Consider the following 57671-nt stretch of genomic DNA (forward strand, 5'->3'; position numbering starts at 1 on the left):
CGAGGGTGCTGAAACCTATGCCCGAATTCAAGGCTTCATTAGTACCTGTCGTAAGCATCAACTCAATGTTTTCAATGAACTTCGTGCTGCTTGCAGCACCCAAATATATGTCGCGCCCTTCGGGCGCTAAATAGTTACAACGAAGCTAGGTTTTTCTATTGCATGCACATAAAGATCTGGCAACTTTCAGGACAAAAAAGCCGTTTCCCAAGCTTTAACAGCCCTGCCCCGGAGAGTTTATTTTTTGCAAGTGATCGATCTGAACAATTTTCGCCAAAAAACCTTAAAATTAGTTCGGCAATAGGTTAGCCCTGTCGATAGCCTACTGCTTTTGAAATGATGGTCAAGCCCATTGAATGACAAAATCCAATACTTTCATCAACCTGCTTATCTCCATTTACGGCTACTGAGTAATCTACTTTGTCGAAATAGGCCCCATTTCCGTAGGTGATCTGGCTATTTTAGTCTCATATGAGGCCAATTTTCTTTATTTGTGATACTTTTCCCCACACCTTTGGCGTACAATTTGCGTCTAAAAGAGCAGATCCCAGAAAAAACCTCCGATTTGCAATTTTTTTCTCATAAAATCAAGTTTTTCTCAAATTTTGAAACTATTTTTAAGAGGAAAGCGTATGATAAGGGGAGCCGGATGTAAAGTGGTCGACACGAACATGATGCCCTCAACCATTGTTTACTCTTTGTTTAACTTAAGAAAGCAACCCCATTTGTTAAAACTTAATTCCAAAACTTCCTAAGTTATGCGTCAGCTAAAAATTACGAACAAAATTACGGCCCGCGAAAGTTTGGCCCTCGACAAATACTTGAACGACATCGGTAAGATTCCTATGCTTACTGCCGATGACGAAGCAGAGATGGCGCGCCGCATTCGACAAGGTGACGACGATGCTATGGCCAAATTGACCCGTGCCAACTTGCGCTTCGTAGTGTCCGTAGCCAAACAGTACCAAAACCAGGGGCTTTCCCTTAGTGACTTGATCAACGAAGGCAACGTAGGTTTGATGAAAGCCGCCAAACGTTTCGACGAAACGAAAGGCTTTAAATTCATTTCTTACGCGGTGTGGTGGATTCGTCAGTCCATCCTGCAAGCCATCGTAGAATATTCGCGCATTGTCCGTTTGCCACTGAATAAAGTAGGCTCATACAATAAAGTCAATGAAGCATACCTCGCCTTTATCCAGGAATTTGAACGTGAACCGACCAACGAGGAACTGGCCGAATTGCTGGAAATGAACCCCAAAGAAGTGGGGAATATGCTCAAAGGCAACGGTCGCCACGTGAGTGTGGATGCGCCCTTGAGTGGCGAGGAAGGTGATTCAACCATGTTGGACGTCATTGTTGACCAAGACGACATGGGCCCCGACTTCCGCCTGATGGAACAATCCCTCAAGGATGAAGTAAAACAAGGTTTGTCGATCCTCAACATCCGCGAAGTGGAAGTTCTTTCGGCTTATTATGGACTAGAGGGCCAAAAACCCCTTACACTGGAAGAAATTGGTGAAATGTATGGTTTGACCCGCGAACGCGTACGCCAAATCAAGGAGCGCGCCATTCGCCGCTTGCGCAAATCATACAACCGCAATAATTTAAGATCTTATTTAGGCTAATTGGGTGAGTTGTTGCCCCTGAGCAACAACTTCTTTGTTGTAACGGAGGGGACGAGAGGCATCAGTAATTACTGATTGTGCGGCGGAAGTGAAGAACCACTGAATACTGTCTTTTGTCCCCATCTCTATTTAAATCTCTGCCCATATGCAGCTTTTTTTCAAGGCATCCATCCCTTATCTACTATGCCTTGTCTTTCTTTTCAACTTACTGGCCTGCTCTTCTAAAGATGCTCCTTTTCCAGCGGATCCGGCTCAAATCATGGTTTTTAAAACGGGCTTACGCTTGTTTTCTACCCCAGGTAGTCAAGGCAAAGCCCTTCGCAAACTCAAGCCTGGTGAAATACTCAAAGACCTGGGGGTGGTAAGCCCATTTTTGACCCCCTTATCCCTCAACGGTCAGGGATATACCGAGCCCTGGCTCAAGGTGCGTACCCACAAAGGAGAAATTGGCTGGGTCTACGGTGCAGTCTTGTACAATCGCCAGGAGCAGGCGGCAAAACAAGTACTGCCCAAACGCCTCGCTGCACTTTTTGGCCCTTCTTTAGCCCAAAAAATCGATACGTACAGCCGCAATTTCGAAGCCGCCCACACCGATGTAGCATTGGCCCAGGCTTATCATCAGTTCCGCGAGGTACTGGATTCACTGGCTTTGCATACTTCCTTTGCGCTGGCGGTGGACCCCACTTACACCTTGCCCAATCTCATTTGGTTGCCCCAGGTATTGCCTGGCGTAGTCCCCCAAATGAATCCTCGAGGGGACACCTATTATTTTTTCACCCATTTTGGCGACTACAAACGAAAAGCACTGCAGACCAAAGGGCAAAGTGATGATGATTTTTTTGATTGGTGTATCCAACAATTTCCAAGCGACAGCATTGAGTACCTCTATCCTCATTACGTCATCGAAACGGATAGAGAGCTAACCCATAGCCTGCTTGGCCGTGGTCTGCATTTTCAAACCCTTCAACAGTTGGACGCCTTGTACCGTCGAAAAACGGCCTTTGACCATGATCTTATTGGCTATAAAAATCGTTGCATTGACGATATTACCGCTTCGCGCGCAGCCTTTTGGGAAACGCGGGAAAAGATTATCGCTGAATTGACACAAATCTGTCGCTCAGATTTGGTGGTCTTGACGAAAGCGGATAAAATTGCACTCGAAACCCGCTTGCAACAGCTTCAGAAACCAGAAACGTATGGTCTTCGAACAGATGTACAGGCGGGAAGAACGAAATAAAAAATAAAATGGGCATACTTGCAATTTCAGCCATCATGGTAGCCGGGGCAGGCTTTTATTTGTTTTCACAAAGTTTCCCCAATTTTAAACCTGGAGAAAAAAAGATCCAGGCTGACCTCAAGACCATTCGCCAGGAAGTACTCAAAAGTACGCCCGATCTTACCCCCATGCGTACCGAGGACCTGGAGTCGCTGTCTTCCAAAGAAATGGACAAAAGCATCAAAAAACGGGCTACCACTGATCAGCGCGGTGTTTTTGTGACCATTTTTGAAGAACCCGCTGCGGCTTATTATCACCGTAAGTATCTGTCCAACAAACGCGATGCCCTGATTTTTGCCAAAACCTATCACCATGAATACACTTATTGGATCAAAGGGGATGAAGTAAACTTGGTAATTGACCAGCAACCCTTGGGTGTTTACAATGAAAAAACCGGGGAACTCATCGGGGCTCGCAGCCAAAAAATGATCGCCAAACTAGATAAGTCTAAACCCGCAAAAATGGAAATGACCATTCAAGGACGGGCGGTTGGCAATATCGTAGCGCCACGGCCCGGTGGCAAAGACACCTTGAGCCAGCGTTGTTTTGATTTTGTACGCAATGATTTGAGCAAGGAGGAAGAAGCCATTTTATTGGCCATTGCCATCTTTGAAATGGTCGAGCGCAAAGTATAAAAAAACACCAGCCGTCAGGAAGCACTCCTGATCGGCTGGTTAACACACTATTGATGATGTATGAAACAGTCTTGTCCCTTTTATAAATACTTGCTAATGCGCCGCATCCCCTCCAAACAGGCCCGGGTATTGTGATAGGGGCATTTCCAAAAGCCCACTTTGTCTTCAGTTGCCATTACATTACCCTGCGCATCAATGCCCCAGTACCATTCTCCACCTAGTTTGTCCTTCAAATGGATTTGGATATAGGCCCAGCAGGACAATGATTTTCCCAAAAAATGTTCCTCCTGGGTCAATTCCCAGGCATTCAAAAAACCCACCATGGCTTCCGCTTCCACCCACCAGTGTTTTTCAGGCAAATGATCTTCGTACAGCAAGGCACCACTTTGGGCATCAAAACCCTCCGCTGCTGCTCCAGCTACGGCTACCGCCATTTCACGGGCATCCTCGACTCGATACTGCGCGATCTCCGCTGCTTCCAGCAAGAGCCAGGCCGTTTCAATATCATGCCCATAAGATACGGGTGCCGGAACTGAATTCCATTGGGCATCAAAAAAACAAATCAGGTGCTTTGTTTCAGTATCGATGATCTTATCCAAAAATAAATCAATCAGGTTCTTGAGTCGCTCATGCAATTGAGAATCGGGCCAACTGCGGTAAAAATTGGCGTAAGCCTCCAGAATATGCAGGTGCGTATTCATGGTTTTGGGCGCATTGCTATCGCGGTCGCTCAAACGCAGATCTTCCAAAGCTGTGCCATTTCGGGCCACCGCCTCCCAGTATCCATTGAATTGTGGGTCAAAACTGTGTTTTTCAATCCAATCAAAAATGGCTCTGGCACGCTGTAGTACAGCTGCTTGCTGTTCCTCATCCAACACCCGCAGATACTCCGCCAAAGCATACAATACAAAAGCCTGCCCATAAATCTGCTTGCGGGTATTCAGCGCTGCACCAGTTGCAGTGACTGACCAATAATAGCCCCCAAAGTCGTCGTCATAAAAATGAGTGGAAAGAACGCCGAAGGCTCGCTGCGCCACCGCCAAATACATCGGATCATGGAGATTGGCGTATGCGGCAGAAAAAGTCCATAAAATTCTTGCGTTGAGCACCAGCCCCTTCGGCGCCGTATAATCCACTAGGCCTTGGTTGTCCATTTTGCCAATAAATCCACCTTGCCGATGATCAATGGTTTGGGTTGACCAGAAATGCAGGATTTCGGTCAACTCGCTTTGGAGCTCGGCATGAAATCGGTGGAAAATGGCTTTATCGTTGGAGAACATATTTTTATTAGAGATGAAAGAGGAGAGATGAAGGATGAGAGATGAAAGACAAAAGATTCGACTTGTCGCCGCCGCTGCGGTAGCCTCTCATCTCTCATCTCTCATCTTTCATCTTTCATCTTTCATCTTTCATCTTTCATCTCTATCTTGTTTCGTTGAATAATCGCCTTGAGGGTTTCCACACTTGCTGCTGAACGAAACCCATCCTCAGGGGTATTTATGCAATAATCCACCAAACGATCCAGCGTAGAAGTAGCCACATGCAAGCGGGTATCGGAAGATGCGTAGTAAATAAAAACCGTCCCATCATCGTCCAGAATCCAGCCATTCGAAAAAGCTACATTGGACACATCCCCTACCCTTTCAGCGCCTTCCGGTGCCAGGAAATACCCAGCGGGTTGGTGAATGACTTTGGTCAAATCCTGCAAATCCGTCATAAACAGGTACAAGACGTAGCGCAATCCAGCCGCGGTATTGCGTACCCCATGCGCCAGGTGCAACCACCCACGGTCGGTTTTGATCGGCGCTGGGCCCTGTCCATTTTTTACTTCATAAACCGTATGGTAACGACGCTCGTGGATGATGGTTTCACTTTCAATCACGGCGTTGTCCATGTTATCAGCCAAACCAAAGCCGATGCCACCACCTGTTCCTGTGCTAATGAACCCATCTTGTGGTCGGGTGTAAAAGGCATATTTCCCATTGACGAACTCAGGGTGCAACACCACATTGCGCTGTTGTGCCGAAGCCGTTTTAAGGTCAGGGAGCCGTTCCCAATTGACTAGGTCTTTGGTACGAGCCATTCCTGCCTGTGCAACGGCTGAGGAGGTATCTGCAGCCGGAACCGAAAGGTCTTTTCGTTCGGAACAAAACAGGCCATAAATCCAGCCGTCTTCGTGGGCCACCAAGCGCAGGTCGTAAACGTTGGTATCAGGATCAGCGGTTTCGGGCATGGTGATCGGGTAATCCCAAAATTGGAATTGATCGATGCCATTGGGGCTTTCCGCAATGGCAAAAAACGATTTGCGATCCATACCCTCTACCCGAGCGGCAACCACATATTTCCCTTGCCATTTGATGGCCCCAGCGTTGAACACGGCATTGATCCCAAAACGCTCCATCAGATGGGGATTCGTTTGTGGATTCAAGTCGTAACGCCAAAACAAGGGGGTATGAGCAGCCGTGAGCACTGGGTTTCGGTAGCGCTCAAAAATACCATTGCCTGGAACAATTGCCTGGTTGGGGGTCTGGATCAAATCCTGGTGTTGGGCCTCGAGTTGAGCCAAACGTTGTTGAAAAACAGTACTCATCGTAGTTGGCTTGAACAAGTTGCTGGGATGAGGGCCATTTGCCTCATCCCAAATCAAAAATTTGTTGTGATCTTTAACCCGCTTACAGGCGATTGTTTTGCAAAAATGAACAATCTATTGTAAAAAAAGGGTCGCATCAGGTCACAATTGACGGGGACAATTGTAACGGTAATTTGTGTAAAAAGCTCATTCAAGCGCTGGCCAATGTGTATTTTTGTCCCAAACTAATAAAAATGCAATCATTAGACTTCCACGAACATCCCCACCGCCGCTACAATATCCTCACCGGTGAATGGGTGCTGGTTTCACCCCACCGCACCAAACGCCCCTGGCAAGGTAAAGTTGAAAAAGCTGATACCAGCCGCAAAGCCAGTTATGACGCCACATGTTACCTCTGCCCCGGGAATGAGCGCGCAGGAGGCTTCCAAAACCCCAATTATCCAGACACTTTTGTTTTTACCAATGATTTTGCTGCACTGTTGGAAGTCTCTTCGGATGCCCCTTTTCAGCAAGGTTTGCTCCAGGCCAAAGGGGAACGAGGCATTTGTAAAGTGGTCTGTTTTTCACCTAATCATGGCCTCACTTTGCCTCAAATGGAAGTGGCCGCCATCGGCAAAGTAATCGAACTCTGGCAAGCACAATACCTGGAATTGGGCGCCATTGATTTCATTCAGCATGTCCAGATTTTTGAAAACAAGGGCGAAATTATGGGGTGTAGCAACCCTCATCCGCATGGACAAATCTGGGCTCAATCCACGATCCCACAAGAAACTCGCCTGAAAACCATCCAGCAGAAACAATATTGGAAGGAAAACCAGCGCAGTTTGCTGGGAGATTATCTGGCACAGGAACTAAAAGAAGGTAGCCGCATTGTGCTCGAAAACGAGGAGTTTGTAGCACTGGTGCCTTTTTGGGCCATCTGGCCTTACGAAGCCATGATTATACCCCGCCGCCCGATGCGCCACATTGCAGAGATGAATGAGCTGGAAAAAAATGCTTTTGCTCAAATCCTCAAAGCCTTGACCATCCGGTTTGACAATTTGTTTGAAACCTCTTTTCCTTATTCTGCAGGCATTCACCAAGCCCCTACCGATGGCCTGGAACATCCTGAATGGCATTGGCACATGAGTTTTTATCCACCGCTGTTGCGCTCGGCTACTGTGAAGAAATTCATGGTGGGTTATGAGTTGTTTGCAGAACCTCAAAGAGATGTGACGGCAGAATATGCGGCAGAGCGTTTGAGGGGATTGGCTGAAATACATTATTCAGCTATGGTTTAGACATAAAAAAACCGAGGAGTATGTTTCAACTCCTCGGTTTGGGAATGCTTAAGCCTTTTGTCTTCGTCTTACTGTGGCAAAATTGGTATTAACTGGGTAAAGAACTTAAACACGGACTATAATTCTTCTTAATTTTTAGCATTCAAGTTTATTCGTCCCAAGGCTAATTAGTGCTGTTTAATTGTCTCTAACAAAAGTTGACATACCTTCCAAATCTTTTTTCATCGGCCACTCATTGATTTTATCAGCCTATTATTTTAAGCTAAGCTGAACCAAATAAGTTAGGATTTCTAATCAGTTAAAAATAATTTGTGCTCTAGCCTTTAAAAAAGTTACCTGATCAATCGTATATTGAGATTTGAATGGAAGCCAAGTGAGCACAGAGCTCACTGGCTCCCGAATACCAAAGTTTAATTTGTGTGGATTCCAAGAATTTGGAGAGCAAGCAGACCTCCGTTCGAAGGGGCATTAGTGCAGACCTCTTGGATTAGGCCAGGGAAAACGGAGCTATGCCTTAGATCTTGGATGTGTTTAAACTTTGGTTTCATCTCTTTTTTTTTGTTAAGTCAAACCTACAATCTCGCCTTTAAAAACCCAAAGACGAAAACGCTTTGTTGAATTTTTTTATTCAAAATTCCCCCCTTTTATTTTATCCTAACTTCCTGTAAACCAATTTTTTAATTGAATGAAACTAAAGTTGTCAATCCTATGCCAGAAAATGAAAATTTGCGCGATCAAGCCCTTGATCTCCTGAAGCAATATCGGGCTTTTTGGGAAGTACTGACTAGCAAGGAGCGCCCGGCATTGGTTGAGTTTATAAACGCTCCTATGCACAAGTGCAATCGGTATGTTGCTGAACTTGCTGCTCACCTAAACATTGCCTTAAAAAATGACCGAGCCGACCTGTTGAACGATGAGAAACTGATCAGTAGGTACTCATCCGGCCGTAAGACGGATTCTGCAGCTACTCATTTATCTAAACTCATTCAACAGTTCAAGACCCTTCTCGAGTTGATCGAACAGTTTATCGTTTATACCCATGTCCTAAACGATAAACAGGCTTATCAAAAAGCGCTGTTAAAAAGCCTTAAAGAAAGGAATAACCATGGCCTGTTTTTAAAAGCTGCTGCTGATTTGAGGACCAGCCTCAATAGAACAACGCTCACTTTAATGGTAGCAGCTGACAAATGGTGGCTGGAACACCAGTGCTATTACGACAAATATGCTGATCAAACCAATGGTTCCAATACTTTTGAACAAAACATTAGTTCATTCGATACCTTTTTCGAGCTAACTACCCTAAGTAATTATCTGGAAATGTTCAATCGAAATGTTCCCGATAATGACATGATTAAGAAATTTGATTACGCATTTGAAGCTATTTCTAGTGGTGACAACAGTAAGGATCCTATCGTTGTCAAGTTGTATGTGAAAATGATCAACATCTTAAAAACCAAAAATGTAATACCCAACCTACACTATCCTGATTTTAAAGTGAGTTTTTATAAGGCTGAATATGAGTTGGCTAAAAGTGATCTCCTTGCATTAAGCAAAACATGTGCGAACTACATTAGCGGGCTTTATTACCAGTTGGGAACAATCTGGCTTGACGAACTTTTCGAATGGTTGATGTACCTCTACCAAAAGGGGCTTTATGCCTATGAAGGAAGTATTTCAGATGGCGAATACTTGAATTTCTTTTTAGTTGCTCAAGCACTTGGAAAATATGAAGTTTTGGAGCAATTTGAAGAAACCCATTCAAAACTTTTGGATAACTCCGTCAAGGACCAGGTTTTGAGTTTATGCCGAAGTTATACGCTCCAAAGAGAGCATAAGATTAATGAGGCATGGGATTTATTGGAAAAGACCTTCCCGTTGAACTATAAAACACAGCTAAAGTATGATTTACGCATCAAAGAACTAAGAGCTATGCTGAGTTATGAAAATTTTTTACTTGATCAAAAAGATGAGGATTACAAGGAAGGTGTGGTAAAAACCATGGATAACTTGAAAAAATATTTCCAACGATTGATTGAGGGAGAGCACCTCAGTGAGGAACATACTTCACCTCACATTAATTTCAGATGGGTGGTGTCTAAACTTTACTACTACCAAAAAAAAACCGATGAAAAGGAAAAAGCAGCTATCCTGGAAGAAATTTTGAATTTGTTGAACAGCAATGCACCTTTATCAAATCGTTTGTGGATAACCCATCAATTGTCAAAAATAGCTTAAAATAAAAAAACGAACGGGAGTCCTGACATCAGGCTCCCGTCCTTCCTATTTATTCTACCTATTCAATAATCAAAATTACTTCGTAGGATTTGTCCTTGTGCTTATGGGCAAATGATCACGTCATTCACAATTTTACAGCCAGGTCCGAGTTCATCATCAACTTGGTCTTGTGGCGTAATTTGGCCTCCACCATCAAAGGCAGTGCAGGAGCTCAGGTTGAAACTGGCTGCAGTAATCATGAGTATGGCTAGCATTTTCCAGTTGAACGCCTTCTTGATTAGGCAAACGGAGGCCCCTAGCGCAGGGAGACCCTTCACTTGATTAGTGTGCATGTGTTTTGGATTTTCGCAATGAGATAAAAGGCCCCTTTAGAAGTCTAGCCAGAACCTCTGACCAGAATCACCGCGCCCGCTGGTGGCTTCTAAAGTTTAAGCTTAAACCTTGCCGGGCAGCAAGGGATTTAAGCAGCCAATCATGAGAAAAGACCTTGAAGCATTGGCCATTAAATTGTGCTTCTCTATCTGCTTCTCATCTTCTTTATACCCATTCCGTTAAGTGGTTATCATCCTTTATCTACTTTTTTTAAAAAAATCTTCCTGAAATATCAATATGCCTTAACCCTTAATTTAGTGGTCATCTAAATCAAGCAATAATTATCCCTAACCTTTTTAAAAGAAAATACGCTCAGCGCTAAACGCTACCTGCTGGTGGCTCACTGCTGCCTCCCTCCTCAAACCATACCGGATCCTGTATCTCCGGATCACCATTGTAATTCACGGTGATCTCCTCCCCTACTTCAATGTCCCGAATGCTCCAAATTTCAATGATTGCATTGTCAGGGTCGCACCAATAGCGGGCGTTGGACTCGCGGGAATGATTGTACAATGAGCCGAAACCCAGGGCGATCGCACATTCATCGTCGTTTTCACCCCACAAAAAATAATAGTCGTGCAGGAAAGTTTTGTGGATGACCGGTAGGTCTTCCTTTGGACAGGCAATAACCGGACAAATTTCAATCAAAGAATCAGCCGAGATTGGCTCGGTGGAAAAAATCCCACGTCCACCCAATTCACTGGGTCCGAAATATATAGAAGGAATACGTTGCATAAGTACAAAGATAGAGATGAAAAATTAAAGATGAAAGATGAAAGATGACAACAAAGCCGGAAACCATAGGCTTACCCGCTCTCATCTTTCATCTCTCATCTCTCATCTCTCATCTTTCATCTTTCATCTTTCATCTTTATCAAAGTTTCTCTATACTCGCAATCTCAATCTCCGCCATCTTCGTTTTGGTATTCCAGCCACATTGCACCTCGCGTTCATTTCCGGTGAGGCGGTAGCGGATTTTGACTTTTACCTGCGAAATACCATACACCGGTTCTGCTTGTAAGATGAGGGCATCTACTTTGGGCTGGCTGGCCTTGTCGGCTACAAATTGCCCCCACTCGTCGTCCAGATCAACCCCAAAATGCCAATCACAACCGTCAACAGGCAGTTGATTTTGGAGGATGGCTTCGTGTTCTGCATACCCTTCTAGTTTGGCTACGGCATTTTCGTCCGTACAAAATTGCAATCCGATCGCTACGAGTATAAAAAATAGGAGCTTGCGCATGGTTTTTGTTTTTTTAGTTAGACGTGTTTCCCACTTATTCCGTTGGCAACATTTTTGTTTCGCAAAAGTTAAAGATATTTAGACGCTATTTTAGCATCTCTTAGAAGCTGTTTTGCTCAACATTACAACAACCTACATCAACATGAAACGGTTCAGATTAGCTTTACTCCTCCTAGGTTCCTTTTACTTGGGTTTCACCCAGCTTAATGCCCAATGCCCAAAATTGGTTTGGGCCGAAGAATTCGATGGTACCAGTCTCGATCTGCAAAAATGGACCCATCAAACCGGCGGCGGTGGCTGGGGCAACAACGAACTACAAAATTATCGCCCAGAAAACACTTCGGTGAGTGATGGCTTGCTCAAAATTACCGCCAAACGCGAAAACCTGGGCGGCAATACTTACACCTCCTCCCGCATCCGCAGCATCAACAAAGGTGACTTCACCTATGGTCGGATGGAAGCCCGCATCAAGATGCCTTATGGCCAAGGCATCTGGCCTGCCTTTTGGATGATGCCCACCGACGACAGATACGGAGGCTGGCCCAAAAGTGGTGAAATCGACATCATGGAGCACATCGGTCGGGAGCCGAAAAAAATTTACGGCACCATTCACTTTGGCCCCGACTGGCCCAACAACAAGTCTACGGGTGGCTCTTACGACGCTTACCGCGAAGACTTCAGCAAAGAATTCCACCGCTTTGCCGTAGAATGGGAACCCAATGAAATCCGCTGGTACATCGACGATTATTTGTATTCCACCAAAAAAACCACCGATCTGGGCGGTGAACGCTGGCCTTTTGACCAACGCTTTCACTTCATCCTCAATCTGGCCGTGGGCGGCACTTGGCCCGGTAGCCCCGATGGCAGCACGGTTTTCCCACAAGTGCTGGAAGTGGATTACGTGCGGGTTTACGACACCAAGGCTCAAACACTGAGCGGCCCCCTTTCCGTCCCTTTCAAAGCACCCTTCACCGTATATACCCTCAATGGCGTAGACAATACCGCCAAAATCACCTGGCAAGCCCCCGCTGGGGCCGAAATCACTTCCGGCCAAGGCAGCCGCGATGTCGCCATTAAATGGGGCACCAGCGGCGGGGAATTAACCGCAGAAGTAGAAACGGCTTGTGGGAAAAAGACCCTCAGCGTCTATGTAAAGGTTGAACCCGGACTGGCTAGAGAAAAAGCCTTGGAAAATTTTGACGACAGTTCCCCTCTCCAACTGACCTTTTCCAACGGCACCTTCAGTGACAACGTTGCAAATCCCAATACGACTGGCATCAACAGTACCCCACTGGTCGGCAGATACGTGCGCAATGGCGGTTCGCAATACGATGTCATCGTATACGAAGGCAGCCCGATCAGCGATCTGGGGTCTTTCCTCAGCAAGGAGCGCAAGTTTTTCATCGATGTGTATACGAATGCGCCGGTGGGCACTGAAGTGCTGTTCCAGGCGGAAAACGGCGCTCGCTCGGCCCAAAACTACCCAACGGGCCGACACAGCCGCTATCAGGCTTTTACCACTAAACAAAATGAATGGGAACGCCTGGAATTGGCGTACCTGGATCGGCCCGACGGGGGCACTGCTTCTACGGCGATTGATCGCTACGTGCTGCTGTTCAAGCCCAATACCTTCTCGAGCAATACCTACCACTTCGACAATCTCGATGCCTACGCACCAGCCATTACCAGTGTGCGGGAAGCGCTGATCGATGCCAACAAAGTATTCCAGCTATCCCCTAATCCAGGGCAAGAAGTCTTGAAATTGGAAAACCTGGGTGAGGAAACCATCCTGCAAACTACCCTGCTTAGCTTGGATGGAAAAATCATGCAAAGTAGCTCGGAAAGGGTTTTGCCACAGCAAATATTGGAAATGAAAGTGCAGGCTGCCGCTCCGGGCACCTACCTTGTGCAGGTGTTGCGCGCCGATGGGAAGCTGGCGGTCAAAAAATGGGTGAAGGGGAATTAAAAATTCTCTATTTTAACTCAACTACTGAGGTGAATTCTTTGGTGTCTTAGGTTTCTTAGGTGGTGAAAAAAGAAACGCACTGCGAAGCAGGGCATATTTTCACCACCTAAGAAACCTAAGACACTAAAGAAACACCTCAGAGTTTATGTGCTCAAAAACCTTAAATCACCAGTCAGTTAGGCGGTTCCACCAGGTGCGTTTCATCACCACAAACACCACCACCAACAGCGCCAGCACTATCCCCAGCCCCGTCCACTTGTTCAGGATCAAGTACATCGGCAGGAGCATGAGCAACAATTGCCCGGTGATTCCCAGAAACAAATTGAGCATGTTCACCCCAAAGTTTTTATTGCCTTCAAAAGTTGGATCTTCCGCCACCGCCAGCGCATGGATCGGTTTCCAAAAACCCCAGGGCCGCACCGTTTTGTAAAAGCTCAACAAAGTTTCCTGATTGGTCGCCGGCGCCGCATAGGTCCCCAGGATGCAGGCAATGAGCTGGATGACGATGAACACAGGGAAAAAGTACAACATCCGGGTCCCATCAAAATAATTGGTGATGCCACTCACCGACAAAGCGGGTGGAATGGCACTGGCCACAATCCCTGCCAACATCCCGTAAAAATACCCGGTCGCATTGAAGCGCCACCAGTACCATTTCAGCACGTTTGCACACACAAACCCACCATAAAGTCCGGCAGTAATGATGTTGAAAATCATGTTCACATCCTTGATGAACAAACCCAGGCCAATCCCAAAAATCACCATCACCACCCCACTCAGGTAACTCATGGTGATGATCTGCTTGCGCTCAGCTTGTGGATTGACGAATTTGAGGTAAATATCGTTCACCAAATAAGCCTGGCCCGCGTTCAGAGTACCGCTGAAGTTGCTCATAAAAGCGCCGAGGAAACCCGCCAAGACCAAACCAATCAAACCCACGGGCAGGTATTTGCTGATCACCGCAGGCATGATGCTTTCAAAATTGATGATGCCCTCCCCCAGGCGCGTAAGGTTCAATTGTTCAAAGTACAGAATGCCCAGCACACAAAAACCCATGGTCATGAAATACCGAATGGGCATCAGAATCACCGAAATAAAGCCACTCATCTTGGCGGCTTCCTCCGGGCTACGTGTACTCAGGATTTTTTGACAATCGTAATTGGGGGCTGGCCCTGCCAAACTTTTCATGATCCCGCTGATCAGCATCATCCCGACTACCGCCGAAAAGAGTTGATAGCCGTCTTTTTCCATTTTGATCCGCGCATCATTCAGCATGTCGGACCAATCCAGGCCCAAATGGGTACCGAAAAATGGTGAATCCCAGCCTCCAGGCACTTTGCTCAAAATATCCACATCCGATTGCGCCAGATGGTTCATCGCAATTACCCCCACAAACAGGGAGCAAACGATCATCACCATGTACTTGATCACATCGGCCAGTACAATCCCGTGCATGCCCCCCACAATGCTATAAAACATAGCCACCAGCGAAATGACTACCCCATAAAACTGGGCGGTATGGTGCTTCGAAGCTTGCAAGGCATTCACATACTCAGGGGTACCCAGGCCATACGCCCCTTCGCCCGCGCTCAGGAAAGGCAACACCTCGCGCACCCGCTCGTAAGGCAAGAAGATTTGTAAAAACTCGCCCACCCCCACAAAGGCGTAGGCCATGTACCCGATGCACAAAATGAGGGCAAAAAAGACCACGATCAGATGGCTTTGCCGCACACCCTTATCGTTGAGGCCAAAACGCGTGCCCAGCCATTCGGCCCCGGTTGTCGCATTGCTTCGCCTCAACCAGCGACTCAGGAAGACCATCAAAAAGATTTGGTTGAACACCGGCCACATCCAGGGGATGAACACACTTTTGAAGCCGTACAAAAAGGCCATACTCACCAGCAGCATGGTACCGCTGATGTCAAACATATCGCTGGCGTCACTCAAACCCAGCATGTACCATGGCAGGGTTTTGCCGCCCATCAGGTAGGCGTCTTTGCTTTTTTTGGCCTGGTTGCGCATGTACAAACCCAGCGCGATCATCAACGCGAAATAGGCGGCAATGATCAGGAGATCAAGCGTAGAGAGCATGAAAAAGATGTTTTTTTTGTTGTGATCAAAAATAAACTTTATAAAAAACGTATGATTAAAGCACATGGAATGTGTGACTAAGGAACGAAAAAAAAATAACTTGGCTGGAAATTTTTAAACAAGCATTAGATCATGACAAAAAACAAAAGCTTCCCCGAAAATTTCCTATGGGGCAGCGCTACCTCGGCTTACCAGATCGAAGGGGGCCATTTGAGCGATGGAAAAGGCCCCTCCATTTGGGACGTCTTTTGTATGATACCCGGCAAAGTCCACCAAGGCGACACCGGCAATACCGCCTGCGACCACTATCACCGCTTTCGCGAAGACGTGGCTCTAATGAAACAACTCGGCATCAAAGCCTACCGTTTTTCCATCTCCTGGCCCCGAGTGCTACCAGCCGGACGTGGGGCAGTGAATCAAGCCGGGATCGATTTTTACAACGCCCTCATCGACGAGTTGCTGCTAGCGGGGATCGAACCCTGGGTCACCCTCTACCACTGGGACTTGCCCGCCGCCCTGGAGTTTGAACTACACGGTTGGCTGGGCGAAGGCATCGCCGATGCTTTTACGGAATATGCCGATTTGTGTTTCCAGCACTTCGGCGACCGGGTCAAAAACTGGATCACCATCAACGAAGCCTGGGTGGTCGCCATCCTGGGCTACGGGCACGGTGTTTTTGCCCCCGGCATTCAATCCCCCGACCTGCCCTATCTGGCTGGCCACAACCTCCTGAAGGCGCACGCCAAAGCCGTACAGGTTTACCGCCAAAACTACCAGCCCCAACAAGGTGGCAAAATTGGCATCACCAACAATTGTGATTGGCGCGAACCCCTCACCGACAGTCCAGCCGATCAAGCGGCTGCTGAACGGGCCCTGGAATTTTTCCTGGCCTGGTTTGCCGATCCAATTTACAAAGGGGATTACCCGGCGGTAATGCGTGAGCGTTTGGGTGACCGTTTGCCTAGCTTTACGCCCGCAGAAAAGGAACTGATCCAGGGCTCCTCCGATTTTTTTGGCCTCAACCATTACACCACCATGTATGCCGCCGATGCGAGTGAAAACAACGCAGCAGGCAGTGTATACGGCAACGGCGGCCTGAGTGCGGACCAGGATGTGAACCTCAGCGTATCCCCCGATTGGGCGCTCACGGCCATGCAATGGGCCATCGTGCCTTGGGGTTGTCGCAAACTGCTGCAATGGATTACCGCGCGTTATGACAATCCACCCATTTACATCACTGAAAATGGTTGTGCTTTTGATGATCAATTGCGGGATGGGAAAGTGGCAGATCTGGAGCGGATCGCCTTTTTTGAGGGCTACCTGGGCGCAATTCAGGAGGCGATTGCCAGTGGAGTAAAGGTAGAGGGCTACTTCATCTGGTCGCTGCTGGACAATTTTGAATGGGCTTCGGGGTATTCCAAAAAATTTGGGATTACGTACGTGGAGGAAGGGACTTTGCGGCGGGTGCCGAAGGCTTCGGCGGAGTGGTACGCGGGGGTGATCGCTGAAAATGGTTGGTGATACCCTCTAAGGTGCTTCTTAAGTGCCTTAAGTTTCTTAGGTGGTGAAAAAAGAAACGCACTGCGGAGCAGGGCATATTTGCACCACCTAAGAAACTTAAGGCACTGAAGGGTCACCTTAGGGATTTGTGCGTAGCGTTAAACCTACACCTCACTCATCGCCAGGATCTTTTCAAACTCCGCTTCCGCCACTGGCATCACCGACAAACGGCTCAGTTTGATCAAACCAATATTCGCCAGCTCCGGTGTAGCCTTGATTTCCTTCAAAGTCACCCCCCGCTTCAGGCGACGTACCGGGATCACCTCCACCACCGACCAATCGCCCGATTCCGCCGTAGGGTCGGGGTAATGCTCCACGGCGACCTGGCAAATACCCACCACCTCCAGCCCGATGTTGCTGTGGTAAAACAAAACTTGATCCCCCTCCTGCATGGCCCGCAGGTTGTTGCGGGCAGCGTAATTGCGCACACCATCCCACATGCCGCGGCCAGTGCGTTCTAGTTCATCGTAGCTGTAAGCGTCGGGTTCGGATTTGACGAGCCAGTAGTTCATACTGATTTTTTTTGCCGCAAGTTAGAAAAGAATTTGGCAAGAAAACCTGTAAATTCCTTTGATCCTAATTGCTGTGATACTTGTTGATGTGTTTAAATTCTCCCTACCTTTACCCCCCAACCACACACTCTACAATGAACGAATTTTTCCGCACTCATTTCGGCCTCGTCGTCACCTTTCTCGGCATCTTGCTGGCCACTTCCATCGTGGCCTACATCATGGACCGCATCTCCAAACGGTTCATCGAAAAAGCCATCAAACTCATCAAAGGTGACCCAATTAATTACCATTTTTTGCGGCATTTTTTGTCGGGGGTGATTTATGTGATCGGTATTGGCTGGGCCATTTCTTCGGTGCCTAGCTTAAAAGCCATCGCAACTTCATTGTTAGGAGCGGCGGGAATTTTGGCGGTCGCGATTGGTTTGGCGTCGCAAAATGCTTTGTCGAATATCATAAGTGGTATTTTTATTGTTATTTTCAAGCCATTTAGCATCAACGATCGGCTGCGTTTGCGCGACAACAAGCTCAGTGGTTTGGTGGAGGACATTACCCTGCGGCACACCATCATTCGGGATTTTGAAAACCGCCGCATCATCATTCCCAATTCGGTGCTCAGCCAGGAGGTGATCATCAATGCCGATTTTGCGGACGATAAAATTTGTACCTTTTTTGAAATTACAGTGGATGTCAAGTCGGACATCGACTTGGTCAAAAGTATCTTGTCCGATGAAGCGCTGAAACATCCCCTGCGCTGCGACAACCGAACTTTCGAGGACATCGAAAGTGGGAAACCAGAAATGCTAGTCCGGGTGATCAGGATCGATGAATACGGCATCCGGTTACGCGCCTGGGTTTGGGCAAAAAACTCTGGCGATGCCTTTATCATCTCCTGCGACCTGTTTGAATCCGTAAAAAAACGCTTTGATCAAGCTGAGATCAGCATGCCTCAAGTGCCGCAGATTAAGGCTTTAAAGGCCGAAGAGGTATAATTCAATTCGACAAAACACTTATTTGTATTGTTTTAAAATCGTAAAACCCCTCGATTGTAGGTACAAAAAAGTAATGCCCGAATCTTTATTTAGACCAATCTAAATTATATTTTTGATTCATCAAATAAAGATCAACCTATGTTCCATACCATTACCGAAAGTTTTATCGCCTTGCATCCCATCCTGCAAGCGTTAATCGCAACCTGTTTCACCTGGGGGGTGACAGCATTGGGTGCTTCACTGGTTTTTTTCTTCAAAACCATCAACCAAAAGGTCCTCGACGCGATGTTGGGCCTGGCGGCTGGCGTGATGATTGCAGCCAGTTTTTGGTCGCTGCTAGCGCCGGCCATTGAGATGAGTGAGGGCAAAAGTTTGCCGGCCTGGTTGCCAGCCTTGATTGGCTTTATGGGCGGCGGTTTGTTCCTGCATTTTATCGATCAGTTTTTGCCGCACTTACACCTGGGTTTCGACAAAGCCGAGGGCGTGCCCACCAGTTGGCGAAGGAGTGTTTTGCTGGTTTTGGCCATCACACTGCACAATATCCCCGAAGGTTTGGCAGTGGGTGTGGCATTTGGGGCAGTTGCACAAGGGGTTCCCAGTGCCAGTTTGGGCGCTGCAGTAGCCTTGGCCATTGGAATTGGCATCCAAAACTTCCCGGAAGGCACTGCGGTATCTGTGCCCTTGCGCCGGGAAGGCATGACGCGTCGCAAGGCCTTCTGGTACGGGCAGTTATCGGGAATAGTGGAGCCCATCGCCGGGGTAATTGGCGCTGCGGCGGTACTGGTGATGCAGCCCATTTTGCCTTATGCGCTGGCTTTTGCGGCGGGTGCAATGATTTATGTGGTGGTGGAAGAATTGATCCCCGAGGCGCAGCATGCGGGCAATACGGATCTGGCAACCATGGCGACTTTGACGGGCTTCAGCATCATGATGGTGTTGGATGTGGCTTTGGGATAACCTCAGTGATGCATTCATTTTTTTCCTTTTCAATCGATCATCCCCCCATTTCACCCGACCATTCGGCATTTTTACCCGACACTTCCCAATTCGTTGAGTGGTCGACGTAATCCATTTGTCGACATTCAACCTCAAAGCACTGTCATTGATCGCCATTCCCAACGGGAGATCAAAAATTGAATTAATTTCACCCAAAATCTAAGTTCCTCACACGCTAAAAAGAGGGAATCCAATGACAGTGATCCAAAAATTCCTATCCCCTCGTTACCGCATTTTGTCGCATGGTTTGTTTTGGACCATCTACATGTTGTATGCCACGCTCCTATACGGGTCGACCCGAGATGATTATTGGCGGGGCTTTATGGAGGTGATTGCGACCCTGCCCATTAAAATGCTGGCAGTGTATTTTACTTTGTATTATTTGATTCCCCGTTTTTTGGATGCGCGCAAATACCCGAGCCTGATCCTGATGTTTTTGGTTTCAGCAATTTTGTTTGGGTATACCGATCGTTTGTTAATGCACACCTTTTACGTTCCCATTTACATCCCGGATTACGATTACGAAAAATATCCGCTGACCAGTTTGGCCAAGGCCATTCAACGGTCAAGTATTGTTTATCTGGTCGTATTTGCGGCCTCTGCCATTAAGTTGATCAAAAGAAACTACCAAACCGAACGTTTCAGCCAGGAATTGGGCAAAGAAAAACTGGATGCGGAGCTGAAGTTTTTGAAAGGGCAAATCCATCCGCACTTTTTGTTCAATACCTTGAATACACTTTATGCGCTGACGCTGCAAAATTCGCCCAAGTCTTCCGAAGTAGTGCTCAAGTTGTCGCACCTCCTGGATTACATGCTGTACGATTGCAACGTAGAGCTGATTCCCTTGCGCAAGGAAATCCAACAAATGCAAAACCTCATTGAACTGGAACAATACCGTTATGGCAATCGCCTGGAAGTGAGTTTTTCGGTTAAAGGAGACGTGAGTACCCAGCAAATTCCGCCGCTCCTGATGCTGCCTTTTGTAGAAAATGCTTTCAAACACGGGGTGAGCAAAGAAGTAGAAGAAGCCTTCATCAGTATAGATCTTACCTTAAAAGAACAACAGCTCAGCCTCCGAGTAGAAAATAGCAAAGCGGAAGACGACAACAAACCCGAGGCAGAATACACCAAAGGGATTGGTTTAAAAAACGTTTCGCGGCGGCTGGATTTGGTCTATGGAGACCAGTACGAATTGCAGGTTTTTGATGAAGAAGAGACTTTTATGATTGTGCTGAAAATTCCGCTGCAAAATTTTGATCAGGCTGGCGATTCCAAGGCGGCCACTAAAAGCACTTTGGTAAAATCCTTGAATTAAAAGCAAAATCTCTAAGTGCCTTTGGTTTCTTAGGTGGTGAAAAAAAGCAGCTATGACATTTTTTTACCACCTAAGAAACCAAAGACACCTAAGATCACCTCAGGTCGTCATCAACGAAGTTTTCCTGCCCATCGTCTAGCGGCAGCGCTTCCACTTGATCCAATAAATCCTTGGGCAATTGCTTCGAGGTTTTTGCCCCCAATTCCTTGATGCGTTCAGCGCGGCCGATCAGGGTATCGCCAAATTTGGGAGATTCCAGCAGTTTATTCATGGCATCCCGGTAAGCCAGTTGGGTTTGATCCAAACGGGTGCCGATGGTTTTGAGGTCGTCTACAAAAGCGCAAAACTTATCGTACAACAAGCCACTCTGGCGGGCAATTTCAAGCACATTGTTTTTTTGGCGCTCCTGTTTCCAGATGAAGGACACGGTGCGCATGGTCGCCAGGAGCGTTGAGGTAGTGACCAGCACGATGTTGCGCTCCAGGGCATCGGTGAACAACTTTTGATCCTGCTGCAAGGCCAGGGCAAAAGCTGGTTCAATCGGTACAAACAACATCAGGTAATCTGGTGTATTGATCTGATACAATTGCTGGTAGTTCTTCTCGCTCAAATCGCGGATATGGCGGCGCAGACTGTCAAGGTGCTCCTTGGCGGCCACTTGGCGCCCGAGGTCATCATTGGCCTGAAAGTAACGCTCATAGGCCGTGAGCGACACCTTGGAATCGATGATGAGGTGTTTGTTTTCGGGCAAATTGATGATGAAATCGGGGCGTTTGGCCCGGCCATTCTCGTCCACAAAACTGGCCTGGGTGCGGTAGTGTATGTCCCGGCTCAAGCCCGCTTTTTGCAGCAGTACCTCCAGTTGTAATTCCCCCCAGTCCCCCTGGGTTTTGTTGTCGCCTTTGAGTGCGGTAGCCAGGTTGTTGGCATCGGCGCTGAGCTGAGAGTTGAGTTCGCGCAGTTGTTCAATTTCTTTTTTGAGGGAGATGCGGTCGCGGGTTTCTTCGATGAACCGTTTTTCGGCTACGTCTTCAAAATCGCGCATGTGTTCGCGCAGCGGGTGTAGGAGTGCAGCGATTTGCTCCTGGTTTTGTGCAGTGAATTTTTGGCTTTTTTCCTCCAGTAGCCGATTGGCTATGTTTTCAAATTCCGTGCGGAAACGCGTCTGGAGTTGTTCCAATTCTTGCTTTTGGTGGTGGAGTTTGTCGTCGAGGTTGATGATCATTTGATCGCGTGAGGCCAGGTGGCCGGAGAGCTGACGGAGCTCCTCCATCCGTTGGCGGAGTTCTTGTTGCAAGCTCAGCAGTTGTCGCTCATTGGCTTCGTGCAGTTCTCGACGTACGAACTGTTTGTCCAAATCCGTCTTGAGTACCGCGTGGGTTTGCAAACGCAAACGTGCCCAAATCCAGGCCAGAATAGCACCGATCAAGAGGCCAACCAACAAAAAACCAAGAGTACCGTCCATAATACAGGATGTTTTGATTTTGTAAAGATAAAAAAAATCCTTACATAAAGTCAAAAACCCGGTGGTGATTTCTCTATTTTGCTTTGTTCAAAACCACTATGAAATTATAGTGGAACATAAACTATCCCCAAATCTGAAGACTACCAAAGCGACATTTTTTAGCACAAAGGACGCAATGGCAGCACAGAGGGCACAAAGATATGACGTTGACGAGGTTTTCTGGGCAAAATGAGGTTTAATTGAATCCAAAACTCGAGTGCACCGCTTTGTCAAAGTCTCGCCTTTGTGATCTTTGTGCTGCCTTTGTGTCCTTTGTGACAATATGCTGCTTTAGCAATTTTCTAAAAAATTCGAGATGACTCCCATTTAGTTTTTCCCCAATTCCTCTGCCCGATGTAAAGCCGCAAAAGCCCCACTGACGATGTCTGCTTTCAGCGCATTTTCGCCAAAAGACTTTAATGCCGCTTCAGTGGTGCCGCCACGGGAAGCTACCCGTTGGATCCATTCTTCACAAGATAGGTTAGTCGCCAGGTACAATTCCACTGCGCCCAAAAAAGTCTGACTCACCAGCAATTCCGCTTCGGAGTGCGAAAAACCCATCTGCTTGGCCCCGTCCATCATCGCGTCCATAAAATACCAGACGTAAGCTGGGCCGCTACCAGAAATGGCGGTTGTCGCATCGATGAAGGATTCATCTTCTACATAAACCGTTTTGCCCGTCGTGTTGAGCAGATTTTGCACCATTACCAGTTCGATGCGCGTCACTGCGTCCGAAGATGTGAAAGCCGTCATACCCCGACCAATTTGCGCTGGCAGGTTGGGCATGGCCCGAATCACCTTGCTCACTTGCAGCGATTCCGCGATGGTGGCAATTTTCACCCCAGCCATAATCGACAAAAACACCTGTTGGGGGTGTACATGGGGGCGTAAGCCATCAAAAAGGAGGTTGGTATCCTGGGGTTTGACGGCCAGGATGATCAAATCGGCCCGTTGAATGCAGTCTTCCGCTGCACCATACACCGTGCCGATGTCTTTTTGAGCCAGAATCGCCGCCCGTTCAGGTGACTTTTCCAGAATCATCATGTCTTCTTTAGTGGCGATGTGCGAACGCAGGAAACTTTGGGCGTAGGTAAGCCCCATATTGCCGCCCCCAATGATTAAAATTTTCATTTCTTGTTCAGGTTCAAATGATTAACAAAACTGGTCGTGGATTTGGCAGGGCATGCTGGAAAAGGTTGTAAAGGTACAAATCCTCGTGGTGCAGACAAATTTTCAAAAAAAATTACTTTTCCAGCAAACAATGTTGCAACATTCAATGTATAGACATATATTTGCAGCGTTATGAGAATTGAAGAAGCAATCAAACAGAACAAACCATTTAGCTCGGAGTTCCAGAAGTCCATTGTGAATCTGGTCTACACAGCTTCATGGTGGAACCAGGTGGCTACTCGCTTGCTGAGGCCTTTCGGCATTTCGCAGGAGCAGTACAACATCCTGCGCATCTTGCGGGGGATGGGTGATCAACCAGCGACCATCAAAACGCTTACGGAACGGATGTTGGACAATAACTCCAATGCCTCCCGTTTGGTTGAAAAGCTCAAGAAAAAGGCTTTGGTGGAACGTTTGGAATGCCCGATGGATCGCCGCCGGGTAGACATTACCATCACGGCAAAAGGTTTGCAATTGCTGGACGAAACTTCAAAAATCATGGAGAGCGACATGCACAAGAACTTTAAACATTTGACTGAAGCAGAAGCGCAACAGCTCAATGAATTGTTGGATAAAATGCGGGGATAAATGCCCTGTCCTTTATATTTTTTGTACAAATCACCATTAAAACAGAAAAATGAAACATCTGACTTTTGTTATGGCCTTCGCTGCGGTGTTGAGCCTGGCGTTCACGAATCCAGTAGAAAAAGCCGCTGCTTACAAAGTAGACGTAAAGGGCAGTACTGTGAAGTGGACTGCTTATAAAGTTACGGGCAAACACTTTGGCAAAATCAGCTTAAAAACTGGCTCTATTGAAATGAGCAAAACCAAACTGAGCAAAGCCAGCTTTGAAGTAGACATGACTACCTTGACAGTGGAAGACATCACTGGCGAATATGCTGACAAACTGAAAGGCCACTTGGTAAGCGACGACTTCTTCAGCGTAGAAAAGCACAAAACTGCGAAGTTTGTCTCTACCAAAATCGTTCCCAACGGCAAAGGTGGTTTCAGCGTAACGGGCGATTTGACCATCAAAGGCATCACCAAGCCAATCACTTTTGATGCTGCGGTGAAAAACGAAGGTGGCAAAATTGTAGGTACTTCTGCCATCAAAGTTGACCGCACCAACTACGACATCAAGTACGGTTCCGGCAAATTCTTCCAGGGCCTAGGCGACAAGGCGATTTATGATGAGTTTGATCTGGAAGTGAGCTTGGTAGCGAGCAAGTAAGTGAAGAGTGAAGAGTGAAGAGTGAAGAGAATATACTAAACGGTGGAATCCAAATGGTATACAACTTTTCACTCTTCATTTTTCACTCTTCATTTTTCATTTCCTTCGGAACAAATGGCCGAATCATCAACCTCAAGGACTGATCATAGGTCACGTAATTCCAAACCCAGTTGATAAAAACCATCACTTTGTTGCGTACGCCGAGTAGTTGAAAGAGGTGTACAAAAAGCCAGACCAACCAGGCAAAAAAGCCCTGAAATTTGAAGCCAGGCAAATCCACCACTGCCTTATTGCGCCCGACTGTGGCCATTGAACCCAAATCGCGGTATTTGAACGCGACCGCTGCTTTTCCTTTTTGTTTTCTTGTGAATGCATCGGCTAGATAAGCCCCCATCTGCATGGCTACCTGAGCCACTTGCGGGTGTCCTTCCGGAAATTTTTCATCTCCAGTCACCAAGGCCACATCACCCAGGGCGTATACGTTTTCCATCCCAATCACCTGGCAATGATTGTCCACTTTGAGGCGATTGCCGGGGCCAATGGCTTCTGCGGGGAATCCTTCAAAAATGGCACCTACAATTCCTGCGGCCCAAATCACCTTGCGCGAGCGAATCTGAGTCCCGTCTTTCATCGTCACTATTTCGCCGTCGTAGGCGGTTACCCGGTTGTTGAGGATCACCTTGACGCCCATTTTTCGCAAAAACTGCAGGGCTTTTTTAGCGGCCTCATCGGACATGCCTTTGAGCAATTGGTCCCCACTTTGGATGAGAATGATTTCAATTTCGGAGCAATCCATTTCAGGATAATCCTTGGGCAGAATGTACTTGCGCATTTCGGCCAGGGAGCCAGCCACTTCGACCCCGGTTGGGCCACCCCCTACAATCACGATATCGATGTAGCCTTGCCGTTCTGCTTCGTCGGTGATCGACAAGGTTTTTTCATAATCATCCAAAATGCGGTTGCGCAGGTACAGCGCCTCGGAGACCGATTTCATCGGCAAGGCTTTGGCGGCGAGGGAAGCATTGCCAAAAAAATTGGTGTCAGCTCCAGTTGCAATCACCAGATGATTGTAGTTGACAATGCCCAGGGGTGTTTGCAAGCGCTTTTTATCGTACTCAATGGCCGTTACTTCAGTGACCCGAATGAACACATTTGAACTACCTTGAAAAAACTTGCGCAGGGGGAAAGCAATCGAACTGGGTTCCAGACCCGCCATCGCCACTTGGTAAAACAGCGGTTGAAACTGGTGGTAATTGTTTTTATCAATCAAAACCACTTGATAATTGGCTTTGAGTAGTTTTTTGGCTAGCAGCAGGCCCGCAAAACCACCACCAACGATGACGATGCGTTCCAAGGTGCTTTCAGGGATATTGATTTTCATGTTTATTCAACTTTACGCCAATTCAAACTGCAATTTTGCCAACGCATTGTACGCCCCATCGGGGATGGACGATAGTTCATCGTGGGTACCTTTTTCAATGATGGTCCCGCCATCCAGAACATAGATGCAATCAACATCACGAACGGTAGCAAGGCGGTGAGCAATGATGACCGAAGTACGCCCAACCATCAGTCTGTTCAAGGCTTCCTGTACCAGTTTTTCGGATTCGGCATCCAAGGAAGAAGTCGCTTCATCCAACAGCAGAATGGCTGGATCTTTCAGGATGGCGCGGGCAATGGCAACCCTTTGACGTTGGCCACCGGAGAGTTTCACCCCTCTTTCCCCCACCAGGGTATCCAATCCCTCTGGAAAGGAGTTGATAAAATTCCAGGCATTAGCCTGCCGCGCTGCCTCGATGATTTCCTCATCGCTGGAGCCGGGCCTGCCGTAAGCGATGTTTTCACGGATGGATCCACCAAAAAGCAGCACTTCTTGGGGCACAATGCCAATATTTTGCCGGTATAAGCTCAATTCGTAGTCATAAATAGACTGGCCATCCACCAAAATTTCGCCAGTCCCGAGTCCATAAAACTGCAAGAGCAACTGCATAATGGTTGACTTGCCGCCGCCACTGGCACCCACCAGTGCAATTTTGCTACCTGCTGCAATGTCAAAGCTCACCCCTTTGAGCACGGGCATATCCGGGCGACTTGGGTAAGAAAAATGTACGTCGCGGTAGCTGATTTCGCCACTGAAGCGTTGTTTGCCTTCAGGGGCTGTGAGGGTTTGAACCGTCACTTCAGAAGGTTGATCCATGATGTCCAGGATGCGTTCGGTAGCTCCGATGGCGGAAACGATTTCGGTGTAAAAATTGCCCAAACTTGCAATGGCCGTGCCAATGATGCCCGTAAATACTGCAAAGTCTAGCAGGTCACCTTTCAGCATTTCTCCTTTTTCTACCATTATTGCCGCCTGCCAAATGATGAAAAACAAGGCGCCAAACATCACAAAAATGATGAAGGCGGCAAAAAGTCCCCGCATCCGGGCAGCTTTGAGGGAAATGCTCACCATCTCGGTGAGGCTGGAACTATAACGTTTGACCTCGAAATCCTCATTGGTATAGGCTTTGACCGTTTGAATGCTCTGCATGGTTTCTTCTACAACCACGTTGGTTTCGGCCAATTGATCCTGGCGGGCACGCATGAGTTTGCGGATGTAGCGCCCAAAAAACATGGCCGAAATGACCACAATTGGCACGGTGGCCAACATGATCAAAGCCAGTTTTGGCATGGTAAAAACGATGATGAACACCCCACCCAAAAACACGATGATTTGGCGGATGAATTCGGCGATGGTCAACGAAACAACCCCTTGTACCTGGGTGACATCGCTGGTGATGCGGCTGGTCAACTCCCCTACCCTTCGCTCTTCCAGAAAAGGAATACCCAGGGTGACGAGCTTTTGGTACAAGTCCCGGCGCAAGGCAGCCATACTTTTTTCACTCACCACGGCAAACAATTGCACGCGCAGGTAAGAGAATACACTTTGAACTGCCAACAAGGCGATGACCACGAAAAAAGCCATATTGGTACTGAGGCCATATTTGGACTCTCCGGAGATGATGTTGAGGATTTCCCCCGGCAATTTCATGATCACCAAAAAGAGTCCACTACCAACAATCAAAAAAAACATACCCCAAATAAATGGCCATTTGTAGGGTAGAATGTATTGGAATACCTTTAAAGACCGCCGCAATCGTTCTCCACTCAGTTTTCGTTGTTCTCCTTCGGCACGATCGGCGCGATTTCTAGCCATTGACATAGTGATGGATTAATTTGTGTGCGCAAAAGTAAACTATTTAAGCTCGTGCAGGGTATACTTTAGGGCCTTTGTTCGACGTTAGACTAGCGTTACCCGGAAAAGCTTATACAGACACTCGTCCAATTGAAAAATGAGTCCAATGAAGAAATTGTTGCTGGCCCTTGCCATGATTTTACCTTTTTATGGCATTAGCCAGGATTTAGACTTCGGCATTACGGGGGGCATTGGCCTGTACTCGGGTGATCTTTCACCCAAAGAATTTGCCATTTATCCGAATGATTACGGCTTAGCGGGGGGAATCTTTTTGCGCCAGCGCTACTCGCGCTTTATAGGCGTCCGTGCCGGTTTAACCCTTACAAAAATTATGGGTGATGAGCGCAACAACGGGGTGAATGTGGAGCGTGGGCTTAATTTCCAGAGTAACATTACCGAATTCTCCCTAATTGGAGAGATTCACCTTTTCCATATTGGTTACGCCCGCAACAAAACGGTGATTTCACCTTACGTGGCCTTTGGATTAGGGCTTTTTGCCTTTAATCCCAAAATTGATTTTAATGGCCAAATCCTGGAGTTGCGTGCCCTGACTACCGAAGGACAGGGCTTGGATGGGTATCCAAATCGCTACAACCTCACCCAGTTCAACATCCCTTTTGGTGCCGGAGTGAATATTTTGATCAATGACCGTTTGACGATTGGGGCTGAACTCATTTTCCGCTCTACTCTTACGGACCATCTCGACGATGTCAGCGATGCACGGGTCAAATATGGCGACATATTAACCAACCGGAGCGAACTTTCTGCACGCATTAGTAACCCACTTCTGGATCCGGCGAGTGCCGAAAACCTGGAAGTGACGTATTCACGCGGTGGCAAACACAACGATTGGTATAGCATTCCAGCTTTGACCCTTTCCTGGCGGATAAAAAGTTCGGGGAAGTCGAAGAGTAAGTATTCGAAGTTTATGGAGTGTCCGAGGTTTTAATAATGCCTTCCATATCAAAAGTCAATTACCAAATTGTTGTCAAAATTAAAACATGGAAACAATGAAATTCTTCTTGCTAGCAAAATAAGCAATTGCTGCATGCATAACAATTGCATTGCTGACAAACGTGTGTTTAGAGATTTATACCTCAACTACATCTATCATCTTGTAACCCGCCGCTTTATCGGCGGGCTCAGACGCACCCCACCCCTCACATCTATCATCTTTTCCAGAGGCCACATCAAAAAAACTTCCGCTCCTATTTGATCATTCAAGAAAAAACCCTATTTTTGATCAAATTCATTACCTGCCTTACAACACTATTCAGTGCTAAACTTGCCAAATCACATTTGGCTATCACTGTTTTCACCACCTTTCGATAGGCATTATTTTTCCCAGTACAGTACTACCTGTCCCTGGACGGTATTACTTCAACCTACTCGAAATGGCTCAAATACGAATCTGGATTCACGGCGTATGGGGAACCAAAAGCAGGAAGAACACCATCGAAAAAAGACTTTTGAGGAAGAATGCCAGCTTTTTATGGAAAAGTATGGATTCATACGGATGCTGGGCTAAAAGTTGATATGATGCGCGCTCTGGAAAAGATGATAGATGTGAGGGGTGCGTGGGCTTGAGTCCCGCCGATAAAGCGGCGGGTTACAAGATGATAGATGCTGGAATCATACTACTGGACATTTTTTGAGCCGCGAAGACATAAAGCGCTATTAATCAGCAAGTTTTTACTTAGTGCCTTTGAGTCTTTGTGGCAAAAAAATAAAAATGTCCAGTAGTGTATGCTGGAATGGGTTATTTTGGTAGGGCTGGGGTGTTTTCTTGGGACGCGGTGAATCAGAATATTGATTTCACACTAATTTAACCCCATTCTTACCTTAGCTTCGCCTAAAAATGCTTTTCTTATCGCGTTTTTAATCTTAGCCTGTAGGTATGTATCACAAACGCGACATCTCCTGGTTGTCCTTCAACCATCGAGTACTTCAAGAAGCCAAAGATCCTGCGGTTCCGCTCTACGAACGTATCAAGTTTTTGGCCATATACAGTTCCAATCTGGATGAGTTTTTCCGGGTACGCGTGTCGGCCCTGCGGCAGTTTCAAAAGATTGATAAAAAAGAACGCAAGTCTATTCTGGAGGTGAAGCCAAAAAAAGAACTCCGGGAAATCAAAAAAATCGTACACCAACAACAAGTTGAATTCGGGATCATTTTTCGCAGCCAGATCATCCCAGCACTGCGTGAAAAGGGCATATCTTTGATCAATGAGCACCACCTTTTTAACAGCGAACAAAAACAATTTGCCCGGGAGTATTTTCAGGAAAAGATACTTCCTCACCTGCAATACCAGCGCATTGAGGACACTTTTGACGTGCCTTTTTTACAAAACCGCAATTTGTATTTTGTAGCGGTTTTAGCCCAATCGGATGAACTGGGTTTGGTCAATATTCCTTCCGATGTTTTGCCGCGTTTTGTAACCCTACCGGGATCAGAAGGCCAATTTCAGGTTACCTTTTTGGATGAAATCATGCGGGCCAATCTGGAGCAATTGTTCCCGGAAGGTGTCCAGTCTGCTTATTCTATCAAAATTTCCCGCGATGCCGAGCTGTACATCGACGACGAATACACCGGAGATTTACGGGAAAAAATCAAGGCCAGTCTGGCGGAACGATCCATCGGCGCACCGACCCGCCTTTTGTACGATAGCGCCATGAGCATCGAGCTGACCAAACGATTAAAAGACATTTTTCAGCTGAAAAAAAATGACCTTTTCCCCGGAGCGCGGTACCACAACTTCAGCGACTTTTTTGCGTTTCCGGCACCCTCCGGATCGGAAGACTTGTTCGACGTTCCCAGGCCTCCCCTACCCCATCCAATTCTGGAACAAGCTCAATCCATTTTTCAGGTCATTGGCAAACAGGATGTTTTGTTGCATTTTCCTTATCAAAAATACGATTACATCCCCCACTGGATCGAAGAAGCCGCCGCTGACCCTGCCGTGGAGGAGATCAAAATCACTTTGTACCGGGTGGCCAAAAACTCATCCATTGCCCAGGCTTTGGTGCGGGCTCAGGAAAATGGCAAAAAAGTAACTGCGTTTGTAGAGGTCAAAGCGCGTTTTGATGAAGCATCCAATCTGCACTGGGGCGAAACCCTACAAGCAGCAGGTGCGCAGGTCATCTATTCTCGTCCGGGCATCAAGGTGCATTCCAAAATTCTGTTGATCATCCGCCAAGAAGCCGCTGGTCTTCGGCATTACGCCTACCTGGGCACGGGTAATTTTAATGAAAAAACGGCTACTTTATACACCGACCATGCCCTGCTCACTGCTGATGAACGCCTGAGCCTGGAAGTAGCTGAAGTATTTCATTTTTTAGAAGAAAAACCCTTGCAGCGCAGTTTCCAACACCTGATGGTTTCGCCTGTGAACAGTCGCCGCAAATTTATGGCTTGCATTGAACGGGAAATTGCCAATGCCAAAGCTGGCCAGATGGCCTGGATGATGATCAAGATGAACAGTCTGGAGGATCAGGCTATGATTGACAAGTTGTACGAAGCCAGCCAGGCTGGGGTGCAGATTCAACTCATCATTCGGGGTATTTGTTGCTTGGTGCCCGGAGTGCCCGGGCTCAGCGACAACATTGAAGCCATCAGCATCATCGATCGGTTTTTGGAGCACGCCCGAGTGTATTACTTCGCCAATGGGGGTCAGGAGGAGTTGTACCTGGCTTCAGCGGATTGGATGACCCGCAATCTCGATCGCCGGGTAGAGGTCGTTTTTCCCATTTATGACCCTTTGCACAAACAAGAACTGGTCAAAATGCTGCACGCCCAGTGGGCAGATAACGTCAAAGCCCGAGTGCTCAATTCCAGCCTGGACAACCCGCGCAAGGTAGTTGCAGCCGGAGAAGCCGCCCTGCAAGCCCAAAAAGAGATTTATTTAACCCTGCATACTTAACTATTAGTCAATTCATTGCATTTTTTTCTTCACACATTCCAATCCACTGCACTACAAATCTGTGATAATTTCAAGGATTATGTAATTTTGACAAATTTTTCCCAAGTGCCATTAACTAACCAATCTTAGTAACAGTGAAAGGAATTAATGATTTGAGAGATTGGGTTTTCCGCCAGGTACACACTAAAAACCTGGTGTACAACACCTGCTGGGAGGACCCTCGTTGCGACCGTCAGTTGCTTCAGTTGAATCAAGACAGTGAAGTGGTCATGATCACCAGTGCTGGATGCAATGCATTGGATTATTTGCTAGACGATCCCCAAATAATCAATTGCATTGACATGAACCCCCGGCAAAATGCTTTGCTTGAACTCAAAAAATCAAGCTTCCAACACGCTAGCTATGCTGAGCATTGGGCCATGTTTGGCGACGGGGTGATGCCGGAATTTGACACTTTTTACCAGGAAAAACTGCGCGGCGCCCTACCCGATTTTGCACAAGAATATTGGGACGACAACTGGAAATACTTTAATGGTAAAGGTATTCGGAAAAGTTTTTACCACTTCAGTACTTCGGGTACCTTGGCCTGGATTTTCAACAAATACCTGAAAACCCGCAAGAAACTCTACCGCCAAATCAAGCACATTTTTGAAGTAGGCAGCCTGGAAGAGCAGACCAAAATCTACAACCGGATTGAATCAAAGATTGCCAATAAACTGGTTGAGTTTGTGGTGAATCGCCACTTGACCATGTCGATGGTAGGGGTTCCCCGCAGCCAACAATTGTTGTTTGCCAAAAAATACGAACGTGGCGCCATGGGTTTCATTCAGGAATGCTTGCGCAAGGTGTTTACCCAAATTCCTACCCACGACAACTATTTCTACCGCTTGTATCTGGATGGCAAATACACCAAAACCTGTTGTCCTTCCTACCTGGAAGCGCAAAATTTTGAGGTATTGAAAGATCGGATTGATCAAATCCAAACCCATACCTGTACCATCAGCGCCTTTTTGAAAAACAATCCGGGTAAATACTCGCACTTTATTTTGCTCGACCACCAGGACTGGCTCGCTGCCAACAACATTCCCGTGTTGGAGGAAGAGTGGCAGTTGATTTTGGCCAATAGCCGCCCAGGCACCCGCATTTTGTTGCGTTCGGCGGCGCACCAGGTCGACTTCTTCCCAAAGTTTGTGCTGGATGCGGTTGATTTTGAGCAGGAACTGACTACTAAGACCCATGGCGAAGACCGCGTGGGGACTTATGCGAGTGTGTATTTGGCAATAGTGAAATAAGTTGAGGAGTGAAAAGTGAAAAAACAGACCAAACGGTGGAATCCAAATGGTGTAGCTTTTCACTTTTCACTTTTCACTCCTCAACGCCTAATAACATAAAATGGCTTTCGAAAAATTCGATTCGCTCTCCGAAGCAGAGCAGAACAGTACCATGCAGCGTTATTACAAGCTGCAATCCAAAATTTACGACGCGACCCGCTGGAGTTTTCTTTTTGGCCGCAACCAAATCATCCGGGAAATTCCCATGGACGACAATGGCCAATGGAATATTTTGGAAGTGGGTTGTGGAACCGGTTACAACCTGAACAACCTGGCCAAACGTTTTCCCAAAGCCAAATTAACCGGCTTGGATGTATCTACCGACATGGTAGACCTTTCCATCAAAAACACCCAGGGTTATGCCGATCGGGTTACGGTATTGGCCCAACCTTATATGCTGGGCGACACCGCCTGGAACGAAAAACTGGATTTGGTACTTTTTTCCTACTCCTTGACCATGATCAACCCTCACTGGAAAGACCTGATCATGCAAGCAAAGGCAGACCTCAAACCTGGTGGTTTCATTGCTGTAACCGATTTTCACGATTCCCGCAATCTATGGTTCAAAAAACACATGGCCAACAACCACGTGCGCATGGACAGCCACCTTACCCCCCTGCTCAGCCAAGAATTTACACCCGTAGTCAATCAGGTGAAATCGGCGTATTTAGGGGTGTGGCATTATATGTTGTTTGTGGGAAAGAAAGCCTAAGTAGTCGGGCAAAAATAAGTGTTCATTTTTCCTGAGCCAAAGGATTAGATAAAACACTTAAAATGAACCGTTTACTTATCTAATCCTTTGGCAAAATGAAACACTTATTTTTTATCGCCCTAAGCCATGGCAGCAACAATAGAAGAACTCAACGAGGTCATTGAGCAGCGCCCGGATTATGCCGACGCGTATTTCAATCGGGCCATTATCCACACCTCGGAGCGCCGCTACGAAGAGGCGCTGGCCGACTATGCCAAGGTCATTGAGCTGAATCCCACTGACCTTGGTGCCTACAACAACCGGGGCAATCTTTATATTTTTTTCAACCAAGCAGAGCAGGCCATCCAGGATTTTGATCAGGCGATTGCCCTCAATCCACACGACCCGGATGCCTACTACAATCGCGCCATACTGTTTACAGAAATGGGCCGATTGGACGAGGCGTTGGAGGATTACAATGCAGCGGTAGAAAAGAATTTTCAGGATCCCGCCATCTATTTCAATCGAGCAATGGTCCTCTTGCGGCAAGGGGATTGGGAAACCGCCTTGAAAGATTTGGGCCAAACCATCCAATTGCGCCCGGATCATGCCGATTCCTACGTGGCGCGTGCCAACGTCTACATGGATTTGCGGCAGTATCAGGAAGCGCTGGACGACTACAGTTTAGCCATCCGAATTCGGCCCCAATTTTTGATCGCCCATTTCAATCGTGCCAATCTTTTGAACATGTTGGGGCCGCGTTATGCCGCAGCGGCTTTGCAGGATTACAATCAGGTGTTGGAAATCAATCCCAAAGAAGTCAACGCCTTGATTTCACGCGGGAATGTATTGGATGATCTGGAGCGTTACGAAGAAGCGCTAGCCGATTATAGCGAGGCCATCAGCCTGCAACCTGAAGGCAGTGATGCCCGTTTCAACCGCGCCATTGTATACAAAAAACTGGAACAATACGAAGAGGCCCTCGCCGATTATTCTACCATCATTGAGTTGCATCCACTGGATGCTGAAGCGTACAACAATCGGGGCAATTTATTGAGTGATCTGGGCCGGGAAGAAGAAGCACTATTCGATTACGGTATGGCCATTCAAAATCAGCCTGATTACGCCGAAGGTTATATCAACCGGGCCATTGTATTAAAAGCAATGGGGCGAATTGGTGAAGCGCGTGAGGATTATGCCCAAGCGCTTGCACTGAATCCAGATCTGAGTGGAGTAATAGATCTTTGATTTTTTTATTAAAAATCGGTATTTTTTTATTAAACATCAACTGTTTTGCCTTTTCCTTGTTGGAAGCAGAAGGCAAAACAGTTTTTTTTTTGCAAAAAATATTATCTAGCAAAAAATTTACTACATTTAAGCTTGTTATCTGGTATTCACATCCCTTTTGGTAAACTCCCTTTTTTTACGCTGTTATACTTGTACTGAGATTTCTACAACACTTTTTTACTCATTTGGAGGGAGAAAAGACTAAATTTCTATTGACTCCTCTCTTCAGAAACGGAACCTTATGAACCATTCAGCTATTGATCTGGATGATCAAAAACACACTTCGGAGGCCAAACTAACGACGGGTTTTGTGAATATTGCTGTTGCTTTACGCGCCATGTTATGGCAAGAATGTTTAGCAGCCAATATTAGTCCCATTCAGGGCCAGATTCTTATTTTTTGTCTCAATCACCCACCACAACTTTGTCGCATTGGTTCTTTAGCTAGAGAATTCTGCCTGACCAAGCCCACTATCAGCGATGCCGTCAAAACATTGGAGCGAAAAGGATTATTGACCAAACACAATGACCCGGAAGACCTGCGGAGTTTTGATTTGATTCTAACTGTGCAGGGCGTAGAAATTGCCAATCAGGTGGCCAGATTCCCCGATACGCTACAGCAATTGTTGGAAGGTGTTCCCGAAACACGCAAGGCTCAGTTGGAACAGTTGTTGATCCTACTGACGGTACAATTAAAAGAACTGGGCATTTTGAGTGGGCAAAGGTCATGTGTATCCTGCCAACACAGCATCAAGCCGCGCAACAAAAAGAACTACTATTGTACGCTGTATCAAACTAAAATGGGACGGGCGGAGATCAGGTTGAATTGTGCGGATTTTCAGGCGGTGCCTTCGTAGGGGTAGTAGATGCATAATCTGAGGTGAGTCTATGGTTTCTAAAGTTTCTTAGGTGGTACCTGCGAAGCAGGGTATTCTTTCACCACCTAAGAAACCTAAGACACTAAAGGAACCACCTAAGCAATGAGGAGCAAGAAGCGACTACCTCAATTCCCCGTCATAATCAGCGGCGAATTTTTGCCATCCATGATGATGATCTTCGCATTGGGAGAAGCAGCTAATTCTTTTTGGGCTTTGATCTTTTCGTATTGCAGTAATTTGTCACTTATCGTTGAAGTCAAAATCCGCTGGTAATCGGAAATACCCTGGGCTTCTACCCGTTTGCGATCCGCTTCCTGGCGTTCTTTGTCCAGTACAAAGCGCATTTTTTGGGATTCCTGCTCCGCATTGATTTTAGATTCAATCGCCAATTTGACCGATTGGGGCAGGTTGAGGTTCCGGATGAGCACTTGTTCGACTACAAACCCACGCTTGGTAAATTCCTTTTCAATGGCCGTAAACAAACGCTGCTGGAACTCTTCCCGCTTATTGGAGTAGAGTGCCACGGCATCGTAGTTGGCGGCTAAATCGCGGATTTTGGTACGCGTAATGGGGCGCACTACCACATTGCTAAAGTCTTCACCAATGGTCCGCAGAATGGTTGGTGCTTTGGTGGACATGACCCGATACAAAATTGTCAGGTCGATGATGACTTCCAACCCATCTGCAGACAATACGCGGATGGCGTCATCGCCATTTTGATCTCCTTCGTCGTGCACGGCAGACATGGTGTAGTTCAGGGTTTTTACATCAAATTTAACCACATCCATGATGGGATTAACTATGCTTAACCCTTCCGTCAGTACTCGTGTTTGTATTTTTCCGAATAAGGTTTGTACGCCTACCGTACCTGCCGGGATTTGTACAAAACAAGAGGAAATAAAACCCAATACAATCAATGCAAAACCAATCAAATAACCAATACGGCCCAGTTTTTTGAAATTGGGGCTGGTATTGGAAATGACGTTGAGCACAATGATGGCGATAATACCAAAAGTAATGAGTACCATAAGTTGCTGTTTTTTTGTAGGTCAAGAGCTTGTTTAAGTGCTCTAAGTTAGGTGTACAGACCTGACTTGCCAAGGATGTTGGAGGAAGGTAGGAACAAATGCGATGAAATCCTAATAATGATCGTTTGAATCCAATTTGCTGCAATAAAAAACCGCCAAAAAGTAAGTGATACTTTTTGGCGGCGGAGGGGTTGTAGTTGGTCGATGTAATTAATTTAGAGTTTTAATAAACGCTAAGGAAAATACTTATGGAGTAAAGTAATTATTTCATTTGAAGTTTCCACCAGAGCTTGTTTCATTGCTAAAGAATAGTCATATACTGCTGTCGATTCAATTTCTGGTGAATGTACAGGTTCATAATGCGCCCAACTGTCTTGAGTTACTTCTTTTACAATGGTTTCTTCAAAGATCAATCGATTGGATTGGGGGTCAACGCCCCTCATGGTCAGTTTTATACGCGCTTTATTTTGAGGTACAAGGTTGTATAAATCTTTCCCCGAAGATTCCATAAATTCCTGTAAATGTATAGTAACCAAAGTAAGGGGACGGTTTAGGCTTTTTTGTTTTATTTTTTCAATAAAATCCTGCTCATTTTTCCACTCTACATTTAATTTATTTACATCTAACAGTTCAGTATTTATAGGCATTGCCCAATTGTGAATGACGCGTTCGAGCACCCCGGAAAGTGGGGATTTGGCATTGTTTAACGCCAAATTATTGCTCAGGATAAAACCTCGTCGGACGTTTGATTGATTGTCATCCGCAACGGGGAAATCGACTCGCCTGGTACTTGTATGGTCTGTTCCTGGTTTGGGTTCAGTTGGTTGTTGCGTGGTAGGTCGATCGTGATCGTGTACTGGGAGGAACGAGCCCCCCAGTCCCTGATCCTGGTGCAGTGGTGGAGTATTGGCGGGATCGGCTTTGACGCCGACCGCACCAATCACTGGCATATCATGATAGTACAAACCCGTGAGCAGCAAGAAGCCGATCAGCATAGCCGTACCAATTTTATTCAGTTTTTCAAAACGCTTTTTATCCGCTTCGCGAATTTTATCAGCTCTTTTTGGGTCATTAACGGGTACAGGGGGCGTTTTAATCCCCTTGTCTTTGTCCTTATCGGCACTGTTGTTTAGATGAGGGTAAATTTTTTGCATATGGTTGTTAGTGTTTTTCGGCTTATAAGCTTGTTTGGGTTTTCAGTCCAAGAGCAAGTCAAAAACTTTGTCTTTGGCGCAAATAAAAATTTCGGTGATGGCCTCCGAGCTGGTGTTGAGCTGTTCGGCCAATTCGTGAATGGACATTCCATTGTTGATCCCCTGAAAAACCAAGACTTCCCGATTGTCCAAATTTTCGGAGAACAAGTCTTTCAATTTGGGCATTTTGAGCTGCTCGTTGGCGTACACCCCGGTGATCATTTTCATCACTTCATCGTGTCGCTCGGGGGTTCCAAAAGTGCTCATGACTTTTTCGGCTAAATTGAAATACATTCCTCGGTACATCTTAAAATAGAGCAGTACCTCTGAGAAATCTTTCAACAATGCATCCAAGTCAAGACAGTTAACCTGATTTTTGCCCAAAACATTCCCGAATTGCTCTTTTTCTTGCAAAAGATTTTCGATGTCTGTATCAAAAAAGCGCGACAAGGTATATAGTACGTCCAGCTTTGGGAAAGAACGTTGATTTTCGTACGAGGCCAGGGCCGTGCGGGAAATGTCGACATCCTCTTCTTTCAAAGCCATCACCAGCTCCTCCTGCGTATACCCTTTGGCTACCCGCAAACGGATCAGGTTTTCCGCTAGATTCTTCTTTAGTTTCTCCTCCAACATGGTACAGTATTGACAGCTTGCCGGAATGTTGCGTTTAACCGATGTTCAACCGTTCAAAGAATTCTGACAAGCCTAAGCTTTACAAAGTTACAGGTATCTGACATAAAAAGCAACATTTGTTAATGAATTTGTCATTTATAATCACAAATCTTAAAAATTGCCATTTTTAATGACAAAAAATTTGCGCACTTAAAATAGTGCATTATCTTTGCAGCGTCATTAAAGAAAACCCGTCCCTAAGTAAAGCAACTCTCATCCGGTTAACCGGTAGCATTTCAATAGGTCGGACACAAATGGAACTAAGAGCTTGTTTAAAATTTTTTGTTTTGCTGCAAATGGCCCGATTTAGGGTGAATTTCGTTCCGAAAATGCTCATGTAGCGCTGCTACACTCCGCTTTTCGTGCCTCATTCACCCCGAATCGGCCTCATTTTCGCCTAAAACAAAAATATTTAACCAAGCTCTAAAACCGCTGGTTTTCAGTTCCATTTGTATCCGGCCTTATTTTTTTAGAGAAAAAGCGGGCCAGCACTTGGCTTTTTCCCCCACACTGTTGTATCTTTGCGTGCGCTAAAAAAAGACGTAGCGTTTTTATCAATCCGGGTAATTAGCTCAGTTGGTTTAGAGCGCTGCTTTGACAGAGCAGAGGTCACAGGTTCGAGTCCTGTATTACCCACGAGATAGGGTGTGGGTGTGAGTGTGATTCTCAAACTTCGTTTGAGAAGTGTGGGTGTGATTGGTGCACCGCGCCTGAGATTGGAAGGGAACTCAGATTTGGGTTTCCAGATTTAAAGGACTAAAACGACAGGACGTGTTTGATTTTGAAAAATTGGAGGTGTATCAGGAAATGCGGGGGGTGAACTTGAAAGTTTTGAAACACCTGTTTACGCATAAGTCGCTTGATCCATATATCCAGGACCAATTCAAACGCGCCAGCCTTAGTGCCCTGCTCAACCTGGCCGAAGGAACCGGCCGCATGACGAGCCCCGACAAGAAAAAATTTTACATCACGGCGCGTTCATCGGTTTTTGAATGTGTCGCGATCCTACAGATCATGCTTGATACCGACCTCGTGGAAAAAAGCTTCTACGATGATTTATACGCTGGCTTTGAAAAGGTGTCCAGAATGCTGCTGGGAATGATTCGTTCCCTGGAGTAAACTGGTGGCTTTTCAAATCTAGAGAACGGGCAACCACCGAGGGTTGCCCCAACACACCCACACTCATCAAACGAAGTTTGATGAACACACTCACACTCACACACTATTTTCGGGATGTGGCGCAGCCCGGTAGCGCACACGCCTGGGGGGCGTGGGGCCGCAGGTTCAAATCCTGTCATCCCGACAACACAAAGGCGTAATTATCTGATTTTCAGATTTTTATGCCTTTTTTTTATTTAGTCTAGCTTTTATTTGTTCCATTTACCCCACCAAAAACAAAGTATAACCTCTATTCAAAACCAACAACCTTCAAAACCAAAAGACACTACGCTTTTAGGAAGTAAACAATAAAAGCCCTCACCTCTTCCCAATTTCCACCACCACCCTTTGATAACTCGTCAACGCTGGAACCCCATTATCCGTCACCTCCAATATCAAATGTATCGTCTGTCCTCCCTTTACATCTTCAGGTATTTCAAGTTCCGCCTGCAAAGCATTGAAATTGTTGATGGTCACTTTTCCTGTATAAGTTCCAGCAGGCATTTGCCACCACTTTACCGAGACCTCATTGCCATCAGGATCGGAGGCCAATCCGTGCAACTTTACTTTTTGCTTGGCAGACGCGATGATTTTTTGTGGGCTTATGATGTTCACTTTCGGTTCGTGGTTAGCATCCTTGAAAATCGGCGTTACCGACCACTTCAAACGAGCCGCAAAACTATTTTGAGCCTGTGGGAATAAATCAGGGAAGGGAACATCCGCATTCGCTCCGCTTGAATTTCTGGTACTCAATGCATTGGCCATGTCATCGGCTGTACCATCAGCAGAGAACATTGCCAGAGCAGCACGTTGCGCGTCGCTGCTTGCGCGGCCACCCCAGCCGCCGTATTCGCCGCTTTCCCAGGCTCTCAGGCCATTGCCCAGCATGTTCATAAAGGTGGCATTGTCGCCTTCTCCCAGCCAGGAACCCTTCTCTTGCGGAGGCATCCAGACAAAATAGCCCATTTTTTTCAACTCATCCGTGCTGTAACCCGAAAGCCCGAAGTAATCCACTTTGTCCCCTTTTACCATCTGCTTGCCATCACCCCAAACCCGGTATAGTTTGCCCATGGCTCCTCGGTCCAAAATGTTGGCTTTCATCCAGGATGTCGTTAATAAAGGAGCGTTTACTTCGCTGGCTCTGATCTGGGCACCGTATCCGTAATGCGGGCTCTCGCGAAAGGAGCGTTGTTCTATTCCAGGCCAGTTTGGGATAATGTAAGTTGCGATCGTATTGTCCTGGTCGCCGGAAGGCAACAAGACTACTTTTCGATTGATCTTGTTTTTGATGGCTTCCCACTCGGTAGTCATTTCATATTTGTCCTGAATGGATTTCAAAGCCCGGGCAATCGTGCTGGCTCCGCCCCAGGCGGTAATGAATAATTTGCCGGGTTCATTGTCGAGGATAGCCGATTTTATCAATTCTGAACCCGGGGTATCTTTAGCATAATCGCCATCAAATTCGATATTTCCATACCTGATTTTTGATTTCAAATAATCCGGGCTAGGGTATCCGGGGTTGTGGATTTTAAGGTTGAGGTAGCTTTTTTCATAAGCTTCGACAATATCGTGAATAAAGCGTTCACCTTCTGCCCAGCGCCAGGAAGTGCAGGGGCACTCGTTCATTTTGAAGCGGTCGTATTCCCTGCCCGGCACAAACCAACGGGTTCCTTTTCCATCTCCTTTCCAGTGGAACTGGCTGCTCGCACAAATTAAGCCCTCAATGTCCAGCTCTGAACTGTACATCATAAACCTGATGAGAGAATTGTTGTCGTCCAGTTCGGGATCAGCAGTGACAATGATTCGAGGTTTGGTTTCTTTGTTTGTTGACTGTGCTGTAAGGTTTTTCGGCAAGGGCAGCGTCAGCACAAGCATCAGGATAGAAATTAGAAAAGCTTTGCCAATTCCTGGTGGTACTGTTGTCATACTAGTTTTTTATCTGTATTGAAGAAACAAAGATTTCATTTTACCATTCACTAATTTCGAAAATAAATGAAAACTTTTGATGCATTTATTTTTTTTATTTTCGTTTGATATTTTTTTTGTGGAACCAAAAAAATGTAGCTCGAGCTTACAGCTCCTATCTCTCCAAATTTTAATTTTTTATCGTAACTTCACCACACCCTTACCCACTTTAGCACTCATTCAACACGCTCATCTCCATGCCAGAATCCATCATATCCCCATTCGGCCTTTCCGCCACGGCCCTCCTGATCTACTTCATTTTTGTCAATCTTCGGCATGGATCCAAGGCGACCAAACCCGAGATACGGGTCAATCAGGTCATCGCTGGACTGCCTTTGGTCATAGCGGTTTTTTTCGCCCTCTTACAGGCCTGGTACCTGATTCTGATTCAAATGCTCATCGCTTATCTGTTGATTTTTACCAGCTTAGGCCATGACATCATGGCCCTTCTGCTCAACAACCCGGCGTGGTACGTTGCCTGGCTGAGTGGCGTGATGTTGCTCATTTTCGCCTTGACCATCTGGCTGATTCCCTGGCACCTGCTGGATGTAGGGACGTATCGGGACTTGCGGCGCAATCGGGCTTACCTGGTGGTTTTGCGTTTTTTAGGTTTTTTCACCTTTGTGGTCTTCCTACTGAGTATTTATGCGCTCGACCAGGGTTGGGAGAATTTTCCCGGTGGTTTGTTCTGGGCCTGTTTGGGGCTGGCTTTTGTGGGTTATTGGGTCTTGGAGATAGCCATCGACGAATGTTACATCGCTCAGACCTTGTATTGGTTTTTGTTCCTTGCTGCTGTATTGTATGTTGAAATTTCAGATCCCAGCCTGCACTACGGGTGGTTCAAATGGGTGACTATTTTTTGGGCCTTGTTTTTTTGGACCATCACCGGCCCGGCTCCTGGATTTCACAAAAAGAAGGAAAACGAAGAAGCTTCGCTCGATGTAGTCCTCCATAAAAAGAGAGGGACAGTAGTCGGATTCTTTTTGCAGTGGATCAAACAATTTCAATCCATACAAACCTGGTTAGGGCTACGCATTGGCAAAATTGCGGTGGGAATGGATACCAAATTCAACCCCAAAAGCAACATCAAGGATGAAGCGAAAGACTTGGCAAAAAATCCAAAGGAACGGCTGAACGCCTACCGATTTTACGGCAACCGTTTTTCTTACCGGGTTTTGTTTATCACAACTCTGGCACTAGCATTGTTGGGGATTTATTTGCCCAATCTGGAGCCCATTTCGCCCATTGTTTTTGTGTACACCGGCATGGGCTTTTTGTTGATCCTGGTCGATTACATGTACTACACGGGTAGGCGGGTGGTCGCTTTTGCCACCAATCCCCCCAATACGGCAGAGCTGAATCCCAATTTTCTCCAAAAATTTTTCTTGAAAATCAATTGGCCAAACTCGGCCAAGCTGTTCTGCAGCTTCAGACTAAACCTGATTGCTTATGTTTTTTGGGTCGTTGCCGTGTTTGTACTCTTCTTTGCGTCCAACGCATACAATGCCCAGTACAATTTATTGGAAAAAAAGCCCCGGCCAGAACGCCTGAGTTTCCACCAATACCTGGATCAATGGACCGAAGCCAGGCGGGATTCCCTGGAAAATCCGGCCACAAAAAGTTATTCCATATTCATTTTTTCCGGTGAGGGCGGCGGCTCAAGGGCCGGGTATTGGTCTTCGAGTTGTTTGCTAGGGCTGGATAGCTTACTCGAACTTGACCTCAAGCAGCACACCTTAGCCATCAGTGCAGTATCGGGCAGTTCGCCGGGCACCGTAGCCGCTCTGGCCTGGTGGGAGCGTGGAAGCAGGCTTGACTATCAAGCGTACTGCATGGAGATTTACAAGCACAATTTCATCAGTTCGGGCCTTGCCGGCAATGTGTTTGGCGCTACCCTGCGCAAATTTTTGCGCTTTTTTTATTTTAAAAACCGCAACATCCGTTTGTGCGAAGAAGAAGGTGCCGCCATTGAACGGGCCCTGAACGGGGGCAAAACACCTGGCGAATCCGTTCTTTCTTCGCTATACGCTAAAGATCAATTCGCTTGGAGTTCTTTCAGCGGGTTGTATCAAGGCCAGAATCAACGCTGGCGAACCGACCTGCCTTTGTTTTTCTCCAATTCTACCCACGTACAAACCGGGCGCAGGGTGCTGATCAATCCGGTGATCAACCTTTCTGCCGAGCAACGCTTCATCAATGTCATTGATTTGTGCAAAAGGATGGAAGACAGTACCAAGCAGGAATTGGCCCTGGTGCATGCCGCTAATCTGTCGGAGCTGTTCCCTTTTATGTCTGCCAGCGCACACATCCCCAAACTGGGCAACTACGCCGACGCGAGTTATTGCGAAAATTATGGCCTCAAATCCGCTTTCGAAATTTACCAGGCTTGCCAGGATTGGAAAAACAGCAAAGCACAGGATCCCCTGGCCGCCAAATGCAATTTTTACGTGGTCGCATTGATGAATACGCACCCAACTTTTTCCGCCAACTCGCCCAATTTGCCCATGGAAAAAAGCATTCCAAGTGAAACCCTGGCCCCTTTGATCGCCATCGGCAATGTGGTATTGAGCAATAACCCCTTCAGCACCAGGGAAGAAATCAAGTCCGTTTTGCCCAACCATGCTTACCATGAAATGATTTTGAATCGTTCCAACTTACCGCTGACAAGGGTATTGACGAAAAAAAACATGCGGACGATGGATAGCATCAGGGTTCGGGAGTTGAAAGGGTTTCAGGAGTGGTATGGGGGGTCGCTGGGTTATTGATGGAGTTCGGGCCGTACTACTACTTTTGCTCGAAGAAAATGAATAGCCCTTGGCTTTACCCGACCAAGAGGGGCAATCCCAATCCACGCGCTAAAGCACGTGGCAATTCATGTCCTCCGAGCAAAATGTCCAGTTGTCAGGAGCTTCGTATCTATGGAGAAAAAGTTTAGTTAAGGGATAAGATTTTGCCGACGAATCCCTTGCATATCCCCCAATTTTTTCCCATCTTCAACCTACACATTAGCACCACCTATGATCAATCGCCGCACCTTCCTCCAGCAATCCGCCCTGCTCAGCATGGCTGCACCCTTTTTATCCAAAATGACCATTGCACCCGCTGCCCCCCTGGAAGTCCACGTCTTTTCCAAGCACCTCCAATTTTTGAATTACGCCGAAATGGCCACCGCGGCTGCAGACCTTGGTTTCAGCGGCATCGACCTCACCGTGCGCCCCGGTGGGCATGTAGAACCAGCAGCCGTCGCCCAACAATTGCCCCGGGCCATTGAAGCCATTCGCCAAAAAGGGCTATTGTCTACACTGATGGTGACGGCAATCAACCATTTGCGCGATCCCCTCCATCAAACCGTATTGGAAACTGCTGCCCAGCAAGGCATCAAACATTATCGACTGGGCTGGTACCAATACCCAGATCAATTGCCTCTTCCTGAAGCTTTGGAAAAAATGCAGAAGGACATGCAAGCCCTGGCCAAATTGAACAAAAAACTAGGTTTAAAAGGGTCTTACCAGAATCACTCCGGCCTGTATGTCGGGGCATCCATCTGGGAGGTTTGGGAGTTGTTGGAGCACACCGCACCGGGCATCATGGGTTGCCAATACGACATCCGCCACGCCTGGGTGGAAGGTGGGCAATCCTGGCCAACCGGACTACGGCTCATCCATTCCCGCATCAATACGTTAGCCATTAAAGATTTTGTGTGGGAAAAAACGGCCAAAGGCTGGCAAGTCACCAATGTGCCCATTGGAACCGGGATGGTGGACTTTAAAACCTATTTCGGTTTGCTCAAAAAGTACAACATCCAGGTACCCGTTTCACTGCATTTTGAATACGACCTGGGCGGCGCTGAACACGGCAACAAAGACCTGGATGAGGCCACCAGACGGAAAGTATACGCCGCTATGCGTCGGGATTTGGAGCGGTTGCAACAATTGTGGCAGGAAGCATAAGTTGATAAAATTCCTAATTTTTCTTCTTCCGGTTCTCCCACTGTTTTCCGTACTTCTTCTTCTTCTCCGCCACGTAATCCCGTTTCACATTCACCTTTTTATTCTTGTCCGATTTTTCATGAAAAGCAGCCCCAACATTTTTCTTCTGGGTGGTTTTCACCATAATCGTTTTCATGTTGATTTGTGGTTGCTCTTCGGGCAGCAGCTGTTCGGATAGCACCAAATCTTCCGGCAAGGGCAACTCAGGAATGGCGAAACTCATCAATTCCTCCGTGGCAGCCAGCAGTTCCATTTCTTTAGGGGTAACGAAGGAGATGGAGATACCTTTTTTATCCACCCGGCCGGTACGGCCAATGCGGTGGATGTAGTTTTCGGCGGTATCGGGCATGTCAAAATTGAACACGTGGCTCACTTCAGACACATCGAGGCCGCGGGCAATCACGTCGGTAGCAATCAGTACCCGGCATTCACCCGCTTGGAAGGCATTGACGGCGGCAAAACGTGCAGGTTGCGATTTGTTGGAGTGGATGACTTTCACCTTGAGGCTCCATTCCTCGTCCAGGGATTCAAAAATGCGGTCGGCCAGGCTCTTGGTGGAGGTAAACACCAACACCTTGTTCATCTCAGGGTTGTTGAGCAGCAACAAGCGGAGCAGGTTCATCTTGCTGTAAAAGTTGGGCACGGAGTAGCGGCTTTGGTCGATGTTGCTTAGGGGAGTGCCCATGGGGGCAGCTTCAATGCGCACCAGCTCCGGAAAATAATTATCGATCAAATCGCTGACCTCTTCGGTGAGGGTGGCCGAAAACAGCAGGTTCTGGCGTCGATCAGGCAGGGCGTCGAAGATGTTTTTGAGTTGGGCGCGGAAGCCCAGATTCAACATCTCGTCAAATTCGTCAATGACCAGTTTTTTGATACTCTGGCCTTTAAAAGCACCGAGCAGCAGCAAGTCGTTCAATCGACCGGGTGTACCCACCAACACATCCGCACCTTCCATCACCTGAGCAGCCTGGGGTTTGAGGTTCACGCCCCCGTATACACCCACAGCCACGAGGCTCATGTATTTGCTCAGCTTTTCGATTTGTTCCACCACTTGCACCACGAGTTCGCGGGTCGGCACAATGATCAGCAGCTGAGGTGTTTTTTTCTTGGCAAATTGGTATTGTCGCAGGCAGGGCAGCAGGTAAGCAAAGGTTTTACCTGTACCCGTTTGGGCCAGGCCGCACACATCTTTGCCCGCCATGATGACTGCAAAAGCCTTGGCCTGAATGGTAGTGGGTGTGCTCAAACCCAGGTCTTCCAGTGCATTCAGGAGTGGTTTATTAAGATTTAAATCATTAAAAGTCATAAGCCTGCGATAATTTGGCCGCAAAGGTAGGCTTAAACGGGGATTCTTTTATGGAAAAATAGAGAAAGTTGAGGGCGTATAATTTCTGCACTGTATTTTCACAGTACTTTTATATTTTTCCCATCCAATCGCATCACCAAACCTACACCATGAGAGCTATCATACTGTTCCTATTACTCAGCGTCAATCTTTTTGCCCAAAAACCCTCTACCCTACCCCGCAGTACCCCCGAAGCGGAAGGCGTTTCTTCGCAGGGCATCATCAATTTTTTAGACGCCGCTAAAGCCAGCAAACACGAGTTTCACAGCATTATGATCCTCCGCCACGGCAAGGTCATCGCCGAGGGTTGGTGGAATCCCTACCGCCCGGAACTCAAACATACCATGTATTCGGTGAGCAAAAGTTTTACCGCCACCGCTGTTGGTTTCGCAGTGTCGGAAAAACTCCTGAGTGTCAACGATAAAGTCGTCTCTTTTTTTCCCGACGATTTACCCGCCAACATCAGCCCCAACCTGGCTGAATTGCGCATCAAAGACCTGCTCAGCATGAGTGTAGGCCACGACAAAGACCCGACCGGGCCAGTAGTCGGAGAAAAAAACTGGGTGGAAGCTTTTCTACAAATCCCGATCCCTCATCAGCCGGGCACCAAGTTTGTGTACAATTCGGTAGCCACCTTCATGCTCTCCGCCATTGTACAAAAGGTGACCAAACAAAAAATTCTTGATTACCTACAGCCGCGTTTGTTCGCCCCGCTGGGCATTCAGGGTATCGATTGGGAAGTCAATCCGCAGGGCATCAACGTAGGTGGCTGGGGTTTGCGGCTCAAAACCGAAGACATGGCCAAATTTGGTCAGTTGTTTTTGCAAAAAGGCATGTGGCAAGGCAAACAAATCCTGCCCACAGCCTGGGTGGAAGAAGCCAGCACCATGAAAATTATGCAAAACCCCTCGGCACCCGAAGAGCAGCTAAAGTCCAGTGACTGGCTCCAAGGCTACTGCTACCAAATGTGGCGCAGTCGGCACAATTCCTACCGGGGCGACGGCGCCAACGGCCAGTACATCCTCGTACTACCCGAGCAGGATGCGGTGATCATCACCACCGCCGAAGCACCCGATATGCAGGGGGAAATCAACCTGATTTGGGAACATTTGTTGCCCGCTTTTCAGCCCAAAAAACTGCCTTCTGAACCCAAGGTACTGGCAGCCTTAAAAAGTAAAATTGCAGCACTGGCTCTGCCTTTACCCACAAGTGCCCCCATTGCTGACCGCCAACCAACTTTGGACGGTCGCAGGTTTGGTGTCATTGTTGGTGAAAAAAGTTTGAGTGAAATACGTTTCGATTTCATCAAAAATGTGTGTTACCTCAGCTTGACCACCGACTCGGTTAAACACCAAATCCCATTTGGCTTTGGTAAATGGGAACGGAGTAGCACGACCAAATTAGGCCCTTATCTCGTAGCGGGTGCCCAGTCCAACCGCGTAGGCATTGGTCCCTACAAAGTGGCGGGTGCTTACACTTGGAAGGACGACAAAACCCTGGAATTGACCCTGCGCTACATCGAAAGTCCACACACCGAAACCATCACCTGCACTTTTGAGGGTGACTATGTGAGCCTGGATTTTCAAAACATTTTCAACCGCAACAACAAACGAGCTGTCGTCAAAGCAGTCCTTGCTTCCAATACCAGCAACCCCGCCCGCCTGATTGTGCGTGGCGACGACATGGGTTATTCCCACTCCGGCAATGAGGCCTTGATTAAGTGTTACCGCGAAGGCATTCAAACTTCCATCGAAGTGATTGTGCCTTCTCCCTGGTTTCCGGAAGCAGTGAAAATGCTGGCACAAAACCCGGGTACCGACGTTGGCCTACATTTTGCGATCACCAGCGAGTGGGACAACATCAAGTGGCGGCCCCTCACCGACGCCCCCAGCTTGCGCAATGCCGATGGTTATTTTTACCCGATGATTTACCCCAATGCCTATTACCCCAACCAATCGGTGATGACCAATGCCTGGAAAATTGAGGACGTGGAAAAGGAGCTACGGGCGCAAATTGAAATGGCCAAAAAATACATCCCCAACCTGAGCCACATCTCCGGCCACATGAACAGCACGGGCTTCGACCCTGCCGTAAAAGCCATGGCGCGCCGGGTAGCTGCCGAATACAAGTTGCCCATGGTGGATGTGGATGCCATGCAGGATCACCAAATCAGCTATACGGGTTTTGAGTTCGGCAAAAAAACCACCGAGCAGCGCATCCAGGGCTTCATCGACATGTTGGACAAACTGGAAGCGGGTAAAACCTACGTCTTCGTGGAACATCCCGGTCTCGACAACGCCGAATTGCGTGCCATTCACCACATTGGTTACGAAGATGTAGCCCAAGGTCGCCAGGATGTGACCACCATTTTTACCAGCGAAAAAGTCAAGGAAGCTTTGGTGAAAAAGGGGATAAAATTGGTGAGTTATCGCGAGGCGTTGAAACGGTGAAACATGGATTTGGCTGTGCCAAATTTTTATTTCACCACGACGTCACGACGAGCACGACGTTTTGCGCTGCGCGCTTTTACGCCTTCGGCGTAGAGTGGCATTAATTAGGAGAACGGAGGACACGGATAAAAGCGGATTAGAACGGATAATTTTTTGGTTACCTAGCATTTATCCGTTCTAATCCGCTTTTATCCGTGTCATCCGTTTTCCTATTGTTGTCGCTTTCAGCTTTAAATGGAGACTTGAGTTTGTTGCGTTGACAGTACCTAACGAAATAAACCTTCAAGGGAACTTTTGTAGCTTTTTTTTGCTTGACAGCGTTTACACACAGCAACCTAAAATGGACTCAATCCCCTTTACCGAACCCGTACTATTTCTGGAGTTTTTTGTCCGGGAAGTCACTTATTACGGAAGCGACCAGTCGGCAAAATTCCCGGCTGGAACGCTGTTTTATCAAGGTGAAAGTCAGGCGCGCAGTGGGCAACTCCCCAGTTTCCGAGAAGCGACTTTTCGAGAAGAACCAAAACCCATTCTTCCCCGAGAAAAGAGTTTTGGGTTTGTGAACGGCCAACCCAGTTTATTGGCTTCCCAAAAGCGACCTTTCCTGGATTGGATCGAAAAAAATCCCCTCGACGCCTTGCTCTGCATCGGACGCGAAGCCTGGATGGAGGATCAATGGGTGCGGGAAAAAGATCGGGAAGCTTTTTCTGTTTTGCACCCAGGGATCAGCCGCTTTACCGACATCGTCAATCAGGCCCCCTTTCGTTTCAATGTTTGGGTGCAGGATGAGGTAGGTACTCTGCTCACCGATTTTCCCAACGCAGAAGTCCGGCAAACCCTGGAAGTGGGCAACACCTATTTGTTCCTCTGCCGTCAGGAGGAATACCTGGATCAGGGGTATCTTGTTAATCCTCATCGCAACCTTGCTTTGTTTGTGAAAAATCATGGGCTGCAGCGGGAGATCAGGTTGGTTTCAAAGGCGGAGTTTGCGGCGCATGATGTGGCAAATTTGTGTACCGAGCCTTGTAAATTAAGGGATCACCGGAAAAGCAGGTTTAAATATTTATTGGGGTAATTCCCCCCGAGTAGACATTTGGCTCGGAGGACATGAATTGCCTCCAGCTTTAGCTGGTGGGTAGCAGTGAACACATTTTTTTGGGCTTTAGCCCTATTGGCAAAGTTGAATTTTGGGCTGAAGCCCACTTAAAAAGGGATGCCTCGATCCACCAGCTGAAGCTGGAGGCAATTCATGTGCTCCGCTTCCAATAAAAAATTGTCCAGTAGCAGTACCATATTCACGATACATGAACCATAACATCAGCACTTATCGCTCCCTGTTGCACCTAATCGACTTGGACAAAACCGACCATGAACTCAAAGTCATTGGCGAACTTTTTTTGAGTGCGATGCGGGACTGGCCATCGGATTCACGCTTGAGTATCCCGGAGTCCATCGCTGTGTTCAAACGCAATTTTGGCGACCCGCTTACGGTGGAAAATACCGCGCGTTACATTGGGCGTGGGCCTGACTGGACCTGGAAAGGGGAAGCGGGAGTCTCCTTGTCCCAAATGATGGAACACGCCCTCAAACACCTCGGCCTGACGGATTTTGACGCCATCATTGAGCTACTGCTGAACCATTATGCCCGGCAATTCCTGCTCAGCGGCACCCAAAAGCCTCTCCGGAGCAGGGGATATACCTACTTCCAGGTCTCCGCTGGAGCCTTGTGCGAGGTGGATCAGGTGCATTGGCAAAACACCATGGCCAGTTATGGCCTGGACACTCAAGACAATACCTGGAGCATCGAAATGCCCTTGAGTACGAACCTTGGTCAGTACCAATTGATCAAAAATTGCATCAATCGACTGGAACCGTTGAAAGTCCAATTGATGGAGGCCAAAGCGGCTTTCCCGGATTTGGAATATGAGGTAAATCTGGTACTTTGGACCAAAGAAGAGAATTTCCGCCTCGACCAGGCTCAAATTCAGTGGCTGAGCGAACTGGGTGCGGGACTGGATGCGGAAGTGTTTCCAATGTAAGGGAATGCTTTTTGAAAAAATCTTATCTTGGGATTTTAAGTATTTTCTACTTTTGCTTGAGTGGGTTAAAATGGTCTCATAGTTCAACGGATAGAATAGGAGTTTCCTAAACTCTAGATACAGGTTCGATTCCTGTTGGGACCACGAAAGATTTGAATTAGATCGTTGTGCTGGTAGACCACCACATTTGCAAGGGCAATTTTTACCACTATCTCCATAACCAATGCGTTTATTATTGATCCCCCCCCAAAAAACTACAAAAACCTCCCCCGATAAGCCTCAATCGTACGTACCGCCTCAGCCTCAGTTTGCCCTTGTGCTTGCAGATAAGCATGCAGCATTTCCAGGAGCCTTTCGGGACTGACATCTACAAGCAGGGCTATTTTCTCCAGAGAAAACTCCTGAAGTACCCAGAGTTTGTGGACAAACACTTGTTTTTCCAGTTCGATACCCTGTTCGATACCTTGCTCAATGCCCTGTTCAATGCCTTTCTCGATGCCTTGTTCGATGCCCTTTTCAATGCCTTCTTCGATACCTTTCAAAAAAAGGCCATCAGTTTCGATGTCATAGTGAATCGTCATGGCTTCCACTTCGGTTTTTACGATGAGTTCCATTTTTCTTAAACGTGATAAAATTAACAATTGTTTTTGACTATTTGTCGCAATGGCAAGCCTATAATGTGATGAAAAAGCGCATAATGCAGCAGGTTTCGCTCAGGCCCAAAAAGCTGGACGCGCGGTAGGCTCCAAAACCTGCGACCGTCGAGCTTGCTGCCACCGGCAGCAGCAAAAGACCGACGAGCGCCCACGCAGTGGCTAGTAAAATGTCAGACAAGAAAGAAAATCTCTGCTAAATCGAACACCCTACCCACCACTGCGTGGGGCGCTCGTCGATCCCAAAATGCTCGCTGCGCGAGCGGGCTCGACGATCGCGGGTGCCTAGATCCTATGCTTAGCCGAGCAGTTCTCCAAAACCTTCCCCAAGCGCCACTTTAAACTCCCCCCACCCCACCCATTAAACTTTTTTTTAATTTCCTTCTCTCTCCCACCCTCTTTGGCATCACTTTTGTAAACGCTAAAGCAGCTTCCAACGTTATCAGGAAGGAATACCGTTCAAAACAACATAGAAAGATGAAGAGGATCAAGTTTTGCCTGACTTGGGTAGGGTTGCTGCTGTTACACGCTGCCTTTGCCCAAACGTTTACCCCCCTGACCATTGAAGTAGAAACCGAAACGGGTTTACTCAGCAATCCCTGGGGCGGTGGGCTCAACTGTCCACAGCTGTCCGAAGCCGATCTCAACCACGATGGGCTCAACGATTTGTACCTCTTTGACCGTACCGCCAACCTGCATCTGGCGTATCGGCGACAAGGCAATCAGTACATCTTTGCGCCCGAGCTGGTGCAAAACTTCCCGGAGCTGACCGAATGGAGCCTGTTGCGCGATTACAATGGCGATGGCATCAGCGACATCCTGGCCTATTCCGACGTACCCGGCATCGATGGCTTGACGGCTTATACCGGATTCTGGCAAGACAACAAACTCGCCTTCAAGCGTTACCCTTTCAAAGGCCCCTTCAACCTGGCCTATTTCCCACTCCGCTCCGGCGGCAATTCCCAGCTGTACATCACCCGCATCGACATCCCCTCCATCGAAGATGTGGATTGTGACTCCGATCTGGACGTCCTGACGTTTAACATTTCGGGGGGCTACATCGAGTTTTACCAGAACCAATCGGTTGAAAGAGGGTATGGCCGCGATAGTATGATTTTCACCCTACAAAGCAATTGCTGGGGTGGCATTTATGAAGATGGCCTCAGTGCCAACATGAACCTGGCTGCCGCGCCCGGGCAATGTTTCCAAAGCAATGGCACTTCAGTCGATTTTCGCCACGCGGGTTCCACCCTCACCACCACCGATGTGGACAACGACGGCGATGTAGACCTTTTTGTAGGCGATGTTTCCTTCAACAACATCAATCTGCTGACCAATGGCGGCACCTGCAAACAAGCCTGGTTCAACAAACAAGATCCCCGCTTCCCGGGCAACGATAAAGGGGTAGACCTGCCCATTTTTCCCGCCGTATACATGGTGGATGTGAATGCCGATGGCAAAAAAGAAGTACTGGTGGCCCCCAATGAGAACAACGGCTCGGAAGATGTCAATGTGTTGTGGTTGTATGAAAATGGCGGCACTAGCCAAAGTCCCGAGTTCAAATTCAAACAAGACAATTTTTTGGTCAAAGACATGATCGACCTGGGCACGGGTGCTTACCCTACCTTTGTGGATTACAATGCCGATGGTTTGATGGATTTGGTGGTGGGCAATGGCGCACGCTTTTTGCCCCAGGGGCAACGTTCCATCGGCCTTCATTTATTTCAAAATGTAGGCACTGCCCAAAAGCCGAAATACCGCCTGGTGGATCGCGACTGGCTGGGCATGAACCAATATAACCGGGAAAATTTTGCCCTAGCCCCTACCTTTGGCGACATGGATGGCGACCAGGATTTGGACGTCATTGTAGGAGCAGAATTTGGTCAATTGTACTACGCCGAAAACACCGCTGGCCCCGGAAAGTCCATGGAATTCGGGCTGTGGCAGGCCAAATACATGGGCATCGACATTGGCCAGGGTGCCATCCCACAAATTGTGGATGTCAACGGTGATAAACTCCCCGATATCGTATTGGGCAATCGCCGGGGCAATGTGAGTTATTTTCAAAATACGGGTACCCTGCAAAAAGCCGCATTTACCGCACTGGACAATGTAGCGCCCAATATTCAGCGCTTGGGCAAAGTGGATGGCACGGCAGAGGGCAATTTTATTGGCTACAGCGCACCCTTGTTTTTCCGCCAAAATCAAAGTCTACGCTTGTTGCTGGGCACCGAGCGCGGCGAACTGCGCCTGTACGACAACATTGACAACAACCTGGCGGGCACCTTCAACATGAGTGACAACAAGTTGGGCGGCATGCGCCTGGGTGGCCGCACCAAAGCCGACCTAGCCGACATCAATGGCGATGGTTTTTTGGACATGGTGGTGGGCAACGCCCGGGGGGGATTGAGCTTGTACAGCACAACTTTCCGCAGCAATCAAACTACGGCGGTACGGGAGCCTCTGGCCAATCGGGCGCTGAATTTGGTGCCGAATCCGGCTAGTGATTGGGTTTCGATTCCTGGTTTGAGTGATGAAGAGGGGATCTTGACCGTTTTTGACATGGCCGGGCGGCAGGTGATGCAGCAAAACATCAATCGTTATACCAATGAAATTCAAATCCGGGATTGGACGCCCGGGGTGTATGTGTTCAGACTGAGCACGGAAGGAAAGGTATTTAGTGGGAAGTTGGTGAAGCGGTCAGAATAATTGAGCACCCCGACCTGAGGTGACTCTTAAGTGTCTTAGGTTTCTTAGGTGGTTCAAAAAAATATGGCGCTAAGATTTAAAGCACATTTTTTGAACCACCTAAGAAACCTAAGACACCAAAGAAGCACTTTAGAAGTTTCTAGCTGAGCAGTATTGATATAGGATCAAATGGGCCTCATCGCATTAAGCTAAATTCCCCTGCCCCACGGCGATCGTACTCAAGCTCAACTGTCCGTCTACCAATTCCACCACCAAACTGAACTGCGTCAAATCGAGCAGTAACCATTCCAATTGACTAACCGGAGCTTCAGGAGCGTGACCCGCTTCCTCACTTGCCCCCAAATTGGCCGTCATCGTCATCAAGGTATTTTTGCTCAAGGTTAAATCCACCGAACCTAGCTTCATTTTTCCACCACCCGCCATTGCGGACGCACTCGAGCTTGGGAACAGCGGCGTCAGCACAATGGACAATACCTGTGCATTGACATCAAAAACGACATTGAAATGGGCTTGTGCGGGATCCAAAAGAGTGGTACGCAGCAATAAATCGGGTGATAATGGCCCCACTGGAGCAATATTTAAACCTGTTCCTTGTGGGCTGATGAGCAGGCCGGTACTCAGGTCAAAAGTTTGAACCTGTCCTTGTTCATCCATCAGAAACAACTTGCCCGTAGCGGGCTCAAGGATAATATGGTTTTTCATGTTTAGGTGTTTTAGCTTTGCTATAAACGCAGTTAAGTTATGGAAGAGTATTAATTGATACTCTTCCATAACTTTAATAACCCAATATTTCCAACATTGCTTCAGATGTTTGTTCGGCCTGGTACAAACGATCCACGATGTTTCCCTGTGGGTCTTTGTAAATGAGGATGTGTTTGGGAGAAGGGATCAGACAATGTTTGATGCCCCCATAGCCGCTGATTTGGTCCTGGTACGCACCCGTATGGAAAAATCCTAGGAACAAACGTTCTGGATCACCGTTTTCAAAGGTAGGCAGGTACACCTGAGCCTGGTTGACCTCTGCGTTGTAATAATCTGAATTGTCGCAACTCAAGCCGCCGATGTTCACCCGCTGGTATTCGTTGTACCATTTGTTGATTGGCAGCAAAATGAAACGTTCACCGATGCCCCAAACATCGGGTAAGGTAGTCATCAGCGAATTGTCGATCATGTACCAGCGCTCCGCGTCGTTTTGTTGCTTTTGGTTCAAAACTGAAAAAAGCGTCGCCCCGCTCTCCCCTACCGTGTATTTGCCAAACTCGGTGAAAAGGTCCGGCTCGGGCACTTGTTCTTTCTGACAAGCTTGGAGAATGGTTTTGACAATCTCCTTGATCATGTATTTGTAGTCGAACTCAAAACCCAGTGAGTTGCGGATAGGCATACCCCCACCAATGTTCAGGATTTCCAGGTCTTCCGATTCGCGGCGCAAATTGGCATACAGGCGCACCGCTTTGCGCAATTCACCCCAGTAGTACAAACTGTCTTTGACGCCAGTATCGACAAAAAAGTGCAGCAAGGTGAGTTTAAACTTGGGGTTGTCTTTGATTTTTTCTCTAAAAAAAGGCATCACATCCGAGTTGCGGATGCCCAGGCGGGAGGTATAAAACTCAAAATTGGGTTCCTCTTCCGTAGCTACCCGAATGCCTATTTTGCACTGCCCTTGCATATGCTGGTCGTAATATTCAATCTCATCGATGTTGTCACAAACCGGAATCACGTTTTCAAACCCATCGTGGATCAAATCGATGATGCGTTGTTTGTAGTGATCGGGTTTGAAACCATTGCATACGATGGTGACATTTTTGTCAACCAAGCCCTTTTTGTACAATTTGCGGATCAGGTCGATGTCAAAGGCCGAAGAGGTTTCCAATTGCACATCGTGTTTAAGGGCTTCCTCCAGGATGTAGCTAAAGTGGTTACTTTTGGTACAATAGCAATACTGGTACTTGCCCTTGTAATTGAGCGACTTCATGGCCCGGGTAAACAAATTGCGCGCCTTTTTGATTTGGGCACCAATTTTGGGTAAATAGGTCAGTTTCAGTGGAGTGCCGTATTTTTCAATGAGGTACATCAGAGGTACACCATTGAACACCAAATAACCATTGACATCGATGTCAAACCCTTCTTGTGGAAAATAAAAGGTTTGGTCGATCAGGTCGAAGTATCTGTTGGTTCCGTTCACTTTAGCCAGAGATTTTTAATGGTTGATCAAACATGCTTAAAAAGCGTTGCAAAGCTAAGGAACGGAAATGAAATAAAATTGTAAAGTTGACGCTACCATTTGCACCCATTAATTCTTGTGAAATCGTGTAAATTGTGGCGCTAAAAAAAAAGATACAATGCAGCAAATCGACGCCCTCAATCAAGTGGCAGAATTCCACCGTACCTTCCACCACCCCATCGAAGCCCACCCCGTCATCCCCGCTGAAGCACGCTGCCGCTTGCGGGTAGCCCTGCTGGAAGAAGAAGTTGCCGAGCTAAAATCGGCCATCGCCAAAGGTGACCTCGTTGAAATCGCCGACGCCCTCTGCGACATTCAA

The 57671-nt window shown here is 47.3% G+C and carries 45 protein-coding genes and 3 tRNA genes (1 of these 48 running past the window's edge); 29 read left to right on the forward strand and 19 right to left on the reverse strand.

The window, feature by feature from the left end:
* The first annotated feature begins 758 nt into the window (after positions 1-758).
* The 3 genes from ACEW9O_RS10700 (at position 759) to ACEW9O_RS10710 (ending at position 3536) form a co-directional block, all read left to right on the forward strand.
* Positions 759-1625 (forward strand): RNA polymerase sigma factor RpoD/SigA, encoded by an 867-nt coding sequence (locus tag ACEW9O_RS10700; protein ID WP_373550154.1) that lies wholly within the window; start codon positions 759-761, stop codon positions 1623-1625.
* A gap of 145 nt (positions 1626-1770) precedes the next feature.
* Positions 1771-2862 (forward strand): SH3 domain-containing protein, encoded by a 1092-nt coding sequence (locus tag ACEW9O_RS10705; RefSeq protein WP_373550155.1) that lies wholly within the window; start codon positions 1771-1773, stop codon positions 2860-2862.
* Positions 2863-2870: 8 nt separating this feature from the next.
* Positions 2871-3536, forward strand: coding sequence for a hypothetical protein (locus ACEW9O_RS10710; RefSeq protein WP_373550156.1), 666 nt, complete (start codon positions 2871-2873; stop codon positions 3534-3536).
* Positions 3537-3616: 80 nt separating this feature from the next.
* On the opposite strand, the gene ACEW9O_RS10715 is transcribed toward ACEW9O_RS10710, so the two are convergent.
* Together ACEW9O_RS10715 and ACEW9O_RS10720 are read right to left on the reverse strand one after the other, a co-directional pair.
* Positions 3617-4816 carry an AGE family epimerase/isomerase gene (locus ACEW9O_RS10715; RefSeq protein ID WP_373550157.1) on the reverse strand — a complete coding sequence of 400 codons (1200 nt, stop codon included), beginning with the start codon at positions 4814-4816 and terminating at the stop codon, positions 3617-3619.
* Positions 4817-4938: 122 nt separating this feature from the next.
* Complete coding sequence (locus tag ACEW9O_RS10720; protein ID WP_373550158.1) at positions 4939-6126, reverse strand: glycosidase; 1188 nt, start codon at positions 6124-6126, stop codon at positions 4939-4941.
* Positions 6127-6359: 233 nt separating this feature from the next.
* Here ACEW9O_RS10720 and ACEW9O_RS10725 point away from each other — a divergent pair, with 233 nt between their 5' ends.
* Positions 6360-7406, forward strand: coding sequence for a UDP-glucose--hexose-1-phosphate uridylyltransferase (locus tag ACEW9O_RS10725; protein ID WP_373550159.1), 1047 nt, complete (start codon positions 6360-6362; stop codon positions 7404-7406).
* Positions 7407-8087: 681 nt separating this feature from the next.
* Positions 8088-9641 (forward strand): hypothetical protein, encoded by a 1554-nt coding sequence (locus tag ACEW9O_RS10730; RefSeq protein ID WP_373550160.1) that lies wholly within the window; start codon positions 8088-8090, stop codon positions 9639-9641.
* A gap of 101 nt (positions 9642-9742) precedes the next feature.
* On the opposite strand, the gene ACEW9O_RS10735 is transcribed toward ACEW9O_RS10730, so the two are convergent.
* From ACEW9O_RS10735 to ACEW9O_RS10745, 3 genes are all read right to left on the reverse strand, one after another.
* Positions 9743-9973 carry a hypothetical protein gene (locus ACEW9O_RS10735; protein WP_373550161.1) on the reverse strand — a complete coding sequence of 77 codons (231 nt, stop codon included), beginning with the start codon at positions 9971-9973 and terminating at the stop codon, positions 9743-9745.
* Between the two features lie 358 nt (positions 9974-10331).
* On the reverse strand, positions 10332-10748 hold the full coding sequence (locus tag ACEW9O_RS10740) for an SET domain-containing protein (RefSeq protein WP_373550162.1): 417 nt from the start codon (positions 10746-10748) through the stop codon (positions 10332-10334).
* A 139-nt stretch (positions 10749-10887) separates the two neighbouring features.
* Complete coding sequence (locus ACEW9O_RS10745; protein WP_373550163.1) at positions 10888-11256, reverse strand: hypothetical protein; 369 nt, start codon at positions 11254-11256, stop codon at positions 10888-10890.
* A gap of 142 nt (positions 11257-11398) precedes the next feature.
* On the opposite strand from ACEW9O_RS10745, the gene ACEW9O_RS10750 reads away from it, so the two are divergent.
* Positions 11399-13222 (forward strand): family 16 glycosylhydrolase, encoded by a 1824-nt coding sequence (locus ACEW9O_RS10750; RefSeq protein WP_373550164.1) that lies wholly within the window; start codon positions 11399-11401, stop codon positions 13220-13222.
* 165 nt (positions 13223-13387) lie between these two features.
* Here the strand turns inward: ACEW9O_RS10750 and ACEW9O_RS10755 are convergent, their stop codons facing one another.
* On the reverse strand, positions 13388-15313 hold the full coding sequence (locus tag ACEW9O_RS10755; protein WP_373550165.1) for a sodium:solute symporter family protein: 1926 nt from the start codon (positions 15311-15313) through the stop codon (positions 13388-13390).
* A gap of 132 nt (positions 15314-15445) precedes the next feature.
* Here ACEW9O_RS10755 and ACEW9O_RS10760 point away from each other — a divergent pair, with 132 nt between their 5' ends.
* The gene (locus ACEW9O_RS10760) at positions 15446-16834 is read left to right on the forward strand and encodes a GH1 family beta-glucosidase (RefSeq protein WP_373550166.1); all 1389 of its coding nucleotides are present in this window, start codon (positions 15446-15448) and stop codon (positions 16832-16834) included.
* A gap of 143 nt (positions 16835-16977) precedes the next feature.
* Here the strand turns inward: ACEW9O_RS10760 and ACEW9O_RS10765 are convergent, their stop codons facing one another.
* On the reverse strand, positions 16978-17385 hold the full coding sequence (locus ACEW9O_RS10765) for an EVE domain-containing protein (RefSeq protein ID WP_373550167.1): 408 nt from the start codon (positions 17383-17385) through the stop codon (positions 16978-16980).
* Positions 17386-17519: 134 nt separating this feature from the next.
* Between ACEW9O_RS10765 and ACEW9O_RS10770 the strand changes: the two genes are divergently transcribed.
* The 3 genes from ACEW9O_RS10770 (at position 17520) to ACEW9O_RS10780 (ending at position 20685) form a co-directional block, all read left to right on the forward strand.
* Positions 17520-18374 carry a mechanosensitive ion channel family protein gene (locus ACEW9O_RS10770; protein WP_373550168.1) on the forward strand — a complete coding sequence of 285 codons (855 nt, stop codon included), beginning with the start codon at positions 17520-17522 and terminating at the stop codon, positions 18372-18374.
* Between the two features lie 138 nt (positions 18375-18512).
* The gene (locus tag ACEW9O_RS10775; RefSeq protein WP_373550169.1) at positions 18513-19331 is read left to right on the forward strand and encodes a ZIP family metal transporter; all 819 of its coding nucleotides are present in this window, start codon (positions 18513-18515) and stop codon (positions 19329-19331) included.
* A gap of 232 nt (positions 19332-19563) precedes the next feature.
* Positions 19564-20685 carry a sensor histidine kinase gene (locus ACEW9O_RS10780; protein WP_373550170.1) on the forward strand — a complete coding sequence of 374 codons (1122 nt, stop codon included), beginning with the start codon at positions 19564-19566 and terminating at the stop codon, positions 20683-20685.
* A 94-nt stretch (positions 20686-20779) separates the two neighbouring features.
* Here ACEW9O_RS10780 and rmuC read toward each other — a convergent pair whose 3' ends face one another.
* On the reverse strand, positions 20780-22150 hold the full coding sequence (gene rmuC, locus ACEW9O_RS10785) for a DNA recombination protein RmuC (RefSeq protein ID WP_373550171.1): 1371 nt from the start codon (positions 22148-22150) through the stop codon (positions 20780-20782).
* Between the two features lie 366 nt (positions 22151-22516).
* Complete coding sequence (proC, locus tag ACEW9O_RS10790) at positions 22517-23320, reverse strand: pyrroline-5-carboxylate reductase (RefSeq protein WP_373550172.1); 804 nt, start codon at positions 23318-23320, stop codon at positions 22517-22519.
* A 171-nt stretch (positions 23321-23491) separates the two neighbouring features.
* Between proC and ACEW9O_RS10795 the strand changes: the two genes are divergently transcribed.
* Together ACEW9O_RS10795 and ACEW9O_RS10800 are read left to right on the forward strand one after the other, a co-directional pair.
* Positions 23492-23947 (forward strand): MarR family winged helix-turn-helix transcriptional regulator, encoded by a 456-nt coding sequence (locus tag ACEW9O_RS10795; protein WP_373550173.1) that lies wholly within the window; start codon positions 23492-23494, stop codon positions 23945-23947.
* Between the two features lie 49 nt (positions 23948-23996).
* Positions 23997-24590, forward strand: coding sequence for a YceI family protein (locus tag ACEW9O_RS10800; RefSeq protein WP_373550174.1), 594 nt, complete (start codon positions 23997-23999; stop codon positions 24588-24590).
* 82 nt (positions 24591-24672) lie between these two features.
* Here the strand turns inward: ACEW9O_RS10800 and ACEW9O_RS10805 are convergent, their stop codons facing one another.
* Together ACEW9O_RS10805 and ACEW9O_RS10810 are read right to left on the reverse strand one after the other, a co-directional pair.
* The gene (locus ACEW9O_RS10805) at positions 24673-25971 is read right to left on the reverse strand and encodes an NAD(P)/FAD-dependent oxidoreductase (protein WP_373550175.1); all 1299 of its coding nucleotides are present in this window, start codon (positions 25969-25971) and stop codon (positions 24673-24675) included.
* A gap of 12 nt (positions 25972-25983) precedes the next feature.
* The gene (locus ACEW9O_RS10810) at positions 25984-27792 is read right to left on the reverse strand and encodes an ABC transporter ATP-binding protein (RefSeq protein WP_373550176.1); all 1809 of its coding nucleotides are present in this window, start codon (positions 27790-27792) and stop codon (positions 25984-25986) included.
* 139 nt (positions 27793-27931) lie between these two features.
* Between ACEW9O_RS10810 and ACEW9O_RS10815 the strand changes: the two genes are divergently transcribed.
* The 6 genes from ACEW9O_RS10815 to ACEW9O_RS10840 all read left to right on the forward strand — a co-directional run bounded on the left by ACEW9O_RS10815 (position 27932) and on the right by ACEW9O_RS10840 (position 35909).
* Complete coding sequence (locus ACEW9O_RS10815) at positions 27932-28774, forward strand: DUF6089 family protein (RefSeq protein WP_373550177.1); 843 nt, start codon at positions 27932-27934, stop codon at positions 28772-28774.
* 948 nt (positions 28775-29722) lie between these two features.
* Positions 29723-31744: a polyphosphate kinase 1 gene (gene ppk1 / locus ACEW9O_RS10820; RefSeq protein ID WP_373550178.1), complete on the forward strand. Its 2022-nt coding sequence runs from the start codon at positions 29723-29725 to the stop codon at positions 31742-31744.
* A 134-nt stretch (positions 31745-31878) separates the two neighbouring features.
* Complete coding sequence (locus tag ACEW9O_RS10825) at positions 31879-33036, forward strand: DUF3419 family protein (RefSeq protein WP_373550179.1); 1158 nt, start codon at positions 31879-31881, stop codon at positions 33034-33036.
* 100 nt (positions 33037-33136) lie between these two features.
* Positions 33137-33787, forward strand: coding sequence for a class I SAM-dependent methyltransferase (locus tag ACEW9O_RS10830; RefSeq protein WP_373550180.1), 651 nt, complete (start codon positions 33137-33139; stop codon positions 33785-33787).
* 126 nt (positions 33788-33913) lie between these two features.
* Positions 33914-35014: a tetratricopeptide repeat protein gene (locus tag ACEW9O_RS10835; protein WP_373550181.1), complete on the forward strand. Its 1101-nt coding sequence runs from the start codon at positions 33914-33916 to the stop codon at positions 35012-35014.
* 280 nt (positions 35015-35294) lie between these two features.
* A complete protein-coding gene (locus tag ACEW9O_RS10840; RefSeq protein ID WP_373550182.1) occupies positions 35295-35909 on the forward strand; it encodes a MarR family winged helix-turn-helix transcriptional regulator in 615 nt (204 codons plus the stop codon).
* A gap of 146 nt (positions 35910-36055) precedes the next feature.
* On the opposite strand, the gene ACEW9O_RS10845 is transcribed toward ACEW9O_RS10840, so the two are convergent.
* The 3 genes from ACEW9O_RS10845 to ACEW9O_RS10855 all read right to left on the reverse strand — a co-directional run bounded on the left by ACEW9O_RS10845 (position 36056) and on the right by ACEW9O_RS10855 (position 38784).
* Positions 36056-36958 carry an SPFH domain-containing protein gene (locus ACEW9O_RS10845; RefSeq protein ID WP_373550183.1) on the reverse strand — a complete coding sequence of 301 codons (903 nt, stop codon included), beginning with the start codon at positions 36956-36958 and terminating at the stop codon, positions 36056-36058.
* A 233-nt stretch (positions 36959-37191) separates the two neighbouring features.
* Positions 37192-38112 carry a hypothetical protein gene (locus ACEW9O_RS10850; protein WP_373550184.1) on the reverse strand — a complete coding sequence of 307 codons (921 nt, stop codon included), beginning with the start codon at positions 38110-38112 and terminating at the stop codon, positions 37192-37194.
* Positions 38113-38154: 42 nt separating this feature from the next.
* Entirely contained in the window at positions 38155-38784 is a 630-nt protein-coding gene (locus tag ACEW9O_RS10855) for a helix-turn-helix transcriptional regulator (RefSeq protein WP_373550185.1), read from the reverse strand.
* A gap of 600 nt (positions 38785-39384) precedes the next feature.
* Here ACEW9O_RS10855 and ACEW9O_RS10860 point away from each other — a divergent pair.
* From ACEW9O_RS10860 to ACEW9O_RS10870, 3 genes are all read left to right on the forward strand, one after another.
* A tRNA-Val gene (locus tag ACEW9O_RS10860) sits at positions 39385-39459 on the forward strand.
* A 135-nt stretch (positions 39460-39594) separates the two neighbouring features.
* Positions 39595-39942, forward strand: a complete 348-nt coding sequence (locus tag ACEW9O_RS10865) for a four helix bundle protein (protein ID WP_373550186.1) — start codon at positions 39595-39597, stop codon at positions 39940-39942.
* A gap of 110 nt (positions 39943-40052) precedes the next feature.
* A tRNA-Pro gene (locus ACEW9O_RS10870) sits at positions 40053-40126 on the forward strand.
* A gap of 173 nt (positions 40127-40299) precedes the next feature.
* On the opposite strand, the gene ACEW9O_RS10875 is transcribed toward ACEW9O_RS10870, so the two are convergent.
* Entirely contained in the window at positions 40300-41907 is a 1608-nt protein-coding gene (locus ACEW9O_RS10875) for a nucleoside hydrolase-like domain-containing protein (protein ID WP_373550187.1), read from the reverse strand.
* Between the two features lie 236 nt (positions 41908-42143).
* On the opposite strand from ACEW9O_RS10875, the gene ACEW9O_RS10880 reads away from it, so the two are divergent.
* Both ACEW9O_RS10880 and ACEW9O_RS10885 read left to right on the forward strand, forming a co-directional pair.
* Positions 42144-44711 carry a hypothetical protein gene (locus tag ACEW9O_RS10880; RefSeq protein ID WP_373550188.1) on the forward strand — a complete coding sequence of 856 codons (2568 nt, stop codon included), beginning with the start codon at positions 42144-42146 and terminating at the stop codon, positions 44709-44711.
* A 252-nt stretch (positions 44712-44963) separates the two neighbouring features.
* The gene (locus tag ACEW9O_RS10885; protein WP_373550189.1) at positions 44964-45896 is read left to right on the forward strand and encodes a sugar phosphate isomerase/epimerase family protein; all 933 of its coding nucleotides are present in this window, start codon (positions 44964-44966) and stop codon (positions 45894-45896) included.
* Between the two features lie 13 nt (positions 45897-45909).
* Here the strand turns inward: ACEW9O_RS10885 and ACEW9O_RS10890 are convergent, their stop codons facing one another.
* Entirely contained in the window at positions 45910-47241 is a 1332-nt protein-coding gene (locus tag ACEW9O_RS10890) for a DEAD/DEAH box helicase (protein WP_373550190.1), read from the reverse strand.
* A 149-nt stretch (positions 47242-47390) separates the two neighbouring features.
* Between ACEW9O_RS10890 and ACEW9O_RS10895 the strand changes: the two genes are divergently transcribed.
* From ACEW9O_RS10895 to ACEW9O_RS10910, 4 genes are all read left to right on the forward strand, one after another.
* Positions 47391-49730: a ChbG/HpnK family deacetylase gene (locus ACEW9O_RS10895; RefSeq protein ID WP_373550191.1), complete on the forward strand. Its 2340-nt coding sequence runs from the start codon at positions 47391-47393 to the stop codon at positions 49728-49730.
* A 340-nt stretch (positions 49731-50070) separates the two neighbouring features.
* The gene (locus ACEW9O_RS10900; protein ID WP_373550192.1) at positions 50071-50805 is read left to right on the forward strand and encodes a hypothetical protein; all 735 of its coding nucleotides are present in this window, start codon (positions 50071-50073) and stop codon (positions 50803-50805) included.
* 229 nt (positions 50806-51034) lie between these two features.
* Positions 51035-51769 (forward strand): hypothetical protein, encoded by a 735-nt coding sequence (locus ACEW9O_RS10905; protein WP_373550193.1) that lies wholly within the window; start codon positions 51035-51037, stop codon positions 51767-51769.
* Positions 51770-51841: 72 nt separating this feature from the next.
* Positions 51842-51913, forward strand: a tRNA-Arg gene (locus ACEW9O_RS10910).
* A gap of 110 nt (positions 51914-52023) precedes the next feature.
* Here the strand turns inward: ACEW9O_RS10910 and ACEW9O_RS10915 are convergent.
* The gene (locus tag ACEW9O_RS10915; RefSeq protein WP_373550194.1) at positions 52024-52383 is read right to left on the reverse strand and encodes a hypothetical protein; all 360 of its coding nucleotides are present in this window, start codon (positions 52381-52383) and stop codon (positions 52024-52026) included.
* Positions 52384-52899: 516 nt separating this feature from the next.
* Here ACEW9O_RS10915 and ACEW9O_RS10920 point away from each other — a divergent pair.
* Positions 52900-55131 carry a T9SS type A sorting domain-containing protein gene (locus tag ACEW9O_RS10920; protein ID WP_373550195.1) on the forward strand — a complete coding sequence of 744 codons (2232 nt, stop codon included), beginning with the start codon at positions 52900-52902 and terminating at the stop codon, positions 55129-55131.
* Positions 55132-55314: 183 nt separating this feature from the next.
* Here the strand turns inward: ACEW9O_RS10920 and ACEW9O_RS10925 are convergent, their stop codons facing one another.
* Complete coding sequence (locus ACEW9O_RS10925) at positions 55315-55833, reverse strand: hypothetical protein (RefSeq protein WP_373550196.1); 519 nt, start codon at positions 55831-55833, stop codon at positions 55315-55317.
* A gap of 73 nt (positions 55834-55906) precedes the next feature.
* Complete coding sequence (locus ACEW9O_RS10930) at positions 55907-57313, reverse strand: arginine decarboxylase (protein ID WP_373550197.1); 1407 nt, start codon at positions 57311-57313, stop codon at positions 55907-55909.
* 157 nt (positions 57314-57470) lie between these two features.
* Here ACEW9O_RS10930 and ACEW9O_RS10935 point away from each other — a divergent pair, with 157 nt between their 5' ends.
* Positions 57471-57671 carry the 5' portion of a hypothetical protein gene (locus ACEW9O_RS10935; protein ID WP_373550198.1) on the forward strand. The gene runs 267 nt beyond the window's last position, so only the first 201 of its 468 coding nucleotides appear in the window; it begins with the start codon at positions 57471-57473; the stop codon falls past the right edge of the window.

The organism is Haliscomenobacter sp. (assembly GCF_041740695.1).
Lineage (GTDB): Bacteria > Bacteroidota > Bacteroidia > Chitinophagales > Saprospiraceae > Haliscomenobacter.

Excerpts from the sequence above, each read along its gene's own strand:
- ACEW9O_RS10700 (WP_373550154.1), top strand. The coding sequence starts at position 759 with ATGCGTCAGCTAAAAATTACGAACAAAATTACGGCCCGCGAAAGTTTG.
- ACEW9O_RS10705 (WP_373550155.1), top strand. The coding sequence starts at position 1,771 with ATGCAGCTTTTTTTCAAGGCATCCATCCCTTATCTACTATGCCTTGTC.
- ACEW9O_RS10710 (WP_373550156.1), top strand. The coding sequence starts at position 2,871 with ATGGGCATACTTGCAATTTCAGCCATCATGGTAGCCGGGGCAGGCTTT.
- ACEW9O_RS10715 (WP_373550157.1), bottom strand. The coding sequence starts at position 4,816 with ATGTTCTCCAACGATAAAGCCATTTTCCACCGATTTCATGCCGAGCTC.
- ACEW9O_RS10720 (WP_373550158.1), bottom strand. The coding sequence starts at position 6,126 with ATGAGTACTGTTTTTCAACAACGTTTGGCTCAACTCGAGGCCCAACAC.
- ACEW9O_RS10725 (WP_373550159.1), top strand. The coding sequence starts at position 6,360 with ATGCAATCATTAGACTTCCACGAACATCCCCACCGCCGCTACAATATC.
- ACEW9O_RS10735 (WP_373550161.1), bottom strand. The coding sequence starts at position 9,973 with ATGCACACTAATCAAGTGAAGGGTCTCCCTGCGCTAGGGGCCTCCGTT.
- ACEW9O_RS10740 (WP_373550162.1), bottom strand. The coding sequence starts at position 10,748 with ATGCAACGTATTCCTTCTATATATTTCGGACCCAGTGAATTGGGTGGA.
- ACEW9O_RS10745 (WP_373550163.1), bottom strand. The coding sequence starts at position 11,256 with ATGCGCAAGCTCCTATTTTTTATACTCGTAGCGATCGGATTGCAATTT.
- ACEW9O_RS10750 (WP_373550164.1), top strand. The coding sequence starts at position 11,399 with ATGAAACGGTTCAGATTAGCTTTACTCCTCCTAGGTTCCTTTTACTTG.
- ACEW9O_RS10755 (WP_373550165.1), bottom strand. The coding sequence starts at position 15,313 with ATGCTCTCTACGCTTGATCTCCTGATCATTGCCGCCTATTTCGCGTTG.
- ACEW9O_RS10760 (WP_373550166.1), top strand. The coding sequence starts at position 15,446 with ATGACAAAAAACAAAAGCTTCCCCGAAAATTTCCTATGGGGCAGCGCT.
- ACEW9O_RS10765 (WP_373550167.1), bottom strand. The coding sequence starts at position 17,385 with ATGAACTACTGGCTCGTCAAATCCGAACCCGACGCTTACAGCTACGAT.
- ACEW9O_RS10770 (WP_373550168.1), top strand. The coding sequence starts at position 17,520 with ATGAACGAATTTTTCCGCACTCATTTCGGCCTCGTCGTCACCTTTCTC.
- ACEW9O_RS10775 (WP_373550169.1), top strand. The coding sequence starts at position 18,513 with ATGTTCCATACCATTACCGAAAGTTTTATCGCCTTGCATCCCATCCTG.
- ACEW9O_RS10780 (WP_373550170.1), top strand. The coding sequence starts at position 19,564 with ATGACAGTGATCCAAAAATTCCTATCCCCTCGTTACCGCATTTTGTCG.
- rmuC (WP_373550171.1), bottom strand. The coding sequence starts at position 22,150 with ATGGACGGTACTCTTGGTTTTTTGTTGGTTGGCCTCTTGATCGGTGCT.
- proC (WP_373550172.1), bottom strand. The coding sequence starts at position 23,320 with ATGAAAATTTTAATCATTGGGGGCGGCAATATGGGGCTTACCTACGCC.
- ACEW9O_RS10795 (WP_373550173.1), top strand. The coding sequence starts at position 23,492 with ATGAGAATTGAAGAAGCAATCAAACAGAACAAACCATTTAGCTCGGAG.
- ACEW9O_RS10800 (WP_373550174.1), top strand. The coding sequence starts at position 23,997 with ATGAAACATCTGACTTTTGTTATGGCCTTCGCTGCGGTGTTGAGCCTG.
- ACEW9O_RS10805 (WP_373550175.1), bottom strand. The coding sequence starts at position 25,971 with ATGAAAATCAATATCCCTGAAAGCACCTTGGAACGCATCGTCATCGTT.
- ACEW9O_RS10810 (WP_373550176.1), bottom strand. The coding sequence starts at position 27,792 with ATGTCAATGGCTAGAAATCGCGCCGATCGTGCCGAAGGAGAACAACGA.
- ACEW9O_RS10815 (WP_373550177.1), top strand. The coding sequence starts at position 27,932 with ATGAAGAAATTGTTGCTGGCCCTTGCCATGATTTTACCTTTTTATGGC.
- ppk1 (WP_373550178.1), top strand. The coding sequence starts at position 29,723 with ATGTATCACAAACGCGACATCTCCTGGTTGTCCTTCAACCATCGAGTA.
- ACEW9O_RS10830 (WP_373550180.1), top strand. The coding sequence starts at position 33,137 with ATGGCTTTCGAAAAATTCGATTCGCTCTCCGAAGCAGAGCAGAACAGT.
- ACEW9O_RS10835 (WP_373550181.1), top strand. The coding sequence starts at position 33,914 with ATGGCAGCAACAATAGAAGAACTCAACGAGGTCATTGAGCAGCGCCCG.
- ACEW9O_RS10840 (WP_373550182.1), top strand. The coding sequence starts at position 35,295 with ATGAACCATTCAGCTATTGATCTGGATGATCAAAAACACACTTCGGAG.
- ACEW9O_RS10845 (WP_373550183.1), bottom strand. The coding sequence starts at position 36,958 with ATGGTACTCATTACTTTTGGTATTATCGCCATCATTGTGCTCAACGTC.
- ACEW9O_RS10850 (WP_373550184.1), bottom strand. The coding sequence starts at position 38,112 with ATGCAAAAAATTTACCCTCATCTAAACAACAGTGCCGATAAGGACAAA.
- ACEW9O_RS10855 (WP_373550185.1), bottom strand. The coding sequence starts at position 38,784 with ATGTTGGAGGAGAAACTAAAGAAGAATCTAGCGGAAAACCTGATCCGT.
- ACEW9O_RS10875 (WP_373550187.1), bottom strand. The coding sequence starts at position 41,907 with ATGACAACAGTACCACCAGGAATTGGCAAAGCTTTTCTAATTTCTATC.
- ACEW9O_RS10880 (WP_373550188.1), top strand. The coding sequence starts at position 42,144 with ATGCCAGAATCCATCATATCCCCATTCGGCCTTTCCGCCACGGCCCTC.
- ACEW9O_RS10885 (WP_373550189.1), top strand. The coding sequence starts at position 44,964 with ATGATCAATCGCCGCACCTTCCTCCAGCAATCCGCCCTGCTCAGCATG.
- ACEW9O_RS10890 (WP_373550190.1), bottom strand. The coding sequence starts at position 47,241 with ATGACTTTTAATGATTTAAATCTTAATAAACCACTCCTGAATGCACTG.
- ACEW9O_RS10895 (WP_373550191.1), top strand. The coding sequence starts at position 47,391 with ATGAGAGCTATCATACTGTTCCTATTACTCAGCGTCAATCTTTTTGCC.
- ACEW9O_RS10900 (WP_373550192.1), top strand. The coding sequence starts at position 50,071 with ATGGACTCAATCCCCTTTACCGAACCCGTACTATTTCTGGAGTTTTTT.
- ACEW9O_RS10905 (WP_373550193.1), top strand. The coding sequence starts at position 51,035 with ATGAACCATAACATCAGCACTTATCGCTCCCTGTTGCACCTAATCGAC.
- ACEW9O_RS10915 (WP_373550194.1), bottom strand. The coding sequence starts at position 52,383 with ATGGAACTCATCGTAAAAACCGAAGTGGAAGCCATGACGATTCACTAT.
- ACEW9O_RS10920 (WP_373550195.1), top strand. The coding sequence starts at position 52,900 with ATGAAGAGGATCAAGTTTTGCCTGACTTGGGTAGGGTTGCTGCTGTTA.
- ACEW9O_RS10925 (WP_373550196.1), bottom strand. The coding sequence starts at position 55,833 with ATGAAAAACCATATTATCCTTGAGCCCGCTACGGGCAAGTTGTTTCTG.